Source organism: Alteromonas sp. ABE4_545 (genome assembly GCF_056161325.1).
The window spans coordinates 1-43,449 of the sequence record NZ_JBSWYY010000027.1; the positions used below are offsets into that span (position 1 = coordinate 1).

Genomic DNA, 43,449 nt, shown 5'->3' on the forward strand with positions numbered 1-43,449 from the left:
CATGTGATGAGACTCGTACTTCCATCTTCGTAGCATACAGGCCTCGGACTCATTCATCCACGGGTAAACCCGTGGTGTTCTGTCGCTTCGCGACCGGTCACATAAAAAAGGCGGCTTTCGCCGCCTTCTATGACAATACGCTTACTCTTCGCTTGACGCTTCGTTTGATACTTCTGCGTTCAATGCTTCAGTCAATGCCTGTTCAGCTTCTTCTGCAGAAACTGACAATTCAGCCATTGCGTCGGCACGGCGTTGAGCACGTTTCTCGTGGTAAGCGAAGCCCGTACCTGCTGGAATCAATCGACCAACAATAACGTTCTCTTTCAGACCACGTAGATCGTCTTCTTTACCCTGTACAGCGGCTTCAGTAAGTACGCGTGTTGTTTCCTGGAACGACGCAGCAGAGATAAATGACTCTGTAGACAATGAGGCTTTAGTGATACCCAATAGTTGGATTTCGTAAAGGGCACCCAATTTGCCTTGCTTTTCCAGTTCACGGTTTGCGATCTTCACTGCAGAAACTTCAACTTGTTCGCCTTCTAGGAACATGCTGTCGCCTGGTGCTGTGATAATACACTTACGTAGCATCTGACGGATAACGACTTCAATGTGCTTATCGTTAATTTTTACACCCTGTAGGCGGTAAACTTCCTGAACTTCGTTCACGATGTAGTTAGATACCGCACTCACACCACGTAGACGTAGGATGTCGTGTGGTGACTCAGGACCGTCAGCGATAACTTCACCGCGTTCAACTGTTTCACCTTCGAATACGTTAAGCTGACGCCACTTAGGAATCATCTCTTCGTATGCATCACCGTCTTTAGGTGTGATAACTAGGCGTTTCTTACCTTTAGTCTCTTTACCGAAACCAATGGTACCTGAAATTTCAGCCAAGATAGCAGGCTCTTTAGGCTTACGCGCTTCGAACAAGTCAGCAACGCGCGGTAGACCACCCGTGATGTCACGTGTTTTCGAGCTTTCCTGAGGAATACGTGCTAGCACGTCACCTTCGTTAGCCACTTTGCCTTCTTTCGCTTCGATAGTGGTAAAGCTTGGAAGACGAATTTCTTGTAAACCAAACTCTTCACTTTCTAGGATTAGTTTCGGCTCTTTAGCGTTAACTTTAGAAAGATCTTTAACAACGATACGCGTTAGACCAGTTAGCTCGTCTTGCTGCATCTCGGTGTTAGAATCATCAATATCGGCAAACGAGATCTTAGATGCACGTTCAACGATAATTGGGTGACTATGCGGGTCCCAGTTAGCAACGATATCGCCCGCTGCAACTGTAGTACCGTCATCAACTGACAATACCGCACCGTAAGGTACTTTATAACGTTCTTTCTCACGACCCTGATCATCGATCATCGTTAGTTCTGTTGAACGTGAAACGATAACGATCTTGCCGTCTGTGTTACGAACGTATTTGGCATTGTGTAGCTTCAAGCTACCAGCAGTTTTAACCTGAACGCTGTTTTCAGCTGACGCTCGTGATGCCGCACCACCGATGTGGAACGTACGCATGGTAAGCTGTGTACCTGGTTCACCGATTGACTGAGCCGCGATAACACCAACAGACTCACCTTTACCAACCATGTGACCACGTGCAAGGTCACGACCGTAACACTTCGCACATACACCAAAGTCGTTATCACAAGTGATTACTGAACGTACTTGAATTTGGTCAACTGAGTTGGCTTCAAGCATGTCTACTAGTGCTTCGTCTAGCAACACGTTACGTTCTACTAGTACTTCGTCAGTACCAGGTTTAAACACGTCTTCAGCTACAACACGACCAAGTACACGCTCGCGTAGCGGTTCTACAACGTCACCACCTTCGATAAGAGGTGTCATGCTCACGCCTTCAAACGTGCCGCAGTCGTCGTTAGTGATAACCAAATCTTGCGCAACGTCTACTAGACGACGAGTCAAGTAACCTGAGTTAGCTGTCTTCAATGCCGTATCGGCTAGACCCTTACGAGCACCGTGAGTTGAGATAAAGTACTGTAGTACGTTAAGACCTTCACGGAAGTTCGCCGTAATCGGTGTTTCGATGATTGAGCCATCTGGCTTAGCCATCAGACCACGCATACCAGCCAACTGACGAATCTGAGCGGCACTACCACGAGCACCCGAGTCAGCCATCATATAAACAGAGTTAAATGATGATTGCTCTTCTTCTTCGCCTTTCGCATTGATTACGATGTCGGTCTTAAGGTTATCCATCATCGCCTTAGCGACTTTTTCGTTCGCATTTGACCAGATATCGATAACTTTGTTGTAACGCTCACCGGCTGTTACAAGACCGCTTTGGAACTGTTCCTGAATCTCGATAACTTCCGCTTCTGCTGCATCGATGATGTCTTTCTTCGCATCAGGGATAACCATATCATCGATACCAACTGACGCACCCGCGATCATCGCGTAGTGGAAACCGGTATACATAATTTGGTCAGCAGCAATTACCGTATCTTTCAAACCAAGCGTACGGTAGCAAGCATTCAATAGGCCAGAAATTTGCTTCTTACCCATTGGTTTGTTGATGATTTCAAAAGGCAAGCCTTTTGGCAAAATCAACGAGAAGATCGCACGACCAACAGTGGTGTCTGTTAGTGTTACTTTTTCAACTTTAGAGCCGTCTTCTGCTACATCGTATTCAGTAATACGTACTTTAACGCGTGAGTGCAGTTCAGCGTTACCTGTGCGGTATGCTTTCTCTGCTTCGTTCGGGCTGGTAAATACCATGCCTTCACCTACACCGTTAACTTTGTCACGCGTTAGGTAATAAAGACCCAATACAACGTCCTGTGAAGGTACGATGATTGGCTCACCATTCGCAGGTGACAAGATGTTGTTCGTTGACATCATCAGTGCACGAGCTTCTAGCTGTGCTTCGATGGTCAAAGGTACGTGAACCGCCATTTGGTCACCATCGAAGTCGGCGTTATAAGCCGCACACACCAATGGGTGCAACTGAATCGCTTTACCTTCGATTAGGGTAGGTTCAAACGCTTGAATACCCAAACGGTGAAGTGTTGGTGCACGGTTTAGTAGTACTGGGTGTTCACGAATCACTTCGTCTAGTACGTCCCATACTTCCGGCGCTTCACGTTCTACTAATTTTTTCGCTGCTTTGATGGTTGTGGCTAAACCACGACCTTCCAGCTTGCCGTAGATGAATGGTTTGAACAATTCCAAAGCCATTTTCTTAGGCAGACCACACTGGTGTAGACGCAGTGTAGGACCAACGGTAATAACTGAACGGCCTGAGTAGTCAACACGCTTACCCAACAAGTTCTGACGGAAACGACCTTGCTTACCTTTGATCATATCGGCAAGTGATTTAAGAGGACGTTTATTAGAACCTGTGATAGCGCGGCCGCGACGACCGTTATCTAGTAGGGCATCAACAGATTCTTGTAGCATACGCTTTTCGTTACGTACGATAATGTCTGGTGCTGCAAGGTCTAGAAGACGCTTCAAACGGTTGTTACGGTTAATGACTCGACGGTAAAGATCGTTCAAATCTGATGTTGCAAAACGGCCGCCATCTAGTGGTACCAACGGACGTAGGTCTGGTGGCAATACTGGCAACACTGTCATAATCATCCACTCTGGCTTGTTGCCAGACTGCTGGAATGATTCAAGCAACTTCAAACGCTTAGTGATTTTCTTACGTTTGGTTTCAGAGTTGATTGAAGGTAGCTCTTCACGCATTGATGCAACGTCACCGTCAACATCAAGCACTTTCAATAGGTCGAAAATCGCTTCCGCACCCATTTTAGCTTCAAATTCATCGCCGTGCTCTTCAAGTGAATCTAGGTATTCTTCTTCGTTAAGAAGTTGGCTACGCTCTAGGGTAGTCATACCAGGTTCAGTTACTACGAATGATTCGAAGTAAAGTACACGCTCGATGTCACGAAGTGTCATATCAAGCATCAAACCGATGCGTGACGGCAATGATTTAAGGAACCAGATGTGTGCAACCGGGCTTGCTAATTCAATGTGACCCATACGCTCACGACGTACTTTAGTTAACGTTACTTCAACGCCACATTTTTCACAGATTACACCACGGTGCTTAAGGCGCTTGTACTTACCGCACAAACACTCATAGTCTTTTACTGGACCGAAGATACGCGCACAGAACAAACCGTCGCGTTCAGGCTTGAACGTACGGTAGTTGATGGTCTCCGGCTTTTTCACTTCACCGAATGACCATGAACGAATCATGTCCGGTGATGAAAGACCGATACGAATATTATCGAATTCTTCAGTCTTATTTTGTTGTTTAAGAAACTTTAATAAGTCTTTCACAATACTCTCCCAGCGGAGTCAGTCACTATGGCCCAGCGAACTGGGCCACCTTAATCAAAGAATGGCAAATGCCGAATTACTTTTCTTCCAACTCGATGTTGATACCCAACGAGCGGATTTCTTTAAGCAATACGTTGAAGGATTCAGGCATGCCTGGCTCCATTCTGTGGTCGCCATCAACAATGTTCTTGTACATCTTCGTACGACCGTTAACGTCGTCCGATTTCACAGTTAGCATTTCTTGTAGCGTATACGCTGCACCGTATGCTTCTAGTGCCCACACTTCCATCTCACCGAAGCGCTGACCACCGAACTGTGCTTTACCACCTAGAGGCTGCTGCGTTACTAGGCTGTAAGAGCCTGTAGAACGTGCGTGCATCTTATCGTCAACCAAGTGGTTAAGTTTCAGCATGTACATGTAACCAACCGTTACTGGACGCTCAAATTCGCGACCGGTACGACCGTCGAACAAAGCAATCTGACCGCTTTCTGGAATATCAGCTAGCTTCAGCATTTCTTTGATTTCAGATTCGCGAGCACCATCGAATACAGGTGTTGCTACAGGCACACCCTTACGTAGGTTTTCAGCTAGACGACGTACTTCGTGATCAGTGAAGTTATCAATGTCTACTTCTTGGTGATTCTCACCAAGTTCGTAAACCTTCTTCAAGAATTCACGGAGTTCAGCTAGCTCTCGCTGCTCTTTAATCATACGGTCGATCTTAACGCCAAGACCGTGTGCCGCCATACCCAAGTGGGTTTCTAGGATCTGACCGATGTTCATACGAGACGGTACACCTAGAGGGTTCAATACGATGTCTACTGGCGTGCCATCAGCATCGTAAGGCATATCTTCTACAGGCTGGATAGTCGAGATAACACCTTTGTTACCGTGACGACCGGCCATTTTGTCACCTGGTTGGATATGACGTTTAACCGCTAGGTAAACCTTAACGATCTTCAATACGCCTGGCGCTAGGTCATCACCTTGAGTGATCTTACGACGCTTGGCTTCAAACTTCTTATCAAAGTCGTTCTTGATTTCTTCATGTTGCTCTGCAATCTGATCAAGCTCGTTTTGAGCGTCTTCATTTTGCAATGGCATATCAAACCATTTTTCACGAGGAACAGCGTCAAGTTTCTCTTGAGCCACACCAGCTTTTAGCAACAAGTTTTGTGCACGAGCAAAGATACCGTCAGCAAGAATGTTGAATTCGTCTGACAAGTCTTTCTTCACTTGGCGCAACTGCATGTCTTCGATTTCAAGCGCGCGCTTGTCTTTCTCAACACCGTCACGAGTAAAGACTTGAACGTCAATTACCGTACCGTGTACTGAGTTAGGAACACGTAGTGACGTGTCTTTTACGTCAGACGCTTTCTCACCAAAGATTGCACGTAGTAGCTTTTCTTCAGGGGTAAGCTGAGTTTCGCCTTTAGGCGTTACTTTACCTACTAAGATATCGCCACCTTTAACTTCTGCACCGATGTAAACAACGCCTGATTCGTCAAGCTTGCTCAATGCAGACTCACCCACGTTCGGGATATCAGAAGAAATCTCTTCTGGCCCAAGCTTAGTATCACGAGCGATACAGCTAAGCTCTTGAATGTGGATAGTAGTGAAACGGTCTTCTTGCGCTACGCGCTCAGAGATCAAAATCGAGTCTTCGAAGTTGTAACCATTCCAAGGCATAAATGCGATACGCATGTTTTGACCTAGTGCCAAGTCACCCAAATCGGTTGACGGGCCATCAGCCAATACATCACCAGCCACAATTGGGTCGCCAACGCTACAAGTAGGACGCTGGTTAATACAAGTGTTCTGGTTAGAACGTGTGTACTTAGTCAGGTTATAAATGTCGATACCCGCTTCACCAGCAACCATTTCGTCTTCATCAACTTTGATAACGATACGGCTAGCGTCTACGTAATCGACCATACCACCGCGCTTAGCAACTACAGTAACACCTGAGTCAACAGCGATAGTACGTTCCATACCCGTACCAACTAGCGGCTTATCAGCGCGTAGTGTTGGAACAGCCTGACGTTGCATGTTCGCCCCCATCAATGCACGGTTAGCGTCATCGTGTTCTAGGAACGGGATGATGCTTGCAGCGATAGAAACGATTTGCTGTGGAGAAACGTCCATGTATTTGATGTCTTCTTTCGGCATCAAGGTTGTTTCACCACGGTGACGACATGGGATCAAGTCATCAAGTAGTTCAGCGTTTTCTGTCAATGCAACGTTAGCCTGTGCGATTGCAAACTGGCCTTCTTCAATTGCTGACAGATAATCGATTTCATCAGTCACAACACCGTCGACGATACGACGGAAAGGTGTTTCTAAGAAACCAAAGTCATTGGTACGTGCAAAGCTCGCCAATGAGTTGATCAAACCGATGTTTGGACCTTCAGGAGTTTCGATTGGACATAGACGACCGTAGTGAGTCGGGTGTACGTCTCGAACCTCAAAGCCTGCGCGTTCACGAGTCAAACCACCTGGGCCTAATGCAGAAATACGACGCTTGTGCGTTACTTCTGACAATGGGTTGTTCTGATCCATAAACTGTGACAACTGTGAAGAACCGAAGAATTCTTTCACTGCCGCAGAAATTGGCTTAGCGTTGATTAGGTCTTGAGGCATAACATTATCAAGATCGCCTAAACTCAAACGCTCTTTAACAGCACGTTCAACACGCACTAGACCAACGCGGAATTGGTTTTCTGCCATTTCGCCAACAGAACGAATACGACGGTTACCTAAGTGATCGATGTCATCAACTTCATCTTTACCATCACGGATCAAGATAAGTTGCTTCATCACATCAATGATGTCTTCTTTATCTAGGGTACCTGAACCAGTCAACTCTTCACGACCTAGGCGGCGGTTGAACTTCATACGACCTACAGAAGATAGGTCATAACGTTCGTCAGAGAAGAACAAGTTGTCGAATAGAGTTTCTGCTGCGTCTTTTGTTGGCGGCTCACCAGGACGCATCATGCGGTAGATCTCTACCAATGCTTCAAGGCGGTTTGTGCTGCTATCAATACGCAAGGTATCTGAAATGTAAGAACCGTGGTCAAGCTCGTTGATATAAAGAGTTTCGAATTCTTTGATACCCGCTTGGCTCAACTCAGCCATGTTCTCAAGGGTAGTCTCATCGTTAGCATTAACAATGATTTCGCCTGTGTCTTCGTTGATATAAGTACGACCGTAAACACGACCTAGCAAGTACTCTACTGGTACTTCTAGTTCAGTGATGCCCGTTTTTTCAAGTGCACGAGTATGACGCGCTGAAATACGACGACCAGTCTCAACAAGTACGTTGCCATCTGCATCTTTAATATCAAATGCAGCAGTTTCACCGCGAAGGCGATCAGCAACGATTTCCATCTTCATCACACCGTTATCGATACGGATTTGAACCGTGTCGAAGAAGGTAGATAAGATTTCTTCACTTGTCATTTCCAATGCGCGCAAGATGATAGTTGCTGGCAACTTACGACGGCGGTCAATACGAACGAACAAGTTATCTTTCGGGTCGAACTCAAAGTCTAACCAAGAACCACGGTAAGGAATAACACGTGCGTTATACAACACCTTACCAGAAGAGTGCGTCTTACCTTTATCGTGGTCGTAGAATACACCAGGAGAACGGTGCAACTGAGAAACGATAACACGCTCTGTACCATTGATTACGAAGGTTCCGTTTTCAGTCATCAACGGAATCTCACCCATGTACACTTCTTGTTCTTTGATATCTTTTACGGTACCGGGAGCTGCTTCTTTATCAAATAATACCAGGCGCAGTTTTACTCTTAATGGAGCTGAATAAGTGACACCACGAATTTGACATTCTTTAACATCAAAAACAGGTTCACCTAAACGGTAACTGACGTACTGAAGCTCTGAATTGCCTGAGTAGCTCTTGATGGGGAATACTGAACGGAATGCTGCTTCCAAACCGTATTGACCATCGGCATCGACTTCAATAAATTTTTTGAATGAATCAAGCTGAATTGAAAGAAGGTATGGAATTTCCAATACCTGTGGGCGTTTGCCAAAATCCTTACGGATACGTTTCTTTTCGCTATAAGAGTAAACCATGGGTTCCTCAGCCTGCTGATTTATGACCCAACCTGCTGTCTAATATGTTACTGCAAAGCGCACGTAGTGACGGAATCCCCCGTATACATTGCGTTGAAACCACATTAAACAACAAACTTCCACTACCCTTTAATTCGGGCATCACACCAGCATACACCAAAAATTAACCAATTTTTAGTTAAGTCGTTGGTTTTATGCTTTAAATGGTGTTTTGACCTTAGGCGCTAGGTGAATGACAGTCAAGGGCAAAAACTGTACACCCTACAGCGCAAAAAGGCTGGTGGTCAAAAAAACCACCAGCCTAAGCCATTTCTGGCTAGCAATTTGCTAATGCAAATTACTTGATTTCAACTTCTGCACCAGCTTCTTCAAGCTCTTTCTTAAGTGCTTCAGCTTCTTCTTTGCTTACGCCTTCTTTGATAGCTTTAGGAGCAGATTCAACTACTTCTTTAGCTTCTTTAAGACCTAGGCCAGTTGCGCCGCGAACTGCTTTGATAACAGCAACTTTGTTACCGCCGAAAGAAGTCATAACTACGTCGAACTCAGTCTTTTCTTCTGCAGCTTCAGCAGCAACAGCAGGACCAGCTACAGCAACAGCTGCAGTAGCTTCAACGCCGAATTTTTCTTCAGCTGCTTCGATTAGCTCAACCAATTCCATAACTGGCATTTCAGCAATCGCGTTTAAGATATCTTCTTTAGTTAGAGCCATTTTCTCTAAACTCCTGGGATTAAAATGTTAAAAAAATCAATATGCCAAAAACGAAAATTACTTCTCGTCTTTGATCGCCGCCAATACGCGCACAAACTTGGTAGGCACTTCGTTGATAGTTTGAACGAATTTGCCAACCGGTGCTTTGAAGGTTGCAAGTAGTTTTGCAAGCGCTTCGTCGCGAGTCGGAAGTGAAGCCACTGCGTCCAATTTCTCTGGACCTAGTAGACCACTACCAATTGAAAGTGCAGTTACTTTAAGCTTATCGTTTTGTTTCCCAAAGTCTTTGAAAAGACGTGCTGCACCGCCAGGTGCATCGATTGAGAAACCGTAGATAAGCGGACCAGTAAGAGCGCTTTCCAAGTCTGAGAACTTAGTTTCTGACAATGCGCGCTTAGCTAGTGTGTTACGTACAACTTTAAGGTATACGCCTTGTTCACGAGCTTTAACACGAAGGTCAGTAAGTTCTGCAACTTCCATCCCACGGTATTCAGCGACGGCAACGGATAGAGCGCGAGACGCAACGTCAGAAACTTCTGCTACGATCTCTTTTTTTGCTGCTAAACCTAGTGCCACTGAGTTCACCTCTTTGTATCTGATTAACTTGGTTACCCGCCTTAATCAGGGTTCACAGATTGATGCCAACATCATTGATGGCACCGCTCTACGGTGTTTGTTACCCCAGAGAGTCTGAGCCAAACCACCGTCTGCGCAGGCTTTCGCGATTAAGTAGTGCATTGAATGCGAAAGTTCTCTTACCTCTTTCGCTGCGCTACACCTGCGGTCTTGGACGGGAGCTATTAAATTTCGCTTTTGGCGAGTGTTAACAGCTCCAACCCATAACCTTTAAGAGAGCCAACCTCATCCAGGTTGGCGAGACAATTACTGACCTACGGTCGCTTTGTCTACAGTTACGCCTGCGCCCATAGTGGTGCTCAAGCTAACTTTCTTGAAGTAAGAACCTTTAGCAGAAGAAGGCTTAGCTTTCTTCAATGCTTCTAGCAACGCTTCCAAGTTTTCTTGGATTTGCTGAGGTTCGAATGCGATCTTACCGATGCTAGCGTGGATGATACCGTTCTTATCGTTACGGTAGCGAACCTGACCAGCTTTAGCATTCTTAACAGCTGTTGCTACGTCTGGCGTTACAGTGCCAGTTTTAGGGTTAGGCATTAGGCCACGTGGACCTAGGATTTGACCTAGTTGACCAACAACACGCATTGCGTCTGGGCTGGCAACAACAACGTCAAAGTTTAGCTCGCCTTTCTTAACTTGGTCAGCTAAATCTTCCATACCTACAACGTCAGCACCAGCTTCTTTAGCTGCTTCTGCGTTTGCGCCTTGAGTAAATACGGCAACGCGAACTTCTTTACCAGTACCGTTAGGTAGTACAGTTGCACCACGAACGTTTTGGTCAGATTTCTTAGCATCGATACCCAAGTTGATTGCTACGTCTACGCTTTCTGCGAACTTAGCAGTTGCCAACTCTTTCAACAAAGCGATAGCTTCGTTGATATCGTATTCTTTAGTTGCGTCAACTTTTTCGCGAATTAGACGAGCGCGTTTAGTTAGTTTAGCCATTCGATTATCCCTCTACGTTCAAGCCCATTGAGCGAGCAGAACCCGCGATTGTGCGAACAGCAGCGTCAAGGTCAGCTGCAGTAAGATCTGGCTCTTTAGTTTTAGCAATCTCTTCCAACTGAGCGCGAGTAACAGTACCCACTTTCTCAGTGTTAGGACGGCCAGAACCACTCTTGATGCCAGCAGCTTTCTTAAGCAAGAATGACGCAGGAGGCGTTTTAGTTTCGAATGTGAAAGAACGGTCTTCGTATACAGTAATTTCTACTGGTACTGGAGCGCCTTTCTCAAGACTTTCAGTTTTCGCGTTGAAAGCCTTACAGAATTCCATGATGTTTACACCGTGTTGACCTAGTGCAGGACCAACGGGTGGTGAAGGGTTAGCAGCGCCAGCTGCAACCTGTAGCTTGATTAAGCCAGTGACTTTTTTCGCCATTGTTTAATGCTCTCGTTATTGGGTCAAACGCCTCGCAAATAATGAGTTTATTTGCTCAAGTGGCTTCCCGTTCCAAATAAAAGGGCGCAAATTATAGATGATGCGCACTTCGCACGCAAGTACAAAATAACAGCAAAGCTGAAATTTTTATCCTTACGTTTACTAATTAAGATGCACAAAAGGCGACTCTCGTCGCCTTTTACACTTCAAAACAGACGTTTAGCCTTTTTCGACTTGGCTGAATTCCAAATCTACTGGCGTTGAACGACCGAAAATCAATACAGAAACCTTCACTCGGCTCTTCTCGTAGTCGACTTCTTCGACTACGCCGTTGAAGTCGGCAAATGGACCGTCGATAACACGTACCACTTCGCCCGGCTCGAACAATGTTTTTGGTTTTGGCTTATCAACCGACTCTTCTAGACGGTTCAAAATAGCATCTGCTTCGCGTTGAGAAATCGGCATAGGACGATCAGATGTGCCACCGATAAAGCCCATTACGCGAGGTACGCTTTTTACCAAATGCCATGAATCTTCATTCATTGCCATTTCAACTAAAACGTAACCAGGGTAGAACTTACGCTCTGATTTACGTTTTTGGCCTGCACGCATCTCAACCACTTCTTCAGTAGGTACGAGTACCTGCCCGAAGTAATCTTCCATGCCGTGCATTTTGATGTATTCAAGTAGCGTTTTCTTTACGCGCGATTCGTACTGAGAGTATGCCTGAACGACATACCAACGTTTTTTCGCGACTTCTGGTTGTTGATTCTCTTCAGACATTTTACGCTCCAATGCCGGTAATGAAGCTAACTAGACGTACGATGATGCCATCTAGACCCCACAGAATCAGTGACATCACTGCCGTTGCAGCCATAACAATCAATGTTGTTTGGTTTGCTTCTTGGCGAGTAGGCCATACAACCTTACGCACTTCGATTCGTGATTCTTTTGCAAACGTCAGAAAAGCTTGGCCTTTCTCAGTGCTCGCAGCGATAAAGCCCGCTACTGCCACGATCACTACCGCTGCCAACGCACGATACAATACTGAAATTTCACCCAACATGCTGTTTGCTACAACTAAGCCTAGCAACAACGCAATGGTGATCAACCATTTCAACATATCAAGTGGATTTGAATTACTTTCCGTTTTTTCGCTCATCTCACGATCCTAGCATTACCGCTTTACTATACACGCTACACTTTGCGAAGATTCGCCGAGCACAACGCCTTAATCTGGCAGGGGTGGAGGGACTCGAACCCCCAACCATCGGTTTTGGAGACCGCTGTTCTACCAATTCGAACTACACCCCTGTAGGCCCTAAGGCACAACTTACACTACCCTTGTGATTGACGTCTTTTCGGAGGAAAGTGCGGTATCGCAAGGGAGGGACGCGTATTATACTCAACAAACCCCGAGTTACAAGTAGTTTATTGGTGTTGGAAAAACCACGGCGCATATCATGCCATACATCCTACTGACTCAAATGTGCAAGCCGTTTGACAGTTCACAAGGCTCGTTATAACGTTCACTAAGCATTCAATGCTTTATTCGCTCCTGAATACGTGAACATGACAAAGAGGGATTTATGTTAGGTCGAACGCGTTTTGGTTTCGCTGCTTTATGTTGCGGGTTAATCACCGCTTGTAATAGCGATTCGAATGATATTTTAGCAAAGCTCAATGAAAGCCGTTCTAAGTGGGAAAATAAGAACATCGACACTTATCAACTCAGTTATCGGAAATCTTGTTTTTGTTTGGATGAAGCCGTACAAACACGGAAGGTGTTCGTGGAAGATGATGAAGTCGTTTCACAAGTGATCGCCGACACAAATAAGGCGCTCAGAACATCCGATTTTGAAGTATTCACTATTGACGAACTCTTCGCATTGATTGCACTTGAGGAGAGTACCGTCGAGTCGATTGAAGTGGAGTACGATGAGGAGTTTGGCTATCCGACCGTGATAAGAATAGATGGTAATAAACAAATAGCAGATGACGAATATTCCTTATACATCACAGAATTTGACCCCATTACGGAACCGGTAAGTTGCACCACTGATGTTACATACGGGCTGTCGTTGTCGATAATCGACAACGGTGACGCCACCCCCATTGCCTGTGACGTTACCGTTACTGCAATTGATAATGAACAGAATGTGGATTATTCAGAGACAGCCATTAATGATGGCACGGCATGCTCTGATGATACGGCCATCGCCATGTTGGCTGAACGCGCAGGGTTTTACGAATTGACTATTGAAAAAACAGGATACCAAACACTCACCATTGAAGACGTTGGCATTGGACGAGGAATTTGTCACGTCTACCCCTACGAACTCACTGTCGAGTTAACCCAAGAATAGTCATAAACGCGATGACGAGAAGCCGGGTTTCCTTCCCTAAATGAACACTCGGCTTCATCGTCTGTAGTTTTTCGGTTAGTTGCGAAGCACCGCAAACTTTTGCTGAAAAGCGAGCCCGAGTACACCAAGCATAAAAAACACGATACCCAAGGCTGTCATTAAGCCATTTTGATATTGAGGTACCGAGACTTTACCAATAAAGGAGTAAAGTCTGGACCCCTCTTCAACCAAACGCGACGTTTGCCGTCCTTCGTACTGAGGGAGGATCATCACATCGACTTTCTCGCGCTGATACATTTGTTTTCTCTTAGCTTCAATAGCATCGCGATCGTTGCTCATAATATGACGCCACACCACAAAAATATCTTCCGGCTCACCCGGATAAACCACGCCTTTTGATGAGTATTCGTATTGAGTTTCAGAAAAAATGTGCTTTGACGTACCGCCATAGATCAACCCACAACCTATAGATAAAACCAATATACAGCCCAACAAGTAATGCTTTAACCAACTCGCGGTTTTGAGCTTTTCTTTTTCGGTGAACGCTTTTATTTGTGGAATTTGTTGCAGCTTTACATCACTAGATATTGAGTCAATATTGTCGAGGAAGGCGTCGATTGATACCGAAAAAGCATCTAACAGAGCGTTAAATACCTCGGCGGACGGTATAGATTTATCGTTTTCTAGTTTGGATAAATAAGATTGCTCAATCCCCATCTTCTCAGAGAGCTCGGGTTGACTCATAGATTGTTGTTGACGAAGTTGCTTTATGCGATTGCCCAAAGTCATTGTTGTACTTCCAGTTGTAGTGAATGAACGCCCTATTCTTGGTTATTCCTCTGAGACTTTTTAGAAGAATAACCGCGAATATTAGCGCCTATTTCGTCATTTTGGTAAGGCGTTACTCTAATCCTAAGAAGCCACCTGTTTGATGAGCCCACAATTTGGCATAAATACCGCCTTGCTCGATGAGTTCTGCATGAGAGCCACTTTCCACAATTTGCCCCTTGTCTAACACTAACAAGCGGTCCATCTGCGCAATGGTCGACAGGCGGTGCGCAATGGCGAGTACGGTTTTTTGTTCCATCACGCGATTTAGACAAGCCTGAATCGCGGCTTCGACTTCTGAATCTAGCGCAGAGGTTGCTTCATCTAAAATCAGAATCGGCGCATCTTTTAACAATACTCGGGCAATGGCGATACGTTGGCGTTGCCCACCAGAAAGTTTCACACCGCGCTCGCCTACATGTGCGTCGTAGCCTGTACGACCGTCTTTGTCAGACAAGCTCAAGATAAACTCATGGGCCTCTGCCTGCTTGGCGGCCGCAATCATTTGCTCTTCCGTTGCATCGGTTTTGCCGTACATAATGTTGTCTCGTACCGAACGATGCATCAGTGACGTGTCTTGGGTAACCATACTGATACTGGCTCGCAAGTCTTCTTGCTTCACCGATTCAATAGGCTGACCGTCAATAACAATCTGACCAGAGTTAGTATCGTAAAAACGCAGCAATAGGTTCACCAGAGTTGACTTACCCGCACCAGAACGCCCCACTAACCCGACTTTTTCGCCGGGTTTGATCAGCAAATCTAAGTTTTTGAACACGTGGATCAACTGATTGTCTGCGCCCGGGTAGGCAAAATTCACCTTATCGAAGTGAATTCCCCCGCCGTTGACTGACAAACCAGAGGCATTGGTTTTGTCTTGCACTGATATGGGTTTAGATAGCGTGTTAATACCGTCTTGCACCGTCCCCAGATGTTCAAACAAGCCCGCGACTTCCCACATGACCCAATGAGACATGCCGTTTAATCGCAGACATAAACTCACTGCAATGGCAATTTCGCCCGGTGACACGATTTGGTTTAACCACAAATACACACTCATGGCGCCAATGGTGAAGATCAAGAGTGCATTGGCAAGTTCAACACAAAATTCCAGAATGGTGACCAAGCGCATTTGCGGATAAACCGTGTGCAAAAACCTATCCATGCTATCTCGTGCGTAGGTTGCTTCGCGTTGAGAATGAGAGAACAATTTAACGGTTTGAATATTGGTGTAGCTATCAACAATACGCCCGGTCATTACCGAGCGAGCATCCGCCTGTGCCTGAGACACGGCTTTTAACTTTGGCACCAATACGCGCAAAATAAGAATGTATACGCCAAGCCAAATTAATAACGGAATAGCTAAGCGCCAATCTGCACTGAAGATTAAAACCACCATCGAGATAAAGTACACCCCGATATACACCATTAGATCGAGCAATTTCATCACGGTTTCGCGCACTGACAGCGCAGTTTGCATTACTTTAGTGGCAATTCGGCCGGCAAATTCATTATGGAAAAAGCTAATGCTCTGCCCCAATAAGTAGCGATGTGCCTGCCATCGAATTCGCATGGGGTAATTCCCGAGTAATGACTGGCGAGAAAACAACGAGCGCAATAGTATCGAACCGGGGATCAAGAGCAGTATGACTACGCCCATCAAAATTAAGCGGTCAGCCTCTTGTTCGAGAAAATCTGCGCGTTCAATTGTACTAAACCAGTCGACTAACTGCCCTAGGAAGCCAAACAGTAACACTTCGAGCGCAGCAACAATGGCACTGAGCACAGACACGGTGAGCATCACCTTCCACATGCCTTGTGTATAATGACGACAAAACGCAACCAGCCCTTTGGGGGGCTGGCTTGGCGTATCGTCTGGGAAAGGTTGGGTCAATCGCTCGAAGAATGAAAACATTAACTACTGCTCGATAATTTGGTCAGGATTCGAAACCTAGCTTAGTGAGGATGGATTCGACTTTTTCAAGGTGTTGCGCTTGCCATTCCTCTAAGCTCATGGCAGCGTCTTTCTCTCCCCTAGCCTTACCAATGGCATAGGTCTCTTGGGCTTTAGCGTGAGGAATGACAGCAATTCCTTCTTCGTCAGCCACGATAATATCGCGATCGTGAACCGTTACGCCACCACAAACAATGGGTTGATTCAAAGGCGTTATTACTTTTTTTGCACCGGGTTTCGGCACTACACCACGGGCAAAAACAGGAAACTGCATTTCTCTAACCTCTGCGAGGTCCCGTATGACACCATCAACCACAAACCCCGCAACCCCACGTTTTTGTGCAATAGCACACACATTACCACCAGCAACTGCAAAGGCATCATCTGCTTCTACCACAATGATATCTCCGGGCTTCGCACGATAAATGGCTGCGTGTAACATTAGATGGTCACCCGGTTCACATTTAACCGTAAAGGCTGGCCCTGCGATTCTCGGGCACCCAGCCCATAATGGCGCAATGGCATAATCAACAAACTGCTCACGAGGTAGTGCATCGGCATAATCACAAGGGGAAACATCAGCATAATTTATTGGCATAAGGGCTCCATTCAACGTTGTAGGGTTTTGTTGTTTTTTTCAACACTATAACAGCTATATCCCACTAAGTTGTTACAACTTGTGTATTATCACCATTTCCTGTTTTCCCTCGCTCTGCAACATGCTATTACATTAGGCTGATAAAAATTTACGCGGCAACATGCGTAATCATTTCACACTCAAATAACGAATAATCAGACAGGAATACTCATGCGTCGTTCATTACTTAGTTTAAGTGTAGTGCTCGCTCTAGCAGCTTGTAGCCCACAACCCGAGTCAACTTCATCAACTACTGCCGATAGCGCAGCGACTCAACAAGCATTAAGTTCAGGGATCATGAAAGACAATATGGACCTTTCAGTAAAACCTGGAGATGACTTCTTCAATTACGTCAATGGCGCTTGGGTAAAGCAAATTGAAATCCCTGCTGATAAGTCTTCGTATGGCTCTTTCCAGATTTTGCGCGATGAAGCACAAGAAGACGTGATGGCAATCATCAAAACCTCGGCCGAAGGTGATTTTAAAGCTGGCAGTGATGAACAAAAAGTGGGTGATTTCTATAAAGCCTACATGGACACCGAAAAACGTGACGCGCTAGGTCTAACGCCAATCCAACCAGAGCTAGCTAAAATCGATGACATCAGTAACTACAGCGAATTGGCTACCTACTTTGCTTACGCTAACCGTTATGGATTCGGCGCTCCCTTTGCGCTAGGCCAATATGCAGATTTCAAATCACCTGAAACCTATATGGTATATACCTGGCAGGCTGGCCTTGGTCTGCCCGATCGCGAATTCTACTTTAAAGATGATGAAGCGTCGGAAAACATTCGTACTAAATACGTCGCTCACATAGAACGCATGTTCAATATAGCCGGTTTTGATAAGCCAGCAGAGAGCGCTGAAATGCTGATGGCATTGGAAAGCCGTATTGCTGAACTGCATATGAAGAAAGAGCTGACGCGCGACTGGACAGCTAACTACAACAAAGTCGCACTTGAAGACCTCCCAAGTGTAATGAGCAAGTTTGATTGGGACGCCTACCTTAAAGAAGCCCAATTTACTGACCTCGATGGTCTTGTAGTCATGCAAACTGAATTTATGGGCAACCTAGATGCCCTGATTCAAGACGTATCTCTGGACGATTGGAAAACCTTCTTAAAGTGGAATTTGCTAAATGCTGCTTCGGGTAACCTAACGACAGCACTAGACGAAGCAAACTTCGATTTCTACAGCAAAGTACTGTACGGTGTTGAAGAGCCCCGCCCATTATGGCGCCGTGCCGTTGGCCTATTGAACAACCATGTTGGTGAAATTATCGGTAAGGTGTATGTGAAGAAGCACTTCCCGCCTGAAGCGAAAGATCGCATGATGGAAATGGTTAACAATCTATTGCTAGCTTACAAAGCTAGTATTGAAGATCTCGATTGGATGACCGATGAAACCCGCGCAGAAGCATTGGATAAGCTGTCAAAGTTCACCGTAAAAATCGGTTACCCCGATCAGTGGAAAGACTACACAGCGCTAACAGTAAAAGGCGACGACTTGTTCGGTAACTTGAAGCGCTCTTCTGACGTTGCTTATGAAGAGATGCTGAAGAAACAAGGCGGTCCGGTTTGGGATCACGAGTGGGGTATGACCCCGCAAACTGTGAACGCCTATTACTCGCCTGCTCACAACGAAATTGTATTCCCTGCCGCAATCCTACAGCCGCCATTCTTCGATATGAATGCAGACGACGCCGTTAACTACGGTGGTATTGGTGCAGTTATCGGCCACGAAATCGGTCATGGCTTTGACGATTCAGGCAGTACGTTCGACGGCGACGGTAAATTGCGCAACTGGTGGACAGAAGCTGACAAACAAGAGTTCGAAGCAAGAACCGCGAAACTTATCCAGCAATATGATAACTTTGAAGCGCTGGAAGGCTTGCACGTAAACGGTGAGTACACCTTGGGCGAAAACATTGGCGACCTTGGTGGTATTAGTATTGCACTGAAGGCGTATCATATGTCACTAGCAGGGGAAGCATCGCCTGTACTAGATGGTTTTACCGGTGACCAACGAGTGTTCATAGGTTTTGGCCAAGTGTGGGCTAACAAATACCGTGACGAAGCGTTGCGTAACCAGGTGGAAACTAACACACACTCGCCTTCACATTTCCGTGCGAACGGTTCCGTACGCAATGTGCCGGAATTTTATAAAGCATTCGACGTACAACCAGGTGACGCTTTATATCTTGCACCTGAAGAGCGTGTAAAAATCTGGTAATACCGTACAAAGTACGGTTTTATACTCAAGGCCCATTTGGTTTAATGGGCCTCATTTATTTTTGCGAAATGACTTCCTGCCGTAATGACGCATTCGCTCTTTACTTTGCATGGAGCACGAAGAAAAAGGAGATACGATGAACGCAAAATCACTCATCTTGTTGTCTGCAGGCGCTGTTTTAGTTGCTGGTGGCGCAACAATATACACAGGTAATGCCTACGACTCTGCCATACAAGAACAGGTTAACTTGTATAACACTCAGCTGAAAGAATTGGGCTTTGACGCGGTTTACACCAACAATGCGTCGAGTTTTTTCTCTCGAGAAGATCAGCTAACAATCACAATAACCGAAGATTACTTCATGAAAATCGGCATGCCAGCGGATGACATTGAACCTATGTCGATCACCATGAATAACCACTGCACGATTTTTCCGTTTTACGTTTCCTGTAATAACGACTTTACCCTAGGCGACGATAGCCTTTCTGAGACAATCAAACCTTTCATAGAAAGTGTAGATTACCAAATTAGCTGGTCACTGAATGCGCTGACACAAACTATCTATTCTGAGTTCACTACACAGCAATATGTGTTCAGTGACGAAGAGCATCAATTCACCATCGACCCCATTTACATGGAAGGTAAATCTGGTACAGACTTCAAAAACACCGTATACAACCTCGACTGGGAAGGAATGACTGCAGTCATTCAGGAGCCAATGGGCAAAGTCAGTGTTGAGCTAGGAGCAATGCACTTCGAAGGCAATATGGAACGAGTGAAAGACGCACTCTATACCGGTGATATGACCGGCAATATGAGCCACTTTGCCATAACCGGCGACAATAGCATGGCCATGAAAGCTGAAAATATGACCATGAGCACTTCGACCAAGAAGCTAGATGCGGCTCTGTATAGCATGGGTTATACCTTTAATGCTGACGCAGTCACCGTTGAGAGTGTCGAACCTGTTGTTGTCAAAGATATTAAAGTTGACGTTGGTCTATCTGGATTAAGCGAAGCGTTTTTAGAGGTAATGTCTGGCTTCAATCAAACATTTGACCCAGAAGATCCAGAATCGATAAAAACCTTATTAAACACAATGGGCGAAAACCCGCTTAAGCTTAATGTCGATAATGTAGCGTTTAATTATAAAGACGTCGATGTAACATCAACTGGCTCTGCAGACTTAGCGGCGTTTTCATTCGCTGATATCGAAGCGCAAACGCTACCCGAGAAGGTCAACGCAGAATATAGCATCACCATTGGCAAAAACGCATTGGAAGCGATGCCAGAGATTGCTCCTATGCTCGACCAATATCTGCAAATGGGCGTGATAACCCAAACTGAAGACGGCACTTATACCACAAAAATCACTTTTGAAAACCGTATGGTTTCAGCGAATGGTGTACCAATTACCCAGCTGTAAGTGCATGTACTACTGCAAAAAAGGGCGCTGAATTAAGCGCCCTTTTTGGGTCAAAGCCCGTGTTAAATGAGTTTTTTCGCTTTCACTTTTTTGCCTTTAATGCGTCCTTCTCTGAACTGACGAAGCGCTCGTTTTACGCTGCGAATTTTAATGGCAACATAGCTACGGCTATTCTGTACCGCAATTTTACCAATGTCGGCACCATCAATCTCCGCTTCTTTCGTTAAAGAACCTAGGATGTCGCCCGGGCGTATTTTTTGTTTTTTACCGGCATTAAAGGTGATACATGCAAACTCTGGCTCGGGTACGCGATTAGCGTGAAAACGAAGGCTTTCAGCGCCTTTACGTGGGATCGCGATATCCATTAACTCTTCAATACGTGCCACTTTTATCTCTTCACTGTCGCTACACAAAGTGATGGCTTTACCTTCAGCACCGGCTCGGCCAGTTCGCCCAATACGGTGAACGTGGACTTCTGGCTCTTCCGAAACCTGATAATTAATCACCAAAGGTACTGCGGGAATATCTAACCCTCGGGCCGCCACATCGGTTGCGACCAATACGGTCAATGTGTCGCTCGCAAAGCGCATTAACACGTCTGTACGTTGCTCTTGTTCCATATCACCGTGTAACGCGGCAGCGGCAATGCCATCGGCATAAAGCATCTCAAAGACATCTTGCGCGTCGACCTTCTTTTGGCAAAAAACCATACAACAACTTGGTTGATAAGTAGAAATCAGCGCTTTCAAGGCGTTGTAGCGCTGATCATCTCGCACTTTGTACACCAATTGCTCGATATTAACTTTGACTTGTTCATCAGCCACTTTGCAGTGAACCGGTTCCCGTAAATGAGTCTTGGCTACTGCTTCGACTTGGGGAGAAAAAGTTGCCGAAAACAAAAGCGTTTGTACTTGGTGTGGCACATTGGCAAATATAGCATCGAGGTCTTCTTCAAAGCCCATATCAAGCATGCGATCAGCCTCATCGAGTACTCTGCATCGCACTTTTGATAAATCTAAACGGTGCTTTTCAACATGGTCACGCACCCTACCCGGCGTCCCAACCACAATTTGGCAGCCGTGTTTTAGCGAACTAATTTGTGGGCCCATAGGCTGGCCACCACAAAGGGTTAAGACTTTGAGGTTAGCAATCCCTTTACCTATCACTCGGCACTGTTCAGCCACTTGCTCTGCAAGTTCACGGGTAGGACACAGAATAACGGCTTGAGGGTCGTATTCAGTAACGTCGACTTGTTGCAAGCACACCAAGCCAAACGCCGCCGTTTTACCACTCCCTGTTTTTGCCTGCGCGAGCATGTCTTTGCCCGCTAAAGAATCGGGTAATGAAGCCGCTTGTATCGGTGTCATGTCGACAAAGCCGGCTTGATTAAGCCCGTGTAATAATTCCGCTTTTAACGGCAATGTGGTAAATGTGGTCATTCCTACTCTTCCGGCCATAATTTTACTACTTGATGCTCAATATGCACCGGGCCAAAAGGTGCTTCATTAAGCGTTTGCGTCCATTTTTGAATAAATGCACCAAACTGTTCGGTTTGCTTCAGCTTTGCAGCGGCTAGCTTAAGTTGTTCCACCAATCGAGGGGGTGTGCCTTGTTTAGATAACGCAAGGTAGGTGGTCACTTCTTTAAAGGTATGAACACGTTCTATTTGCACACAGTCAATTGCCAATTGTTTACAGCCCACCGCGATTGCCCCTTGCGACGTAAACAGTAAATCGACTTCGTTGTTAACTAACCCTTTGAATGCTTCAAACCAGTTCTCGTAACTTTGCGTGTTCAACCCAGCTTGATGCGCAATATCAGCCCGATAATCGCCTTTGATAACAGCTAATACACTGTCTATCGGTATGGCAGATAAACTCGAGTATTGTCGGTGTTCACCGCGGCGTGCATAGACGCCCTGCAAACTCGCCGCGACTGGAGTGATCCAATGAAACAAAGATTCTCGTTCAGGCGTACGTGCTACGGGAAAAGCTAATACATTGGGTTTACTGGTCACTTCTTTGTAAATCCGCTCCCACGGCGCCATAAGAATGCTCTGATCTAAGCGAGCTTGGGCAAGAATATCCTGCACCATTTCTGCGGCAAATCCGTGCAGCGTTCCGTACTCATCACGTTCACTAAAATAAGGCGTATGCTCTGTCAGCACCCATAAATCCCGTCCATCACTTTTCGTCGGGCGATGGGAGAACAACAACACGCCGTCGGCCTCTTGCATCTGCACATTTTCAAGCGGGAGGGCGCCTAGTGTGCGCTTGACCAACCCCTGAAAACGGGCGGAAATCTTATATTCCGAAGCCGCGTTCATCAAAACTTCTGCCAACGCTTGATTTGCACTCGACTTACGCATGGCTAAGTAGCTGTATCCCACATCGGTGTGCAAAAGTGGAACGAGGTCGTCGCAATCGATGTTAGCTTCACCACACGACAAAGACATACCTACGGGTGAATAAAACACACCTTGAACGCGACCTTTTTTGACCAACTCTATGGCCTGAACCCATGTAGAGGTTTCTACCAAGCCAATGTGAGAATACTGGCGAATGGCATCCTCACGATAGTCGTGCCGCATCACACTAACCGACTCAATATGTTCGAGTGTTGCGCCTTTTATTTGGTGTAAAGGCGAATCTTTGAGTACAAACAACGTCGCTGGATTAGCCGCAATTGGCGTAATCCAGTAGTAATCATCTTCACGCTTGGGAATACGGGCTAAACCCGCGATTAACGAACTGGGGTTTTCCTTAGCATCAACGAGTGCGCGAGCAAAAGGCACGGGTTGAACATCGGCTTGCAAATTAGCTTGCGCCAATACCCCCTCTGCAAGCTCTACGGCATAACCAGTGACGCGCCCCGAACTCGAAACTTCACTGAATACCGGCAGCGGTGTCGTAAGTACGACAACAGATGTGTCTTTGGCCTGAGCGGAAATCGCAAGCAGGCCAACAAACAATAGAACGAACAGTCGCAAAATCTAGCCCTTAGTAAGGCCAGACTCCAGCTTCCATTGCAATGTTTGACCGGCGAAGAAAGGTACCATCTCTGTACCATCGGCTAAGGTAACTTGTTCTGGCACTTGCCAGTCTTGACGCACTAAGGTGATGGTTCCTTCGTTTAGCGGCAAGCCGTAAAACGCTGGGCCATGCAAGCTCGCAAAACCTTCCAGCTTGTCTAGTGCACCTAGCTGCTCAAACACTTCCGCGTAAAGTTCAATCGCGCTCCATGCACTGTAGCAACCCGCACAACCGCAACAGCTTTCTTTACGGTGCTTAGCATGCGGCGCTGAATCGGTACCTAAGAAGAACTTAGGCGACCCTGTAGCCACCACTTCACGTAACGCTTGCTGATGTGTGTTGCGTTTTAATACGGGTAAACAATAGTTATGTGGACGAACGCCACCAACTAACAAATCATTGCGATTGAGCAGTAAGTGTTGAGGCGTAATAGTGGCGGCAATATTGTCAGCTCCCGCAACAACGAAATCGGCGGCATCTTTTGTGGTGATGTGTTCAAACACCACTTTCAGCGCAGGAAAGTCTTTCACAATTTTAACCATGTAAGTATCGATAAATACTTTTTCGCGGTCAAAAATATCAATATGAGATTCGGTGACTTCACCGTGAATCAAAAGCAACATGCCTTCTTTTTGCATCGCTTCAAAAACGGGATACAAGGCTTCAATACCTTTAACAGCGGCATCTGAGTTAGTTGTCGCTCCAGCAGGGTAGAGCTTGCAAGCCACCACACCGGCGGCTTTAGCATCAGCAATATCTTGTGCTGTAGTATCATTGGTCAAGAAAAGCGTCATCAAAGGCTCAAACGCACTCCCTGCCGGTCGCGCGGCCAAAATACGGTCTCGATAAGCCGTCGCCATTGCGGCATTAACAACTGGAGGCACCAAGTTTGGCATTACTATGGCACGAGCAAAACAGCGTGCTGTTGCCGGCACAGTTTCATTCAGCATTTCGTTGTCACGAAAGTGCAAATGCCAGTCATCTGGCGTCCGAATCGTCAATGATTGCATTGATTAGCTACCTAATTTCAGCGTTGAAGATACAAAGCGAGCCACATCAGTGGCTCGGCTCAAATGAGAATGTGGCAAGAATACCTTAGAATGATTAAGATTTCTTCGTATATGCGGCAATTATAACAATACGCTGGCCGTTTATCTTCCCTTCAATATGCAGCGGGTTGCTGCTGAGTGCGATGTTGCGCACGGGCGTGCCGCGTTTCGCGGTAAAATTTGCCCCTTTCACGTTCAAGTCTTTAATTAAATGAACGTTGTCGCCGGCTTGTAACACGTCGCCATTGCTATCTAATGTGGGTTCGGCCGACTCATCAGGCAAACCGGCATCCGCCCATGCTTGCAACTCTTCGTCTAAGTACAACATATCGAGCAAATCCTGAGCCCAGGTTTCACTGCTTATTTTTTTGAGCTGACGATAAGCCATCACTTGTACCGCCGGTACAGGAGACCACATACTGTCATTCAAACAACGCCAGTGATTAAGATCTAATTCGGCTTCATCGGTGAGTTGACCATGACATTGGCCACATACTTGAATGGTCGCATCAACACCCACAGTAGGCGATTCTGGCACTGCAAAAAACGTCAGTCCGTCTTGACTACCACACAACTCGCAGGCATCGCCGGCTCTCGCTTGAACTTGCTTTTCCATTACGGGGTAAACCTATAAAAAAATGAGTCTAAAAAAGTGCGCGGAGTATACCACAATTTTTATATGGTTTTTCGACTTGTCAATTTTCTGTCTTTCTAACCGAACCACTCTGCTTTCCTTCGTCATTTAAGGCAATAATGCGGCGGTTTTCATGGGTGTTTGATCAACATAGATTAACTGTTGTGTATCAAAGCCAAGAGCGCTGGCCTTGTTGACGAGTGCATTTAGGATGTCGTTAGGCAGTGTTGGTGTGCGCGACAGCACCCACAGGTAGTCGGTATCGGGGCCTGTTATCAGTGCGTATTGATAGTCTATTTTGTCGAGTTCTGCCACCACATAACTGGCATAAAACGGGCCAAAGAAAGAAACTTTTAAATGCCCTGTTTGTTCGTCTGACACAAAGTACGCTTTCCCTTCAGCCTCTTCCCATTCGTCATTCTCTTCGCTGTAGCCACGGTTTATCACTTTTACTCCGCCGTCTTCTCGCAACGAATACGTTGCGGTTACATGGCTTAAACCTTCTTCAAAACTGTGGTTTAAACGCGCGACCTCATACCATTTGCCGAGATATTGGTTGAGTGTAAATCCATCAACAGGTTTAACCCCTTCCGGAACGGAAGTGCTGCAGCCCATTACGCCTAAAACTAAAAACAAACAAAGAAGCCCACGTACAATCACAATTTGTATCCTTTTTAAAATTCGTCAAGTAATGTAAAGGCGGCCGTTAAAAATAGAAAACTGGTCGCATTCGCGTTGGCGTAATGCCATCCGTATTTCACTATGATTACCAACACGCAGTTATGCATACGTTTTCTATGGCAAGCAAGTTTAGTCTGCGTTAGCCTTTTACTACACAAAAAATAAAATAGTGCCATTATGATAAAGAAATATTTGCCGTCAGCGTCAAAACTGGTTTTTGGATGCATGGGTCTTGGGGGCAGTTGGGATAACACACCCTATTCCGATGCCGACTTAGCTCTTGCACATCAAAGTGTTGATACCGCACTCGAAAACGGCATAAATGTTTTCGATCATGCCGATATTTATACATATACCAAAGCTGAGCAAGTCTTTGGGGAAGTACTCAAATCACGGCCGACACTGCGTGACAATATCATCATTCAATCAAAATGCGGTATCCGTTTTGAAGATGAACAAGGCCCAAAGCGTTACGACTTTTCATCCGAATGGATTACCTATTCTGTCGACAACATTCTTAAACGTTTGCACATCGAACAGCTTGACGTATTGCTGTTACATCGTCCCGATCCACTGATAGAACTCGAATCATTGTCTTCGTGCTTGAATAAACTGCACAAAGACGGAAAGTTTAAGTTTATCGGCGTGTCGAACATGCACGCTGCACAAATGCAATATTTGCAGTCAGCACTGGATTTTCCAATTATCGCCAATCAATTAGAAATGAGTTTGGCACACAGAGATTGGTTGGAAGATGGCATGACCACAGGCAGCTTACTTAATCGCAACATGGGTTTTGCGCCGGGTACTATTGAATATTGCCAGATGCACAATGTGCAACTACAAGCGTGGGGCAGTTTAGCTCAGGGCAAATACACCGGAGCGGGCGATTTAACCGATCCCGTGATTAAAGCCACCACTGATCGCGTTGCGCAACTGGCTGCAGAATATAGCGTGAGTAAAGAAGCCATCGTTTTAGCTTGGCTTATGCGTCATCCCAGCCAGATACAACCGGTAATTGGCACCACCAACCCGCTGCGAATTAACGCCGCTGCTCAAGCAGTTAACGTGCAACTTTCCCGTGAGCACTGGTACAGCTTACTGGAAGTAGCTCGTGGCCAAGAGGTGCCATAATGCTATCAGGATTTCATCACGTCGCTATCATTTGTAGCGATTACCCAACCAGTAAAGCTTTTTACGTCAATGTACTTGGCTTGGTGGTGATTGCTGAAAATTACCGAGAGGCGCGCCAATCATACAAATGTGATTTGGCTTTGCCCGACGGAGGGCAAATTGAGTTGTTTTCTTTTCCGGGTGCACCAGTACGGCCGAGCCGCCCAGAAGCACAAGGGCTGCGTCACCTCGCATTTCGTGTAGATGACATTGATGCCGCTATCGCGCATTTGGCAACGCACGGTGTTACCTGCGAACCTATTCGCGTCGACCCCTATACCAACAAACGATTTACGTTTTTTCAAGACCCCGACGCTTTGCCATTAGAGCTGTACGAGGTAAGTACCCGTTCATAAAACACCGAGTAAGCGCGGCATTAGCTTCGCTATGCTCGGTGACATCAACGTCTAAACAAGCTCACAATCACAGGCAAACAGCGTTCTGCCGCTTGTGAGTCTTGTGCCAATTGAGCGGTGACTATCGCGCCTTCTTTGATCAGCATCAGGGTATCAATAACGGTATCGCTGTTGCGGTCTAACGCCCGTTTTAACAACTGACGTGTGCCTTGCTTATGGGCCTGACAGTATCGATGGATTTCACTGTCGTAATCAGCCCACTCTGCAGCAGTGTTGATAAAGTAGCAGCCACGAAACTCCGCTAAAATCTCAACGCGGCCATTAAACCAATCAGTAAGTCCGTTGAACAAGGACGTTACGCGGTCAACATCGTTGTCATGACCAGCGAGTAACGAGTGATACCAACCACTAAATACCGCATCACGGTATTCCAACGTTGCCATAATTAACGCTTCTTTGCTGCCAAAGTGGTGGTATAGCGTTTTCTTTGCGATACCCGACTCCGAGAGAATTTCATTAATACCAACAGAATTGACCCCGTGCTTATAGAAAAGCTGAAGTGCAGTTGTGATCAATTGATTGCGTTTTTCACTCATATATCTATCTACCAAAGAGGATGACACAGACATATTGACAGAAAGAGACAAACCTGTCTACATTAAATAAAGAGACAGACTTGTATACTTATTAAGAGGAAACCATGAACACGCTCTCACACGCTATTGTCGCAGGTATAGGCACAATGCTCGCCATTGCTACTCTCGGCTTTGCCCAAGCACTGCACCCAGATATTATTTGGGTGATGGCACCTTTTGGTGCCACGGCAGTACTCTTATTCGGGCTACCTGCCAGCCCGCTTGCCCAACCTAAAAACGTGATTGGCGGACATATGATCACATCGATAATCGGGGTTGTTTTCGCGACGTTCTTTGCCATTAACCCTATCAGCTTAGCAGTTGCAACAGGTTTAGGGGTATCAGCCATGATGATCACTAAAACCACCCATCCACCCGCTGGCGCCAATCCTTTGCTCATTATGCTAACAGGGCAAACATGGAGTTTCCTGTTCACCCCAGTTCTCATAGGCGCAGTGGCCCTAGTGATTATTGGGCGGCTCTTTCAACGGTCGCAACGCGTTTTTCAAAACAATGAAAAAAGCCAGTAAGAATACTGGCTTTTCAAGGTTTACATTACAGAGCTGGCGCTTTTAGCTAGCGCCGTATTCCGTCGCTTCTACTTCTGCTAAACGTTTTTCGGTGGGTCGCATTACATAGTTAAATAGCAAGCCTAAAAACAACAGCGCGGCAAAACCTGTAGCAACAATAAACCCATATTTAGCATCACCACCCATGGCATCACTCACGACTCCCATAATTAAAGGCCCTGCGGCAGCGCCCGCGGCGGTAAAAAATAGAATGACGCCAGCCACACTACCGTGCTGATGCTTTGGAAAACAACTGATCCCCTTCGAGTTAAATGTTGGATAAATCACCGACATGAAGATCCCCGTTAATGGGAACAGGTAAAGTGCAACGTGCTTGCCTGCTAACAAACCCAACCCAAAACAGAGCACGATTGCCAAACTAAACAGCATCAATACCAAAGACCAGTTGAAATGGGCCATCATCCATATACCCAAAAAACGTCCAGCGGCACGCAGAATAAAGAAAGCCGTAACCGAATACACCGCTAACATGTGCTGTGCACCCGCCGCATAACAATCGTATGTGGCCTGCACACTGGTGGCATCACACACGAGATAGCTCGGCATCCATACGTATATAGCGCTTTCAGCCGCAACGTATAAAAACGCACCAACAGAAAATCCCATCGCATAAGGATTTTTCATAAGCTTCAAACTCTGTTTGAATGACACCTTTTCTATGGTTTCTGAATGGGCCGTGTATTGAGGATATTTCACCAGTGCCGCACCAACGATGAGCACGGTGCACACGCCACCCGCAATCACATACAGCCATTGCCAAGGCACGCCCTGCGATACCAAGTACGCAACAATCAATGGCCCAATAATTGCGCCCACGCCGAAGAAAGCTTCGGCCCCATTCATTGTCGAGGTGTGTTGCTTTGTTGAGGTAGATATATCGCCAATGAGCGCTAATGCACCTGTTTTAAATACCCCTACGGCTACACCCGACAGGGTCATCAAACTAACAATTAGCACGAAATCATTCGCGGCTAAAAAAGCATAACAGGCTAAACCAAACATCGTCAGGCCCATGATGATCGTGGTTTTGCGCCCATACTTATCGGCAAGGAAACCTAAAAACAGACCGGATAATGCGATGCCCAACATGGGTAACGAGTGCATTAAACTGGCTTGGGTATTAGTTACCGAAAAAGCCACTTTGACTTCTTTGATAATGACGCCCACTGAATCAGATGTCATCGCGAACATCATAAACATCAGATAAGTTAACCAACGAATGGTATGGCTGTTAGCTTGTTGTTTCATAAACTTACTCACTGCAAAAATGGCGAAGCATACGCCCCGCCACTTAATTTACGTTTTATTCAAACGTGTACTTCACCGACAGTGTAGTGGTGCGCCCGTTTAACGGGCGAGCACGAATAATATCGCCAGCACTTGCCGCTGACTCTTCCGACTCAGTCACTACAAATTCATCTGTCGCATTATTAACGTTCAGTGATACTGAAAAGTTATCGCTCACTTGCCAGCTAGCAAACAAGTTCACAATATTATAGGCGTCTTGCTTCAACTCGTTGCTGTCTTGCAAATAAAATTCAGACGACCCCTGAACTGCAGCACCTACAGTGAACTCATCAAATGTGTACTGAGGTACGATAGTCCAGATAAAATCAGCTTGGCGACGTGGCGTGTTGCCAACCAAAGATGCATCGTTCACGTCTTTGCTAATTTCAGCATCGGTCCATGTAAGGTTACCCACTACTGCAAAGTTATCAGTAACGCTCCAATCACCTTCAAGCTCTAAGCCGGTTGCTTCGTATTCACGAATAAACGTCAGCCCGCTGGTCACTTCAGCCTGAGTATCTTCGGTCACAGTACTAAATACCGTTCCGTTGATATTGAATGTTTTAGCTGCGTATTTTACGCCTACTTCAAATTGCTTGGTCTCATCGAAGCCCGATGTAGTGCTGGTTAAGCTGCCATCAGTATTCAACGTACCCGCGATTTGCAACAAACGGTCGGCAATAGCGCGACTACCTTTGCTGTAACGTGCAAATACAGTGGTATGGTCGTTATACAAGTACGAGCCACCTAACGAGTAAGACAAATTGCTTGCTTCGTAGTTGACGACTTGGCTAGCTGCGCCAGCATGATTCAAATTAATCACACCACCGGCAAAACCAAAGCCGTTAGAAGCGGAGGCATCTTCGCTATTACCGTCAATGACGCCATTGCCATCAAGGTCAAAGTCAGTGGTACCACCACAACATGAGTTGATCATTTCTCCATTGGCTTGCACGGTGTCGTAACGCGCACTCACATCGAAGATCCAATCGTCGTTCAACTCAAAACCAACGTTTACGTATGGCGCGGTTGTGGTGTAATCCAAGTCCCAGTGATAAGACAAGAAACTTGGCGCCCACAAACCATTGTCAACTAACACGTTTCCGTCGGCGTCGGTAATATTCAGGTATTGAGAATTCGAGCCGTCGATGGTTTGAATGTAAGTTGGCCAGCTATTCCAACTGGTTTCTACTGCTTGACGTGAATAGTAGTATCCACCCGTGATTGATACCCCGTTGTCGAACTCTTTGCGCAAGCTAAAATCATTGATCATGTTACCAAGGTCATGAATTGTCGTGTCGAACAACAAGTTCAAAAATGTCATGCCTGTGTAAGCTTCGCCTTCGCCCGGCCCGTTCGCTAATGTCACTGTAGTACTGCTGCAGTTGAAGCTATTACCTTCGCCGTCAGTGGCAGAGGCACAAATAGCGGCTGCCATACTGTCGGCGCTTTGCGGGCCATAATCACCAAAGGTATCGGTAAATGGCGAAATAAAGCCACCGCTTACATCGCTGATACGGAATTTGTTGAGTAAGAACAAGTTGTCGGCCACTTCAAGGTCGACTTCAATGCCAAAAGAATCTACGTTCGACTCAATGCCGTCGGTCAGGTCGCGATTAACCGGGTTGCCGTAGGCATCAAAAGTACTGATGTTGGTTGTATAAGCAGAGTGCAAGGTTTGGCTAGACGCATCGAAGTTTTCCAACGCGCCAAAACTGCCGTTTGATTTAACCAAAACCGGAGACGGCAAATACGTAGTGACTTTGTCATCCAAATGTTTGAAGAAAAAGCGTACATGACCGTTGTCTAGCAACTTGGTGATGTTCATTTTCACCTGACCGCCTTGGTCGCCTTGATAGCCAGTGTCACGAGGGCCTTCACCACTGCGAGCGAAACCGCCAATGTGGTAGTAAAGATCATCAGAAATTTCGCCGCCGTAAGAAAAATCAAGGCGGAATTCGTCGTAATCAACACCAAAAGTTGTACCAATCGCGCCACCGCCATATTCGCCGGTATTGCTGATCATGTTGATCACACCACCTGGTGAGTTACTGGCAAACGTTGATGCTGAACCACCGCGCACAGATTCAATACGCTGTACTGACCAATCGTAGCGCAAGAAATTATCTGCGTTGCCGAAGTTAATATCACCGTATTCCAACACTGGTAGGCCATCTTCATGCAATTGCATAAACTTAGACCCACCCGTTGCTAATGGAATACCGCGGATTGTGATATTGGCATTACCACCGCCGCCTGAAGACTCAGCACGGATACCTGGAATTGCGCGGAACGCTTCAGCCGTAGAACGGGGGGCCAGTTGAGCAATGGCTTCTTCGTCCATCGAGCTAACAGAAACGCTAGCAGCTTGCATTGTGGTGCCTGCTGGCGCGGCTGTTACCACTATGTTCTCAAATTTTTTGTCTTCGGCTTTAGCAGCATTGTCAGCTTCTTGCGCAATCGCGGTACCCGAAAGGGCGAACGCAATCGCAGTACTCAGGATATGAGGCTTAGCAATCAAGCGCATGGTTTTCTCCAGTTATCTTGTGCTTATCAATTAACAACTATTTATCAAACTAAATGATCACAAAACTTAATCATTTAACAAAAACAACCCTGAAATTTCAAATCAACTATGAATTTTGGCCACAAATGTTCTATAAACATGTAACGATATTGTTGAATAAATCTCTTAATCGTTTAAGATTAAACTACCAAAAGTTAAAAAAGCTGTAAACAACTTTGTGAAACTTTTGTAAAACTTGTATTCACAGAGCAGTGTGGGACGTGATGCCCATAGCAGGAGAGATCGAATGAATTATGCCGCTGACAGTGCACTTTGCTTAGCACGTATTTTGGCAACGATAGACCTAAGTGTGGTATCGAAACGCGATGCTGCTTTATTCAAACAACGATTAGAAACTCATTTTGAAGCTTTGTTCTCGCGCTATGTTGAAGTGTATGGTCATCAATATGACTGCCATTTCCATCTGCAATCTTTGGTTGAAACCCTACTGGTTGGCTTTAAGCAGCGTAAAGCTAAACTCAAGCAACAAGATAAACAGCGCCTTGCCGACCCTCTATGGTATCGCTCTGAAGAGCATATCGGAATGGCCTGCTACGTCGACCTTATGGGGCCGACACTAAAAGACTTAAAAGATAAAATTCCTTACTTCCAATCTTTGGGTCTCACCTACTTACACCTAATGCCTCTATATGATGCGCCCGAGGGCGATAGCGATGGTGGGTATGCAGTGTCTAACTATCGCAAGGTCAATCCTCAATTGGGGGATATGAAAGACTTAGAAGACCTAGCCAGTGCCCTGCAAGAAGTAGGCATTAATCTTGTACTTGATTTCGTGTTCAATCACACGTCAGACGAACACCCATGGGCAAAAGCCGCTCTCAGTGGCGACCCACAGTATCAAAACTACTACTATTTATATGACGACCGCACCATTCCAGACCAATTTGAACACACTCTGCGAGAAATTTTCCCGCAAGTTCGCCGCGGTAGCTATACCTTTAACGACACCATGCAAAAATGGGTATGGACAACCTTCAACAGCTTTCAATGGGATTTGAATTACAGCAACCCAGAAGTATTTAATGCCATTACGGCAGAAATGCTGTTTCTTGCCAACATTGGTTGTGCTGCACTGCGTTTGGATGCACTCGCATTTATCTGGAAGGAATTGGGCACAGATTGTGAAAACCAGCCCAAAGCTCATGCGTTGATTCAAGCATTCAACTACTGCTTACAAATAGTGGCTCCTGCGGTGGTGTTCAAATCTGAAGCCATTGTGCACCCCGACGAAGTGCTCAAATACGTACACAAAAATGAATGCCAGCTATCGTACAACCCTCTCATGATGGCATTATTGTGGAATAGTATGGCTACTCGCAAAACCAATTTGTTGAATGACTCAATGAAGAAAAGCTTTGCGATCCCATCTGATACCACCTGGGTGAATTACGCCCGTTGTCATGACGATATCGGTTGGACCTTCGACGACGCAGTAGCGTGGAATAGAGGTGTAAACCCTCACGATCATCGCTATTTCCTCAATCAGTTCTTTACCGGAAGATTCGACGGCTCCTATGCAGCCGGGGTGCCATTTGCTGAGAACCCATCCAACGGCGATTGCAGAGTGTGTGGCACACAGGCTTCGCTAACCGGCTTAGAAAAAGCCGTCACGAACAATGATACTGTGGGCGCTGACATGGCAGTGAAGCGCATCATGTTGTTGCACGGCATCATCATGAGTATTGGTGGTATCCCGCTACTTTACTCAGGCGATGAAGTTGGATTACTGAATGATTACAGCTACCGCAACGATAACAGTAAAGCTCACGACGACCGTTGGGTTCATCGTGTCGCTGTACCCGAATCTCATATTGAGCATGTCAGCCAACCGCTATCAAGCAAAGACTCAGTGCTACTCAATGCTCAAAAACGTATTTTCCAAGGGCTAGCAGGTTTGATCAGGTTAAGAAAACAATATTCAGTATTTGGGCAAGCCAGTACTGAAATCGTCGACACCGGAAACCAACACACTTTCGCTTATTTACGTAAGCACGACAACGGCGAAAGGCTGCTGGTCGTGTGTAACTTTAGCGACTTTAGCCAAACCCTCACACTGCCACATCACGTATTACAACAGTGTGATAAAGCCAAAGATTTGCTCAGTGAAAAAACGCTGAACTCATCCACACCCATTACCCTCTCTCCGTATGAGCAATGTTGGTACTTTGCCTAGTAAGTGAGTTTGTGGCCGCATCTGCGGCCATTTTTTTAAACTTAATTAGTTTACTTCTCAACGACTTGAAAAATTCTCCAATGCCTTTGCTGGCGAAACCCACATACTGCACTAAGCTTCATGGCGAGAGGCTCTAATTCTAACGGGCTTCAGAGGAATGAGTTAGGCAATTCATTTGCTAAATCACGACGGCAGTTAGCAGGACGCTAACAAAAAAGAAATTCAAGGATATTTAATGAGTGATAGCTCAAGCCAACGTCACGAATACATGTGCCCAGAATGCGGGCATATTAATCAGGTAAGTCCCGAACAAGTCGTTGATAAATACACCGAACAACTGGTGCATTGCCAATCGTGTAAACGGCCATTAGAAATGATGGTTGCCGATGGTGTCGATAACCAGCTGAACTTAGTGGTAACGACTGTCTTCCCAACTAAATAGCCAGTCGCCTTAATGCGACTGGCTTAATGCCTTAGCGGCTAAAAAACTCACGACGTAAATCTGGATTAGTAGCAAACTGCCCACCCAACGCCGAGGTAGTAGTGTAAGAATTATTGTCTCGAATACCACGCGCCTTCACACAGTAATGCGTAGCATTGATGCTCACGGCCACATCATCTGTGCCCGTTAATGCTTGCAAGGCCACCAGCACTTGTTGATTAAGACGCTCTTGTACTTGAGGTCGTTGAGCAAAAAAGCCAACTAATCGATTAATTTTCGATAACCCAATTACCGTGTCTTTAGGAATGTAGGCAACATTCGCTGTACCATCTATGGTCACTAAGTGGTGCTCACACGTACTCGTTAAGCTCACATCATTAATCTGCACAGGCTGATTGAGCTGCATTTTATTCTCGATCTGAGTAATTTTGGGGAAATTGCGATAATCCAAACCAGAGAAAATTTCGTCAACGTACATTTTGGCGATGCGTTGTGGGGTTTCCATTAAGCTGTCGTCGGTCAAATCAAGGCCGAGCGTTTCCAGCACGTCACGCATGGCATGCTCAATTCGTTCACGCTTTTGTTCGTTAGACAGGTTGTTTTCCACCATTGGGGTTTCTAACCCCTTAGCTTCCAATGCTTTACGCACCAAACGCGCCTCTCTTGAGAGGTTAAGTTCTAACGCATCGCGAACAACTACGGCTTCTTTTGCTAACATTCACTTATTCCGTCACAGCTTCATCTGGCCCTTATACGGCTAATACTAGCCAAAGGGTTTACTCAGTGTTTAAACTTCTTACTTTCGATCTAATGCCTGCGCCTTGTCGTAGATAGTAACCAACTCATAGGAGGCAACTTGTCACTACCCATATTAATCACTGGCGGCGCTCAGCGACTCGGTCTCGCGATTGCTGAAGATCTACTCAAGCAAAACATTCCGTTGATTGTAACATATCGCAGCGAAAAACCCGCAGTGAATCAATTGAAAGAACAAGGCGTGACCGTAATTCAAGCGGATTTTAGCACCCAAGCGGGCATTGAGCGAGCGATTGCATCGATTAAATCCTGTGCGCCCCAATTACGTGGGATTATTCACAACGCGTCAGATTGGGATGCCGAATCCAGCGAGATACCGGCGCACGAATTGTTAGCGAAGATGATGCAAGTACACGCAAGCGCCCCGTATCAAATTAACTTGGCGCTGAAAGATGCCCTCACATCTCATGGCAAGTTTGCCGACATCATTCACATGACAGACTATGTGCAAAACAAAGGCAGTGACAAACACATCGCCTATGCCGCCAGTAAAGCCGCACTGCATAATTTAACCCTGTCATTTGCCAAGCTTTATTCACCCAATGTAAAAGTGAACAGCATTGCGCCAGCGCTATTGATGTTTAACGAATGGGACGATGATGAATATCGCGAGCGTTCGTTGTATAAATCGCTTCTTGAGCATATTCCTGGGGCGGTAGAAGCGGTAAAAGCGGTGAATTACTTGCTGGACTCTGAGTATATGACAGGCGAAACCTTGCACATTAACGGCGGGCGACATCTTAAATGATTGGAGCAAAGGCCGTCACTGGCTATACTTGGCCACTGAAAACTATCAATACATTGTGAGATTTGAGTGAAAACAACGCTGATCCCAGAATGGGCGCCTGTCGAGGCAGTCATTCTTGCATGGCCACACAAAGATACCGATTGGGCCCCCTGGCTCAAACAAGTCAGGCAAACCTACTTGAGCCTTATTGCTACACTTAATCAGTACGGTACGCCCGTGGTACTGTTGGCGGTTAATGACGACATCGCAGCATTAAAGGCGATATTGCCGAGCGACGCCAAAGTGATGATCCTACCCAGTGAATACAATGATACCTGGGCGCGAGACTACGCGTTTTTAACCTGTGCGTCAGAGCAAGGTAACGTACCGGTAGAATTCACTTTTAATGGCTGGGGCCAAAAATTCGATGCCAGCAAAGACAACTTGGTCAACCAACGTTTTCTTGCTCCGCTATGCCAACAACCGCTGCGCTCTAGTAGCATCGTAGCCGAAGGCGGTGCGCTGGAAATTGACGATAACGGCCACCTTTTGTCGACCGCGTCTTGCTTATTCAATCCGCTGCGAAATAGCGATATGCAAGCTTCAGCATATCAAGAAACCTTCACCGACATGCTGGGCTGTAAACAATTCACGGTACTCAACCACGGTCATTTAGAAGGCGACGATACCGACGGCCACATCGATACGCTAGTGCGTTTCACCCTGAACAAAGGCGTGGTTATTCAAGCCTGTGAAAATCGTCCTGAAGACAGTCACTATACAGGCCTGTCACAACTTGCCGCAGAGTGTTTACAGGCATTACCACAGCATCAACAATTTTTGCTACCACTTCCCGACATGTATAACGATGAGGGTGAACGGCTACCTGCATCTTATGCTAACTATTTAATTGCCAATAACGCGGTCTTTGCGCCTATTTATAACCAAGCTGAAGACCAGTCGGCGATTGAGGTTTTACAGGTTGCTTATCCTGACCACACAATCGTTCCCATTGATTGTTCACCCCTAGTACAACAATTTGGCAGCCTCCATTGTATTAGCATGCAGGTACCTAAAAATACATTCCACCCCCACGTGGTAGCTCAACTTCAACAAGGAGTTTCAATCTATGGCGAATCGTAAATTAAAGGTCGGTTTGGTGCAGCAATCTGTCGCCGACAACGACAAGCTAACTAACTGGACAAAAAGCGCTGAGCAAGTGACCAAGCTCGCCAGTGAAGGATGCGAGTGTATTTTATTGCAAGAACTCCATTCCACCTTGTATTTCTGTCAGGAAGAAGACACCAACGCTTTTGACCTTGCTGAGCCCATTCCCGGCCCAGCCACAGAGTTTTTTGGCGATCTCGCTGAAAAACTCAATATTGTATTGGTCACGTCACTGTTCGAAAAACGTGGGTCAGGGCTATATCACAATACCGCCGTGGTGTTTGACCGCAGTAAAGAAATAGCGGGTAAATACCGTAAAATGCACATCCCTGATGACCCAGGTTTTTACGAGAAGTTTTACTTCACACCCGGCGACATGGGCTTTGAACCTATTCAAACCAGTGTAGGGAAACTCGGCGTATTGGTATGTTGGGATCAATGGTACCCAGAAGCCGCGCGCTTGATGGCAATGGCTGGCGCGGATATTCTGTTCTACCCCACTGCGATTGGTTGGGATATGACAGACACCGACGACGAACGCGAGCGCCAACACGGTGCTTGGCACACGATTCAACGTGCACATGCAGTAGCAAACTCAGTACCTGTTATTGTGGCGAATCGCACGGGCTTTGAAGCCTCACCCATTGACGGTGATCCGGGTATTCAATTCTGGGGGCAAAGCTTTATTGCAGGCCCACAAGGGGAATTACTCGCTCAAGCTTCATCGGATAAAGAAGAAACCTTAAGCGTTGAATTGGATATGACACGCACAGAACAAGTCAAACGCATTTGGCCATACTTCCGTGACCGTCGTATTGATGCTTATGGTGACTTGGTTAAACGCTGGCGCGATTAATTACAACTGCCCAACTTTAAATGGGTAGATATGAGACTGGTAAAGCAAAAATGCTTGCCGGTCTCTTCTTGGCATTAATGCCATCATATCAGCCTGTTCTATCCCCAACCCGCCGGTATACTCACCAAAAGCGGGCATAATCAGTAAAGATTCTGACTTCACAAAACACTTACCGCTTACTTGTCTACGTTGAACTTTGGCCGTAGCTTTCGGGTGATAGTGACCAATTAATTGTGCTGAAGCATTACTATTAGGCTCGTGGGTTAACACTAAGGGAATCTTTCCATCCCATTCCACTGTCGAAGCGCTGTCGCCGCCAACTTCTTCGGGCACCACAGGATCGTGATTACCAATTACCCACACCCAAGAAGAAACACTGTTAACCATAGCAATAAGATGCTCCAACACATCCACAGGCATACGAGTAACGGCTTGTTGATCGTGAAAACTGTCGCCTAAACAGATTAGTTGCTTGGGTTTGTAATCCACCAGCAGGGCATGCAGTCTCGCGAGGGTGGCCAATGTGTCTAATTGGGGTACTGGTGCAGCAAACTGATTGAGAAAGCTCGCTTTCTCCAAGTGTAAATCGGATACCACTAACGTATCGCGTTTGGGGCAATAAATAGCCCCTCTGCCATCAAGCAGAAGTAAGTGCTGACAAAACCTTGTCATAGTAATTTGATTTCGGGCTAGTTTGGCACCAAGCCAAGTATCAGTGATGGGCACTCAATAACGCTCTTACTTCTTCCAACATATCTTCGGCTTCTTGGTACAAACTCGCTTGTTCAAGCAAAGCTTGTGTCCCCGCCCCTTTAACCTGTTCACTGCGTACGTCTAACACAATGGGGATAGCTAAGGGTGAAACCTTTGGCAGCGTTTGTAAACGCACTTTACCCACAAAACGTATCAACATATCGGCTAATCGACGCAAATCGAGTAATTCTCGTTCAGCATCAGCACGGGTTACGCTTAGCAGAATATGCTCTGGATCGTATTCGCGCAAGGTGTCATAGATAAGGTCAGTAGAAAAAGTCACTTGGCGTAATGTTTTGTGGTTGCCGTGATAGCGCTGTTCAGTAAGGCCACTCACCATCGCCACATGTCGAAATGACCGCTTCAACATACTGGCTTGCAGCATCCAATCTTCTAGTTCATCACCCAGAATATCCGGTTGAAATAAAGCGTCGATATCTTCGGTTGTAAGCGGTTTTAAGGCCGCAACGGATAAGCCGTAGTCAGTCACGCTAAAACTCAATGGCTTAAGTTTGCGCTTTTCCATTCTGCGTGTCAGCAACATACCTAATGTCTGGTTCGCCTTTCTACCTTCAAAGGTGTAGTAGAGGGCATAATGGGCCTGTCGAAACGGGAATTGCTCCACCAATACTTGGAACGGAGACGGCATTTGTGAATACTCTTGCTGTAACGAAAGCCAATCTTTAACCTGCGTGGGCAACCTGCCCCATGCCTTTGGTTCGTTAATAATTTCCCGTACTCGCTCGGCAAGATGAGTGGATAAAGGGAGTTGCCCACCAACATAACTGGGTATTTTGGGTTCTTTGTTTTTTCCCGGCTTGGCGTGCACTTGCATGTCGCGAATACCATCAAAGATCAACACTTCGCCATTGAACAAAAACGAATCCCCCGGCGTGAGTTGTTGAGCAAAATACTCTTCCACTTCGCCAACCACTTTGCCTTGGTTCCCGCGCCGAATGCGTTTTACTTTTAACTTTGCCGCTTCAACAATAGTGCCTATATTCTGCCTGTGGCGTTGTATCACTTGCCTGTTAGCGGGCTTGAAGGTGCCATCGTCGTTTTGGGTCAAACGCTGATAGCGCTCATAAGCCTGTAACGCCTGCCCACCATCTGCGCAAAACTGCCATAGTTTGTCGAAGGTTTCACGACTCAAAGCCTGATAAGGCTGCGCTTTAATCACCTGCTGATAGATATCATGAGGGTGAGCAGGTTCGGAACATAAGCAATTGAGTATAAATTGAGGAATAATATCCATAGCGCCAGGATGCGCCCTGTCGCCATCTAATTCGCCTGCCGCAATGGCATCGATAGCGGCCTGACATTCCAGCGCTTCAAAACGATTGGCAGGCACCAATAATGCGCGACTTGGTTCATCTAATCTATGATTGGCTCTGCCAATGCGTTGTAAAAGGCGGCTCACACCTTTAGGCGCTCCCACTTGCACAACAAGGTCCACATCTCCCCAATCAATACCTAACTCCAATGCGGAAGTACATACGATGGCCCGTAACAGCCCTGACGCCATCATACTTTCGGTTTTTCTTCGTTGGTCTTTTTCTAACGAACCGTGATACAACGCAATGGGCAAACACTGGGTATTTTCACTCCACAACATTTGGAATACGAGCTCTGCTTGTGCCCGAGTATTCACAAAAATCAACGTGGTATTCGCTTCGCAAACAGCGTGATAGATATCACCAATAGCGTACTTCGCCAAAAAGCCGCCAAATGGCATTCGCTCAGCGCTTTCCAATAAGGTTATCGAAGGTTTTACTTTGTGCTCTACCTCTAATAGCCCAACGGGCTGGTTCGTCGGCCCCAACCATTCACACAAACTTTGTTTATCAGCCACCGTGGCAGACAACCCGATGCGCAACATATTCGGCGCGAGTGTATGCAAACGAGAAAGCGCCAATGCCAGAAAGTCCCCGCGTTTGCTGTGCTGCAAACTGTGGGCTTCGTCGATGATCACCGTATTGAGCTTGCCAAATAGCCTAGGCGCATCAGCATACGACAACATCAGCATGAGTGACTCAGGGGTAGTTAGTAAGATATTCGGCGGCTTTTTGCGCTGGCGTTGCCGCTTATGCGAAGGAGTATCACCGGTGCGTGTCTCTGCCGTAACATCAAGGCCCATGTCCTCAATAGGCTGAAGCAAGTTGCGATGAATATCTTGAGTCAGTGCTTTAAGCGGAGAAATATACAGTGTGTGTAAACCTTGCTGCGGAGATTGATGCAAGGCCAACAAACTCGGCAAGAAACCAGACAAGGTTTTACCTGCTCCAGTAGGGGTAATTAATAACGTCGATGCTCGCGTATTAGTGCGATTGAGCATCTCGGCTTGATAGGCACGCAGCGACCAACCCCGTTGAGCAAACCATTGAGAAAAAGCAACAGGAAGAATGTCTGAGTCAGCCATAGCGTTATTTTGTGTTAAATGAACACTGTATTACATCGCCATGACCGAAATAGTTCAGATTTGTGAGTGATGACTTTACCGCCCGCTCACCGAGTGACTATGTTCCTTGCCCCTTTTACCAAGCTCTCTTTGTCGATTTTGTTGGGTACCTCTACACCGCGGCGCGCTGCTGGACGGGCTTCAATACTGTTTTTCCATCGAACAAGATTCGGCAAGTCATGTAACTCAACGCCAGACCACTCATAGGTGCGAACCCAACACCAATTGGCCATATCGGCAATACTGTAGTCATCAGCCAGATACTCGTGATTGGCTAGATGCCCATCTAATACAGTGAACAATCGCCTTACTTCATTTTGGTACCGGTCGATAGCAGTGGGTATTTTTTCTTCCATATAGCGGTAGAACACATTCGCTTGCCCCATCATTGGGCCAACGCCGCCCATCTGGAACATGAGCCATTGCAACACCTGCGCCCTTGCCTTGCCAGACGAAGGCAGAAAGCGGCCTGTTTTCTCAGCCAGATAAATCATGATCGCCCCTGATTCAAATACAACTAAGTCGTCAGCATCGGTGTCTTTAATGACCGGAATGCGACCATTGGGATTCATCGCCAGAAAATCGGGCAGCTTTTGCTCTTGAGCCATAAGGTTGATAGGGTGAACGTTATAGTTCAATTCCATCTCTTCTAGTGCAACGGAAGCTTTCCATCCATTCGGTGTTGCTGCGGTATAAAGTTCTATCATAATTAGGCCTGTGCGCTTGGACGAGCACTCACAGCGTCATACCAACGCTTGAGGTTTTCGTGTTTATCTTGCATACGAATATTCACAACGCGCCCAAAGTCGATAGCACACAATGCCGTAATATCCGCAATAGAGAATTGCTCCCCTGCAATATAAGGGGTGTCTGCTAAACGCCGTTCGAGAATTGACAGATACTTACTCGCGTTGAGACCAGCTTCTTCGCCGAAAGCCGGGATCGGATTCATCCTATCTTTGAAATAGCCCGTGGTGTGTTGAAAACACAAGCCAATCTGCATCATCAAACAAAACTCGACTTGGCGCTGCCACATGGCAATAGTGCCTTTTTCCAGTGGCGTTGTACCCAGTAATGGGGGTTCGGGTTGAATGGCCTCAAAATAAGTACAAATGGCATCGGTTTCAGCAATAGCAGTACCGTCATCAAGTTCAAGAACAGGTACTTTACCTATGGGGTTTTTCTTGCGCATTTCCGGCGACATATTCTCGCCTTGTTGCAAATCGAGTTGCACGTATTCCATATCAATGCCTTTTTCAGCAAGAAAAATACGCACTCGACGAGGATTGGGGGCGGTTCTGGTTTCGTAAATTTTCATTGTCGTTATCCTGCGAATAGATTCCCCCGGGCATGCCCGGGGTTCTATCGGTTACAGCTCCATTCGGAGCTGATCTGAATCCTTCCGACCTTGATGCTCAACGTAGTTCCGTATTGTGTGCTCGTCT

General features: G+C 46.3%; 35 protein-coding genes and 1 tRNA gene. 11 read left to right on the forward strand and 25 right to left on the reverse strand.

Annotated elements, in window-relative coordinates; translation table 11 throughout:
- Positions 1-141 precede the first annotated feature (141 nt).
- The 9 genes from rpoC to ACXAH6_RS17210 all read right to left on the reverse strand — a co-directional run bounded on the left by rpoC (position 142) and on the right by ACXAH6_RS17210 (position 12,459).
- On the reverse strand, positions 142-4,320 hold the full coding sequence (gene rpoC / locus ACXAH6_RS17170; protein WP_474878821.1) for a DNA-directed RNA polymerase subunit beta': 4,179 nt from the start codon (positions 4,318-4,320) through the stop codon (positions 142-144).
- A 76-nt stretch (positions 4,321-4,396) separates the two neighbouring features.
- Positions 4,397-8,425, reverse strand: coding sequence for a DNA-directed RNA polymerase subunit beta (gene rpoB / locus ACXAH6_RS17175; RefSeq protein WP_474878822.1), 4,029 nt, complete (start codon positions 8,423-8,425; stop codon positions 4,397-4,399).
- 337 nt (positions 8,426-8,762) lie between these two features.
- Positions 8,763-9,134 carry a 50S ribosomal protein L7/L12 gene (gene rplL, locus ACXAH6_RS17180; RefSeq protein ID WP_474878824.1) on the reverse strand — a complete coding sequence of 124 codons (372 nt, stop codon included), beginning with the start codon at positions 9,132-9,134 and terminating at the stop codon, positions 8,763-8,765.
- 57 nt (positions 9,135-9,191) lie between these two features.
- Entirely contained in the window at positions 9,192-9,710 is a 519-nt protein-coding gene (gene rplJ, locus ACXAH6_RS17185) for a 50S ribosomal protein L10 (protein WP_474878826.1), read from the reverse strand.
- Positions 9,711-10,016: 306 nt separating this feature from the next.
- Positions 10,017-10,712 (reverse strand): 50S ribosomal protein L1, encoded by a 696-nt coding sequence (rplA, locus tag ACXAH6_RS17190; protein ID WP_474878828.1) that lies wholly within the window; start codon positions 10,710-10,712, stop codon positions 10,017-10,019.
- Positions 10,713-10,716: 4 nt separating this feature from the next.
- Entirely contained in the window at positions 10,717-11,145 is a 429-nt protein-coding gene (gene rplK, locus ACXAH6_RS17195) for a 50S ribosomal protein L11 (protein ID WP_474878830.1), read from the reverse strand.
- A 219-nt stretch (positions 11,146-11,364) separates the two neighbouring features.
- A complete protein-coding gene (nusG, locus tag ACXAH6_RS17200) occupies positions 11,365-11,928 on the reverse strand; it encodes a transcription termination/antitermination protein NusG (protein WP_474878831.1) in 564 nt (187 codons plus the stop codon).
- 1 nt (position 11,929) lies between these two features.
- On the reverse strand, positions 11,930-12,307 hold the full coding sequence (gene secE, locus ACXAH6_RS17205) for a preprotein translocase subunit SecE (protein WP_474878832.1): 378 nt from the start codon (positions 12,305-12,307) through the stop codon (positions 11,930-11,932).
- Between the two features lie 75 nt (positions 12,308-12,382).
- Positions 12,383-12,459: transfer RNA gene (locus ACXAH6_RS17210), tRNA-Trp, on the reverse strand.
- A gap of 275 nt (positions 12,460-12,734) precedes the next feature.
- Here ACXAH6_RS17210 and ACXAH6_RS17215 point away from each other — a divergent pair.
- Positions 12,735-13,511, forward strand: a complete 777-nt coding sequence (locus ACXAH6_RS17215) for a DUF6174 domain-containing protein (RefSeq protein WP_474878833.1) — start codon at positions 12,735-12,737, stop codon at positions 13,509-13,511.
- A gap of 75 nt (positions 13,512-13,586) precedes the next feature.
- On the opposite strand, the gene ACXAH6_RS17220 is transcribed toward ACXAH6_RS17215, so the two are convergent.
- From ACXAH6_RS17220 to ACXAH6_RS17230, 3 genes are all read right to left on the reverse strand, one after another.
- A complete protein-coding gene (locus ACXAH6_RS17220) occupies positions 13,587-14,300 on the reverse strand; it encodes a helix-turn-helix domain-containing protein (RefSeq protein WP_474878834.1) in 714 nt (237 codons plus the stop codon).
- A 112-nt stretch (positions 14,301-14,412) separates the two neighbouring features.
- Positions 14,413-16,254, reverse strand: a complete 1,842-nt coding sequence (locus tag ACXAH6_RS17225) for an ABC transporter ATP-binding protein (protein WP_474878836.1) — start codon at positions 16,252-16,254, stop codon at positions 14,413-14,415.
- 22 nt (positions 16,255-16,276) lie between these two features.
- On the reverse strand, positions 16,277-16,891 hold the full coding sequence (locus tag ACXAH6_RS17230; RefSeq protein ID WP_474878837.1) for an RraA family protein: 615 nt from the start codon (positions 16,889-16,891) through the stop codon (positions 16,277-16,279).
- A gap of 210 nt (positions 16,892-17,101) precedes the next feature.
- Here ACXAH6_RS17230 and ACXAH6_RS17235 point away from each other — a divergent pair, with 210 nt between their 5' ends.
- Together ACXAH6_RS17235 and ACXAH6_RS17240 are read left to right on the forward strand one after the other, a co-directional pair.
- Positions 17,102-19,162: a M13 family metallopeptidase gene (locus ACXAH6_RS17235; RefSeq protein WP_474878838.1), complete on the forward strand. Its 2,061-nt coding sequence runs from the start codon at positions 17,102-17,104 to the stop codon at positions 19,160-19,162.
- Positions 19,163-19,298: 136 nt separating this feature from the next.
- Positions 19,299-20,588: a DUF945 family protein gene (locus ACXAH6_RS17240; protein ID WP_474878840.1), complete on the forward strand. Its 1,290-nt coding sequence runs from the start codon at positions 19,299-19,301 to the stop codon at positions 20,586-20,588.
- Between the two features lie 62 nt (positions 20,589-20,650).
- Here ACXAH6_RS17240 and dbpA read toward each other — a convergent pair whose 3' ends face one another.
- From dbpA to ACXAH6_RS17265, 5 genes are all read right to left on the reverse strand, one after another.
- Complete coding sequence (gene dbpA / locus ACXAH6_RS17245) at positions 20,651-22,027, reverse strand: ATP-dependent RNA helicase DbpA (protein WP_474878842.1); 1,377 nt, start codon at positions 22,025-22,027, stop codon at positions 20,651-20,653.
- A gap of 2 nt (positions 22,028-22,029) precedes the next feature.
- Positions 22,030-23,577, reverse strand: a complete 1,548-nt coding sequence (locus ACXAH6_RS17250) for a substrate-binding periplasmic protein (protein WP_474878843.1) — start codon at positions 23,575-23,577, stop codon at positions 22,030-22,032.
- A gap of 3 nt (positions 23,578-23,580) precedes the next feature.
- Positions 23,581-24,630 carry a dihydroorotase gene (gene pyrC, locus ACXAH6_RS17255; RefSeq protein ID WP_474878845.1) on the reverse strand — a complete coding sequence of 350 codons (1,050 nt, stop codon included), beginning with the start codon at positions 24,628-24,630 and terminating at the stop codon, positions 23,581-23,583.
- 94 nt (positions 24,631-24,724) lie between these two features.
- Positions 24,725-25,285, reverse strand: a complete 561-nt coding sequence (locus tag ACXAH6_RS17260) for a PhnA domain-containing protein (RefSeq protein ID WP_474878847.1) — start codon at positions 25,283-25,285, stop codon at positions 24,725-24,727.
- A 126-nt stretch (positions 25,286-25,411) separates the two neighbouring features.
- Positions 25,412-25,984, reverse strand: a complete 573-nt coding sequence (locus ACXAH6_RS17265) for a lipocalin family protein (protein WP_474878876.1) — start codon at positions 25,982-25,984, stop codon at positions 25,412-25,414.
- 177 nt (positions 25,985-26,161) lie between these two features.
- Between ACXAH6_RS17265 and ACXAH6_RS17270 the strand changes: the two genes are divergently transcribed.
- Together ACXAH6_RS17270 and gloA2 are read left to right on the forward strand one after the other, a co-directional pair.
- Complete coding sequence (locus ACXAH6_RS17270; RefSeq protein ID WP_474878849.1) at positions 26,162-27,118, forward strand: aldo/keto reductase; 957 nt, start codon at positions 26,162-26,164, stop codon at positions 27,116-27,118.
- Positions 27,118-27,513 (forward strand): SMU1112c/YaeR family gloxylase I-like metalloprotein, encoded by a 396-nt coding sequence (gloA2, locus tag ACXAH6_RS17275; RefSeq protein ID WP_474878851.1) that lies wholly within the window; start codon positions 27,118-27,120, stop codon positions 27,511-27,513. Before ACXAH6_RS17270 ends, gloA2 begins: the two co-directional genes overlap by 1 nt.
- Positions 27,514-27,557: 44 nt before the next feature.
- Here gloA2 and ACXAH6_RS17280 read toward each other — a convergent pair whose 3' ends face one another.
- Positions 27,558-28,109, reverse strand: a complete 552-nt coding sequence (locus ACXAH6_RS17280) for a TetR/AcrR family transcriptional regulator (protein ID WP_474878852.1) — start codon at positions 28,107-28,109, stop codon at positions 27,558-27,560.
- Between the two features lie 104 nt (positions 28,110-28,213).
- On the opposite strand from ACXAH6_RS17280, the gene ACXAH6_RS17285 reads away from it, so the two are divergent.
- Complete coding sequence (locus tag ACXAH6_RS17285; protein ID WP_474878854.1) at positions 28,214-28,678, forward strand: HPP family protein; 465 nt, start codon at positions 28,214-28,216, stop codon at positions 28,676-28,678.
- Positions 28,679-28,720: 42 nt separating this feature from the next.
- Here the strand turns inward: ACXAH6_RS17285 and ACXAH6_RS17290 are convergent, their stop codons facing one another.
- Positions 28,721-29,938 (reverse strand): MFS transporter, encoded by a 1,218-nt coding sequence (locus ACXAH6_RS17290; protein ID WP_474878877.1) that lies wholly within the window; start codon positions 29,936-29,938, stop codon positions 28,721-28,723.
- Between the two features lie 103 nt (positions 29,939-30,041).
- On the reverse strand, positions 30,042-32,552 hold the full coding sequence (locus ACXAH6_RS17295; RefSeq protein WP_474878855.1) for a TonB-dependent receptor: 2,511 nt from the start codon (positions 32,550-32,552) through the stop codon (positions 30,042-30,044).
- 286 nt (positions 32,553-32,838) lie between these two features.
- Here ACXAH6_RS17295 and ACXAH6_RS17300 point away from each other — a divergent pair, with 286 nt between their 5' ends.
- Positions 32,839-34,785, forward strand: coding sequence for an alpha-amylase family glycosyl hydrolase (locus ACXAH6_RS17300; protein ID WP_474878857.1), 1,947 nt, complete (start codon positions 32,839-32,841; stop codon positions 34,783-34,785).
- Positions 34,786-35,020: 235 nt separating this feature from the next.
- Positions 35,021-35,227: a hypothetical protein gene (locus ACXAH6_RS17305; RefSeq protein WP_474878859.1), complete on the forward strand. Its 207-nt coding sequence runs from the start codon at positions 35,021-35,023 to the stop codon at positions 35,225-35,227.
- A 31-nt stretch (positions 35,228-35,258) separates the two neighbouring features.
- Here the strand turns inward: ACXAH6_RS17305 and folE are convergent, their stop codons facing one another.
- Positions 35,259-35,945: a GTP cyclohydrolase I FolE gene (gene folE, locus ACXAH6_RS17310; RefSeq protein WP_474878861.1), complete on the reverse strand. Its 687-nt coding sequence runs from the start codon at positions 35,943-35,945 to the stop codon at positions 35,259-35,261.
- Between the two features lie 138 nt (positions 35,946-36,083).
- On the opposite strand from folE, the gene folM reads away from it, so the two are divergent.
- From folM to ACXAH6_RS17325, 3 genes are all read left to right on the forward strand, one after another.
- A complete protein-coding gene (gene folM / locus ACXAH6_RS17315; RefSeq protein ID WP_474878863.1) occupies positions 36,084-36,791 on the forward strand; it encodes a dihydromonapterin reductase in 708 nt (235 codons plus the stop codon).
- 66 nt (positions 36,792-36,857) lie between these two features.
- On the forward strand, positions 36,858-37,913 hold the full coding sequence (locus tag ACXAH6_RS17320; RefSeq protein ID WP_474878865.1) for an agmatine deiminase family protein: 1,056 nt from the start codon (positions 36,858-36,860) through the stop codon (positions 37,911-37,913).
- Entirely contained in the window at positions 37,900-38,793 is an 894-nt protein-coding gene (locus tag ACXAH6_RS17325) for a carbon-nitrogen hydrolase (RefSeq protein ID WP_474878867.1), read from the forward strand. The genes ACXAH6_RS17320 and ACXAH6_RS17325 overlap by 14 nt, the downstream gene beginning before the upstream one ends.
- Here the strand turns inward: ACXAH6_RS17325 and pdeM are convergent, their stop codons facing one another.
- The 4 genes from pdeM to ACXAH6_RS17345 form a co-directional block, all read right to left on the reverse strand.
- Entirely contained in the window at positions 38,794-39,519 is a 726-nt protein-coding gene (pdeM, locus tag ACXAH6_RS17330) for a ligase-associated DNA damage response endonuclease PdeM (protein WP_474878869.1), read from the reverse strand. It abuts the gene before it with no gap.
- A complete protein-coding gene (locus tag ACXAH6_RS17335) occupies positions 39,506-41,965 on the reverse strand; it encodes a ligase-associated DNA damage response DEXH box helicase (RefSeq protein WP_474878871.1) in 2,460 nt (819 codons plus the stop codon). The genes pdeM and ACXAH6_RS17335 overlap by 14 nt, the downstream gene beginning before the upstream one ends.
- A gap of 86 nt (positions 41,966-42,051) precedes the next feature.
- Positions 42,052-42,711 (reverse strand): glutathione S-transferase family protein, encoded by a 660-nt coding sequence (locus ACXAH6_RS17340; protein ID WP_474878872.1) that lies wholly within the window; start codon positions 42,709-42,711, stop codon positions 42,052-42,054.
- A 2-nt stretch (positions 42,712-42,713) separates the two neighbouring features.
- Entirely contained in the window at positions 42,714-43,322 is a 609-nt protein-coding gene (locus ACXAH6_RS17345; RefSeq protein ID WP_474878874.1) for a glutathione S-transferase family protein, read from the reverse strand.
- Between the last annotated feature and the right edge of the window lie 127 nt (positions 43,323-43,449).

What these genes read in the sequence shown, in the direction of transcription:
- nusG (WP_474878831.1), bottom strand. Translation starts at nt 11,928, where the DNA reads ATGTCTGAAGAGAATCAACAACCAGAAGTCGCGAAAAAACGTTGGTAT.
- ACXAH6_RS17220 (WP_474878834.1), bottom strand. Translation starts at nt 14,300, where the DNA reads ATGACTTTGGGCAATCGCATAAAGCAACTTCGTCAACAACAATCTATG.
- ACXAH6_RS17305 (WP_474878859.1), top strand. Translation starts at nt 35,021, where the DNA reads ATGAGTGATAGCTCAAGCCAACGTCACGAATACATGTGCCCAGAATGC.
- ACXAH6_RS17225 (WP_474878836.1), bottom strand. Translation starts at nt 16,254, where the DNA reads ATGTTTTCATTCTTCGAGCGATTGACCCAACCTTTCCCAGACGATACG.
- ACXAH6_RS17345 (WP_474878874.1), bottom strand. Translation starts at nt 43,322, where the DNA reads ATGAAAATTTACGAAACCAGAACCGCCCCCAATCCTCGTCGAGTGCGT.
- ACXAH6_RS17235 (WP_474878838.1), top strand. Translation starts at nt 17,102, where the DNA reads ATGCGTCGTTCATTACTTAGTTTAAGTGTAGTGCTCGCTCTAGCAGCT.
- folE (WP_474878861.1), bottom strand. Translation starts at nt 35,945, where the DNA reads ATGTTAGCAAAAGAAGCCGTAGTTGTTCGCGATGCGTTAGAACTTAAC.
- ACXAH6_RS17285 (WP_474878854.1), top strand. Translation starts at nt 28,214, where the DNA reads ATGAACACGCTCTCACACGCTATTGTCGCAGGTATAGGCACAATGCTC.
- ACXAH6_RS17280 (WP_474878852.1), bottom strand. Translation starts at nt 28,109, where the DNA reads ATGAGTGAAAAACGCAATCAATTGATCACAACTGCACTTCAGCTTTTC.
- rplL (WP_474878824.1), bottom strand. Translation starts at nt 9,134, where the DNA reads ATGGCTCTAACTAAAGAAGATATCTTAAACGCGATTGCTGAAATGCCA.
- dbpA (WP_474878842.1), bottom strand. Translation starts at nt 22,027, where the DNA reads ATGACCACATTTACCACATTGCCGTTAAAAGCGGAATTATTACACGGG.
- rplA (WP_474878828.1), bottom strand. Translation starts at nt 10,712, where the DNA reads ATGGCTAAACTAACTAAACGCGCTCGTCTAATTCGCGAAAAAGTTGAC.
- rplK (WP_474878830.1), bottom strand. Translation starts at nt 11,145, where the DNA reads ATGGCGAAAAAAGTCACTGGCTTAATCAAGCTACAGGTTGCAGCTGGC.
- gloA2 (WP_474878851.1), top strand. Translation starts at nt 27,118, where the DNA reads ATGCTATCAGGATTTCATCACGTCGCTATCATTTGTAGCGATTACCCA.
- ACXAH6_RS17270 (WP_474878849.1), top strand. Translation starts at nt 26,162, where the DNA reads ATGATAAAGAAATATTTGCCGTCAGCGTCAAAACTGGTTTTTGGATGC.
- ACXAH6_RS17340 (WP_474878872.1), bottom strand. Translation starts at nt 42,711, where the DNA reads ATGATAGAACTTTATACCGCAGCAACACCGAATGGATGGAAAGCTTCC.
- ACXAH6_RS17325 (WP_474878867.1), top strand. Translation starts at nt 37,900, where the DNA reads ATGGCGAATCGTAAATTAAAGGTCGGTTTGGTGCAGCAATCTGTCGCC.
- ACXAH6_RS17260 (WP_474878847.1), bottom strand. Translation starts at nt 25,285, where the DNA reads ATGGAAAAGCAAGTTCAAGCGAGAGCCGGCGATGCCTGCGAGTTGTGT.
- secE (WP_474878832.1), bottom strand. Translation starts at nt 12,307, where the DNA reads ATGAGCGAAAAAACGGAAAGTAATTCAAATCCACTTGATATGTTGAAA.
- ACXAH6_RS17240 (WP_474878840.1), top strand. Translation starts at nt 19,299, where the DNA reads ATGAACGCAAAATCACTCATCTTGTTGTCTGCAGGCGCTGTTTTAGTT.
- ACXAH6_RS17290 (WP_474878877.1), bottom strand. Translation starts at nt 29,938, where the DNA reads ATGTTTATGATGTTCGCGATGACATCTGATTCAGTGGGCGTCATTATC.
- ACXAH6_RS17215 (WP_474878833.1), top strand. Translation starts at nt 12,735, where the DNA reads ATGTTAGGTCGAACGCGTTTTGGTTTCGCTGCTTTATGTTGCGGGTTA.
- ACXAH6_RS17300 (WP_474878857.1), top strand. Translation starts at nt 32,839, where the DNA reads ATGAATTATGCCGCTGACAGTGCACTTTGCTTAGCACGTATTTTGGCA.
- ACXAH6_RS17230 (WP_474878837.1), bottom strand. Translation starts at nt 16,891, where the DNA reads ATGCCAATAAATTATGCTGATGTTTCCCCTTGTGATTATGCCGATGCA.
- ACXAH6_RS17335 (WP_474878871.1), bottom strand. Translation starts at nt 41,965, where the DNA reads ATGGCTGACTCAGACATTCTTCCTGTTGCTTTTTCTCAATGGTTTGCT.
- pyrC (WP_474878845.1), bottom strand. Translation starts at nt 24,630, where the DNA reads ATGCAATCATTGACGATTCGGACGCCAGATGACTGGCATTTGCACTTT.
- ACXAH6_RS17295 (WP_474878855.1), bottom strand. Translation starts at nt 32,552, where the DNA reads ATGCGCTTGATTGCTAAGCCTCATATCCTGAGTACTGCGATTGCGTTC.
- rpoB (WP_474878822.1), bottom strand. Translation starts at nt 8,425, where the DNA reads ATGGTTTACTCTTATAGCGAAAAGAAACGTATCCGTAAGGATTTTGGC.